Annotated in this window: 39 protein-coding genes; 35 read left to right on the top strand and 4 right to left on the bottom strand. The window is 36.1% G+C overall.

Annotated elements, in window-relative coordinates:
* Window positions 1-261 precede the first annotated feature (261 nt).
* From nirB to Q0794_RS13230, 5 genes are all read left to right on the top strand, one after another.
* Window positions 262-2787 carry a nitrite reductase large subunit NirB gene (nirB, locus tag Q0794_RS13250; protein WP_298942663.1) on the top strand — a complete coding sequence of 842 codons (2526 nt, stop codon included), beginning with the start codon at window positions 262-264 and terminating at the stop codon, window positions 2785-2787.
* A gap of 13 nt (window positions 2788-2800) precedes the next feature.
* On the top strand, window positions 2801-3151 hold the full coding sequence (gene nirD, locus Q0794_RS13245) for a nitrite reductase small subunit NirD (protein WP_366522552.1): 351 nt from the start codon (window positions 2801-2803) through the stop codon (window positions 3149-3151).
* Window positions 3152-3353: 202 nt separating this feature from the next.
* On the top strand, window positions 3354-4826 hold the full coding sequence (locus Q0794_RS13240; protein ID WP_298942661.1) for a NarK family nitrate/nitrite MFS transporter: 1473 nt from the start codon (window positions 3354-3356) through the stop codon (window positions 4824-4826).
* 61 nt (window positions 4827-4887) lie between these two features.
* Window positions 4888-6651: a bifunctional protein-serine/threonine kinase/phosphatase gene (locus Q0794_RS13235; protein ID WP_298942659.1), complete on the top strand. Its 1764-nt coding sequence runs from the start codon at window positions 4888-4890 to the stop codon at window positions 6649-6651.
* Between the two features lie 423 nt (window positions 6652-7074).
* Window positions 7075-7593 carry a transposase gene (locus tag Q0794_RS13230; RefSeq protein ID WP_298942657.1) on the top strand — a complete coding sequence of 173 codons (519 nt, stop codon included), beginning with the start codon at window positions 7075-7077 and terminating at the stop codon, window positions 7591-7593.
* Between the two features lie 603 nt (window positions 7594-8196).
* On the opposite strand, the gene Q0794_RS13225 is transcribed toward Q0794_RS13230, so the two are convergent.
* The gene (locus Q0794_RS13225) at window positions 8197-9048 is read right to left on the bottom strand and encodes a class I SAM-dependent methyltransferase (protein WP_298942655.1); all 852 of its coding nucleotides are present in this window, start codon (window positions 9046-9048) and stop codon (window positions 8197-8199) included.
* A 472-nt stretch (window positions 9049-9520) separates the two neighbouring features.
* Here Q0794_RS13225 and Q0794_RS13220 point away from each other — a divergent pair, with 472 nt between their 5' ends.
* The 28 genes from Q0794_RS13220 to Q0794_RS13085 all read left to right on the top strand — a co-directional run bounded on the left by Q0794_RS13220 (window position 9521) and on the right by Q0794_RS13085 (window position 49106).
* Entirely contained in the window at window positions 9521-9925 is a 405-nt protein-coding gene (locus tag Q0794_RS13220; RefSeq protein ID WP_298942653.1) for a hypothetical protein, read from the top strand.
* A 124-nt stretch (window positions 9926-10049) separates the two neighbouring features.
* On the top strand, window positions 10050-11813 hold the full coding sequence (locus tag Q0794_RS13215; RefSeq protein ID WP_298942652.1) for a polysaccharide biosynthesis/export family protein: 1764 nt from the start codon (window positions 10050-10052) through the stop codon (window positions 11811-11813).
* A 65-nt stretch (window positions 11814-11878) separates the two neighbouring features.
* The gene (locus tag Q0794_RS13210; protein ID WP_298942650.1) at window positions 11879-12667 is read left to right on the top strand and encodes an ABC transporter permease; all 789 of its coding nucleotides are present in this window, start codon (window positions 11879-11881) and stop codon (window positions 12665-12667) included.
* An 86-nt stretch (window positions 12668-12753) separates the two neighbouring features.
* Entirely contained in the window at window positions 12754-14118 is a 1365-nt protein-coding gene (locus Q0794_RS13205) for a lipopolysaccharide biosynthesis protein (RefSeq protein WP_298942648.1), read from the top strand.
* A 59-nt stretch (window positions 14119-14177) separates the two neighbouring features.
* Complete coding sequence (gene rfbA / locus Q0794_RS13200; RefSeq protein WP_298942646.1) at window positions 14178-15083, top strand: glucose-1-phosphate thymidylyltransferase RfbA; 906 nt, start codon at window positions 14178-14180, stop codon at window positions 15081-15083.
* A 1449-nt stretch (window positions 15084-16532) separates the two neighbouring features.
* Window positions 16533-17078, top strand: a complete 546-nt coding sequence (rfbC, locus tag Q0794_RS13195; protein WP_298942644.1) for a dTDP-4-dehydrorhamnose 3,5-epimerase — start codon at window positions 16533-16535, stop codon at window positions 17076-17078.
* Between the two features lie 3 nt (window positions 17079-17081).
* A complete protein-coding gene (locus Q0794_RS13190; RefSeq protein WP_298942642.1) occupies window positions 17082-17885 on the top strand; it encodes a hypothetical protein in 804 nt (267 codons plus the stop codon).
* Window positions 17882-18829, top strand: coding sequence for a glycosyltransferase family 2 protein (locus Q0794_RS13185; protein ID WP_298942641.1), 948 nt, complete (start codon window positions 17882-17884; stop codon window positions 18827-18829). Before Q0794_RS13190 ends, Q0794_RS13185 begins: the two co-directional genes overlap by 4 nt.
* A 39-nt stretch (window positions 18830-18868) precedes the next feature.
* Window positions 18869-19783 carry a dTDP-4-dehydrorhamnose reductase gene (rfbD, locus tag Q0794_RS13180; RefSeq protein WP_298942640.1) on the top strand — a complete coding sequence of 305 codons (915 nt, stop codon included), beginning with the start codon at window positions 18869-18871 and terminating at the stop codon, window positions 19781-19783.
* Between the two features lie 79 nt (window positions 19784-19862).
* The gene (rfbB, locus tag Q0794_RS13175; protein ID WP_298942638.1) at window positions 19863-20939 is read left to right on the top strand and encodes a dTDP-glucose 4,6-dehydratase; all 1077 of its coding nucleotides are present in this window, start codon (window positions 19863-19865) and stop codon (window positions 20937-20939) included.
* The gene (gene manA, locus Q0794_RS13170; protein WP_298942636.1) at window positions 20939-22171 is read left to right on the top strand and encodes a mannose-6-phosphate isomerase, class I; all 1233 of its coding nucleotides are present in this window, start codon (window positions 20939-20941) and stop codon (window positions 22169-22171) included. Before rfbB ends, manA begins: the two co-directional genes overlap by 1 nt.
* Before the next feature lie 27 nt (window positions 22172-22198).
* Entirely contained in the window at window positions 22199-23176 is a 978-nt protein-coding gene (locus tag Q0794_RS13165; protein ID WP_298942634.1) for a WcbI family polysaccharide biosynthesis putative acetyltransferase, read from the top strand.
* 64 nt (window positions 23177-23240) lie between these two features.
* Window positions 23241-24653, top strand: coding sequence for a mannose-1-phosphate guanylyltransferase/mannose-6-phosphate isomerase (locus Q0794_RS13160; RefSeq protein ID WP_298942667.1), 1413 nt, complete (start codon window positions 23241-23243; stop codon window positions 24651-24653).
* Window positions 24654-24706: 53 nt separating this feature from the next.
* A complete protein-coding gene (locus Q0794_RS13155; protein WP_298942632.1) occupies window positions 24707-25807 on the top strand; it encodes a hypothetical protein in 1101 nt (366 codons plus the stop codon).
* 18 nt (window positions 25808-25825) lie between these two features.
* Window positions 25826-27442, top strand: coding sequence for an aldolase catalytic domain-containing protein (locus tag Q0794_RS13150; RefSeq protein WP_298942630.1), 1617 nt, complete (start codon window positions 25826-25828; stop codon window positions 27440-27442).
* Window positions 27426-28088 carry an HAD family hydrolase gene (locus tag Q0794_RS13145; RefSeq protein ID WP_298942628.1) on the top strand — a complete coding sequence of 221 codons (663 nt, stop codon included), beginning with the start codon at window positions 27426-27428 and terminating at the stop codon, window positions 28086-28088. Before Q0794_RS13150 ends, Q0794_RS13145 begins: the two co-directional genes overlap by 17 nt.
* A complete protein-coding gene (locus Q0794_RS13140) occupies window positions 28078-28812 on the top strand; it encodes a 3-deoxy-manno-octulosonate cytidylyltransferase (RefSeq protein WP_298942626.1) in 735 nt (244 codons plus the stop codon). The genes Q0794_RS13145 and Q0794_RS13140 overlap by 11 nt, the downstream gene beginning before the upstream one ends.
* A gap of 375 nt (window positions 28813-29187) precedes the next feature.
* Complete coding sequence (locus Q0794_RS13135; protein WP_298942624.1) at window positions 29188-30390, top strand: hypothetical protein; 1203 nt, start codon at window positions 29188-29190, stop codon at window positions 30388-30390.
* A 1-nt stretch (window position 30391) separates the two neighbouring features.
* Window positions 30392-34105 carry a glycosyltransferase family 1 protein gene (locus Q0794_RS13130; protein ID WP_298942622.1) on the top strand — a complete coding sequence of 1238 codons (3714 nt, stop codon included), beginning with the start codon at window positions 30392-30394 and terminating at the stop codon, window positions 34103-34105.
* Between the two features lie 16 nt (window positions 34106-34121).
* Window positions 34122-35540, top strand: coding sequence for a phosphomannomutase (locus Q0794_RS13125; protein ID WP_298942620.1), 1419 nt, complete (start codon window positions 34122-34124; stop codon window positions 35538-35540).
* Between the two features lie 359 nt (window positions 35541-35899).
* A complete protein-coding gene (locus tag Q0794_RS13120; protein WP_298942618.1) occupies window positions 35900-38668 on the top strand; it encodes a glycosyltransferase in 2769 nt (922 codons plus the stop codon).
* 37 nt (window positions 38669-38705) lie between these two features.
* Window positions 38706-39374 (top strand): sulfotransferase family 2 domain-containing protein, encoded by a 669-nt coding sequence (locus tag Q0794_RS13115; RefSeq protein ID WP_298942616.1) that lies wholly within the window; start codon window positions 38706-38708, stop codon window positions 39372-39374.
* Entirely contained in the window at window positions 39367-40851 is a 1485-nt protein-coding gene (locus Q0794_RS13110; protein ID WP_298942614.1) for a hypothetical protein, read from the top strand. The genes Q0794_RS13115 and Q0794_RS13110 overlap by 8 nt, the downstream gene beginning before the upstream one ends.
* A 90-nt stretch (window positions 40852-40941) precedes the next feature.
* Window positions 40942-41568: a hypothetical protein gene (locus tag Q0794_RS13105; RefSeq protein WP_298942612.1), complete on the top strand. Its 627-nt coding sequence runs from the start codon at window positions 40942-40944 to the stop codon at window positions 41566-41568.
* A gap of 93 nt (window positions 41569-41661) precedes the next feature.
* Complete coding sequence (locus tag Q0794_RS13100; RefSeq protein WP_298942610.1) at window positions 41662-43821, top strand: glycosyltransferase family 2 protein; 2160 nt, start codon at window positions 41662-41664, stop codon at window positions 43819-43821.
* Window positions 43821-46121: a glycosyltransferase family 2 protein gene (locus Q0794_RS13095; RefSeq protein WP_298942608.1), complete on the top strand. Its 2301-nt coding sequence runs from the start codon at window positions 43821-43823 to the stop codon at window positions 46119-46121. The genes Q0794_RS13100 and Q0794_RS13095 overlap by 1 nt, the downstream gene beginning before the upstream one ends.
* Before the next feature lie 70 nt (window positions 46122-46191).
* Entirely contained in the window at window positions 46192-47949 is a 1758-nt protein-coding gene (locus Q0794_RS13090; protein ID WP_298942606.1) for a glycosyltransferase family 2 protein, read from the top strand.
* A gap of 68 nt (window positions 47950-48017) precedes the next feature.
* Window positions 48018-49106, top strand: coding sequence for a sulfotransferase family 2 domain-containing protein (locus tag Q0794_RS13085; RefSeq protein WP_298942604.1), 1089 nt, complete (start codon window positions 48018-48020; stop codon window positions 49104-49106).
* 97 nt (window positions 49107-49203) lie between these two features.
* Here the strand turns inward: Q0794_RS13085 and Q0794_RS13080 are convergent, their stop codons facing one another.
* Window positions 49204-50238: a hypothetical protein gene (locus Q0794_RS13080; protein ID WP_298942602.1), complete on the bottom strand. Its 1035-nt coding sequence runs from the start codon at window positions 50236-50238 to the stop codon at window positions 49204-49206.
* Between the two features lie 279 nt (window positions 50239-50517).
* Here Q0794_RS13080 and Q0794_RS13075 point away from each other — a divergent pair, with 279 nt between their 5' ends.
* Window positions 50518-51912 (top strand): MBL fold metallo-hydrolase, encoded by a 1395-nt coding sequence (locus Q0794_RS13075; RefSeq protein WP_298942600.1) that lies wholly within the window; start codon window positions 50518-50520, stop codon window positions 51910-51912.
* Window positions 51913-52836: 924 nt separating this feature from the next.
* Here the strand turns inward: Q0794_RS13075 and Q0794_RS13070 are convergent.
* Entirely contained in the window at window positions 52837-54141 is a 1305-nt protein-coding gene (locus tag Q0794_RS13070) for a sugar ABC transporter substrate-binding protein (protein ID WP_298942598.1), read from the bottom strand.
* A 297-nt stretch (window positions 54142-54438) separates the two neighbouring features.
* Between Q0794_RS13070 and Q0794_RS13065 the strand changes: the two genes are divergently transcribed.
* Entirely contained in the window at window positions 54439-56517 is a 2079-nt protein-coding gene (locus Q0794_RS13065) for a methyl-accepting chemotaxis protein (RefSeq protein WP_298942596.1), read from the top strand.
* A gap of 626 nt (window positions 56518-57143) precedes the next feature.
* On the opposite strand, the gene Q0794_RS13060 is transcribed toward Q0794_RS13065, so the two are convergent.
* The coding region (locus Q0794_RS13060) for an IS982 family transposase (protein WP_298942594.1) at window positions 57144-57671 on the bottom strand (528 nt) is incomplete at its 5' end.

Here is a 57671-nt window from a genome sequence, read left to right as displayed (position 1 = left end):
CTAAATATAAAAAAACGCACCAAATAAGAGCAATGCGCACTATTTGTTTACATTTTTTTAACATTTGAGGCCGTTAATTTACTCTGTAAAGAATAAGTTTTTTGAATTATTCCTTGTAACTCTTTGAATTTTTTATATGTATTCGTTTTTATTTAATCGTGCCCTGTTATTGGCTTCTGTCTTGCAACAGTAACTTTAAGGCACTTATTAAGTAAATCTAAGTGAACACTACAAAATAGAAGTTAAAAGGAAGTAACAATTATGAGTAAACAACGCATTGTTGTGGTTGGAAACGGCATGGTAGGCCATAAATTTATCGATACAATTATCGGTAATGATGAAACCAAATACGAGGTGATTACTTTTTCTGAAGAATCTCGCCTTGCCTATGACCGTGTCCAATTAAGTTATTTCTTTTCAGGCAAAACAGCCGAAGACCTCGCATTAACTGATGCAGCCTATTACGAAGAAAATGGCATTAAATTTGTCCTTAACGATAAAGTAGTCGATTTAGATTTTGATAACAGAAACGTTATTACAGCCAGTGGACGTGTAGAAAGTTACGACAAACTAGTGCTAGCGACGGGCTCTTACCCATTTGTCCCACCTATTCCAGGTAATGATCAAGAACATTGTCATGTATATCGTACTATCGATGATTTAGAAGACATCACCAAATCAGGGGAAACCAGCAAAACAGGCGTCGTTATTGGTGGTGGTTTATTAGGGCTTGAAGCAGGTAATGCACTGGTTAATTTAGGTGTTGAAACACATATTGTTGAATTTGCTCCTCGCTTAATGGCTGTTCAGTTAGATGATGGCGGCGGCGCATTACTAAAACGAAAAATCGAAGATTTAGGTGTACATGTACATACTGAAAAAGCGACAACAGAAATCGTTGCAGGTAAAACCTCACGCTACAGAATGAATTTTGCTGATGGCTCACATTTAGAAACAGACATGATCATCTTTTCTGCGGGTATTCGCCCACAAGATGAGTTAGCACGTAAAACCGGTATTCCGATTGGTGAGCGTGGCGGTATTGTTATTAACAACCATTGTGAAACAGGCGTTGAAGATGTTTACGCAATTGGCGAATGTGCCTTATGGGAAAACTTTATATTCGGTTTAGTTGCGCCTGGTTACCAAATGGCAAAAGTCGCTGCAGCACACATGCATGGAGATTCAGAAACTGAATTTACCGGTGCAGATATGAGTACTAAATTGAAGTTGTTAGGTATTGATGTAGCCAGTATTGGTGAAGTACACGGTAAAACACCGGGTGCACAGTCATACACTTATCACGATGAAATCGAACAAGTTTACAAGCGTTTAATTGTGTCAGCTGACGGTACAAAAATGGTTGGTGCCGTATTAGTCGGTGACGTAGAAGCTTACGGAACGCTATTACAATTAAAACTTAATGATATGAATCTACCTGCTAACCCAAGTGTGCTGATTTTACCCTCTTCAGGTGGAGAAGAAGCAGCTGGTATGGGCGTAGATGCATTACCAGACACAGCGGCAATTTGTTCGTGTTTTGATGTCTCTAAAGGTGACATTAAAAATGCGGTTGCAGCAGGTTGTTGCAGTATGGGAGAGCTTAAAGCATCAACTAAAGCTGCTACTGGCTGTGGTGGTTGTTCTGCACTCGCTAAGCAAGTATTAGATAGCGAACTTGCTAGTCTTGGGTTTGAAGTTAAGAAAGATATTTGTGAGCATTTTGCTTATTCACGTCAAGAACTCGCAGATATCATTCGCGTTAAAAAAATTAAAACATTCTCTGCATTATTAGATGATTGTGGTTCAGGTCTTGGTTGTGAAATCTGTAAACCTGCAGTCGCTAACATACTTGCGGCTTATTGGAACGAATATGTATTAGAAGACGCACATGTTGGTTTACAAGATACTAATGATAACTACCTAGGCAACATGCAAAAAGATGGTACTTATTCGGTTGTTCCACGTATGCCAGGTGGTGAAGTGACACCAGATGGGTTAATCGTGATTGGTCAGGTAGCGAAAGAATTTAATCTTTACACTAAAGTGACCGGCGGTGCGCGTGTCGATCTATTTGGTGCGCAGTTACACGAACTACCTACTATCTGGAAAAAACTAGTCGATGCGGGTTTTGAAACAGGGCACGCTTACGGTAAATCGCTACGTACTGTTAAATCTTGTGTTGGTAATACTTGGTGTCGTTACGGTGTTAAAAACAGCATCGGTTTCGCGATTGATCTTGAAAATCGTTACAAAGGTTTACGTTCTCCTCATAAAGTGAAATTTGGTGTGTCTGGATGTACGCGTGAGTGTGCTGAAGCCCAAGGTAAAGACTTCGGTTTAATCGCGACTGATGGCGGTTGGAATTTATACTTTGGTGGTAATGGCGGTATGCGTCCTCGTCACGGTGACTTATTCGCCTCTGACTTAACTGACGAGCAAGTCCGTACTTATGTTGACCGCATCTACATGTTCTATATCCGTACCGCTGACCGTTTACAACGTACGTCAGTATGGTTAGAAAACTTAGAAGGGGGTATTGAATATCTACGTGAGGTCATTATCAATGACTCACTGAACATTAATGCCGAGTTAGAAGCAGAAATGGACAATAACGTTGCAAATTACCAATGTGAATGGAAAACAACAATCGAAAGTCCTGAAAAACTGAAACGCTTTAAACACTTCATTAACAGTGATGAAGGTGACTCTAAACTTGCTTTTAAAATCATAAGGGGCCAACGCTTCCCTTTAGCAAAAGAAATTGAAATTACTGAATTGGTTTAATAGGGACAAAAAAATGGACATGACATCAAGCAATACAAACTGGACAGATATCTGCCCTATTAACGACTTAACGCCAGATGCAGGTATTTGTGCGCTATACAATGAACAACAAGTTGCGATCTTTTTATGTAAACAAACGAACAGTGTTTATGCCGTCGGTAATTTTGACCCATTTGGTGAAGCGAATGTGTTATCTCGCGGCATTATCGGTTCAACAGAAGACATTACTTATGTTGCATCGCCTTTATATAAACAACGTTTTAACTTAGCGACAGGAGAATGCTTAGATTCGGAAGAACATAAAATTAAAACCTTTAATGTTCGTATTGAAAATGAGCAAGTTCAGCTTAAGGAAGCGAGCTAATCATCTATTACAGTCAACACATGACGTTAAACTATTTTGCATACAGTCAATTTACAGTAGACAAAGCGGTTTAACGTTCCTTTAGAAGCAAGTTATTTCACACCATGGAATAGCTTGTTTTAGTAAATAAGATTGATTAGTTGTTAGGTGCTTGGGCATCAATTACGTTCGTTAATTTTGTATAAAGACAGATAGGATATATATGAGTAATAATTCTTTTAACATTTTTTCTTTCCAAGGAAAAATGAAAACACTGCATTTAAGTTGGATGGCCTTTTTTATCACGTTTGCCGTTTGGTTTAACTTTGCTCCACTATTACAATCAGTAAAAGAAACACTGGGTTTAAGCACTGAAGAAATTAAAACACTGCTTATTCTTAACGTTGCAATGACAATTCCAGCGCGTGTCATTATTGGTTCATTAACCGATAAATACGGACCAAGACTCGTTTATTCTGCTCTACTTATTTTATGTTCAATTCCATGTTTCACTTTCGCCTTTTCTGAAAACTTTATGCAAGCGGCTATTTCGCGTTTTGCTTTAGGTTTCATTGGTGCAGGTTTTGTTATCGGTATCCGTTTAGTCTCTGAATGGTTCCCACATAACGAGCTAGGTACGGCTGAAGGTATTTATGGTGGTTGGGGTAACTTTGGTAGTGCGGCAGCAGCATTCAGCTTACCAACACTCGCATTATTATTTGGTGGTGAAGATGGATGGCGTTACGCAATGGTTGTAACCGGCCTACTAAGTTTAGTATTTGGTTTCATTTTTTACGCAAACATTACAGATACACCTAAAGGTTCGACTTACTTCAAACCTGCTAACTTAACCGCAATGGAAGTCACGTCAAAAGGTGATTTCTTCTTACTACTTATTATGAAGATCCCAATGTATGCGGCATTAGCATTACTAGCGTGGAAACTATCACCTGATAACGTCGGTATGATTTCTAACACAGTTTGTTATGTTATTTATGCATTACTATTTGCACTATATCTTTACGAATGGTCACAGGTTTGGAAAGTGAATAAATCAATCTTTACAACACCTGTACCAGAACTTCACCAATATAAATTCAAACAAGTCGCAGTACTAAACGTGCTTTATTTTGCTACGTTTGGCTCTGAATTAGCGGTTGTTTCAATGTTACCTTTATTCTTCCTAGAAACATTTGAATTAACACCGGTTGTTGCAGGTATGGTGGCATCAGCTTATGCCTTTATGAACTTAGTGTCTCGTCCTGGTGGCGGTTGGTTATCAGATAAATTTGGTCGTAAATCTACCTTACTTATTTTAACGGCGGGTTTAGCGTTAGGTTATTTATTGATGGCGCAAATCGAAAGTAGCTGGACATTATGGGTAGCTGTTGTTGCTGCTATGATTTGTTCTTTCTTTGTACAAGCGGGTGAAGGGGCTGTGTTTGCAACGGTTCCACTGATCAAGCGTCGCATGACAGGACAAATTGCAGGGATGACAGGTGCTTACGGTAACGTGGGTGCGGTAGTTTACCTAACGGTGTTATCTTTTGTTAGTTACCAAATTTTCTTTTACGTGATTGCAGCAACTGCATTTCTAGGGCTTTTAACGTTATCGTTGATGACTGAACCTAAAGGTAAAATTGCAGAAGTAAACGAAGATGGTAGTGTTACCTTAATCGATGTAGGTGCTCACTAAAACACTATTTTCATCCCTCATCATAAAGTGAGGGATGAAAAACTTAAGGTAAAAAATATCAATGGATAAGAGACAAGCAAAGCCAACCTTGAAAGTCTGTATTGGTGGGTATTCCACCGCTGGTAAACGTTCGGTCAATCAAGATGCTTTTGCAGTAAAAGACCCTTATTCAGCATCAGAAAAAAAGGTGAAAGGGATAGTAGCCTGTGTTGCTGATGGCGTAAGTTGCAGCGATAAAGGACAACAAGCTAGCCACACCAGTGTTACCCAATTCATTGCTGATTATTACAGCACCAACAAAAGCTGGGACGTTAAACAATCCGCCAGCAAAGTTCTCAATTCCCTGAATAGTTGGTTATATCAACATAACCAAGACGACCTTAGACATAATGGCTTAATCACCACTTTCAGCAGTGTTATTATCAAATCTACAACCGCTCATATTTTACATATCGGTGATAGCCGTGTTTATCGTTATCAAGATGAGGAACTGAAACAACTCTCACATGATCATAGCCGTGCTGTTTATAAACAAAACCCCGTCTTAACACGTGCACTTGGCATGGATTGTCACCTTGATATCGACTATCAAACCATTCCTCTGCAAGTGGGGGATTTGTTCATGTTAAGTAGTGATGGTGTACATGACTATTTGAGCAAAGAGACGTTAAATGACTACCTAAGCAAATTACCAGAAGAAGCAACAACACAAGAATTTGAGCAACTTGCTAGAACAATCTGCGACGATGCCTTAGTACAGGGCAGTAGTGACAATATTAGTTGTTTACTTGTAAAAGTCACCTCATTACCTAGAGCCGATTTAGGTGAATTATTTTCACATTTAAGCAGTTTGAATATTCCGCCTGCTTTACAAGTCGGTAATGAAATTGATTGTTTTAAAATAGATAAAATACTGCATGAAGGTGCACGTAGCCATGTTTATTTAGCCACGGATAAAAGCACAAAAAACAAAGTCGTATTGAAAATGCCATCTCTCAATTTTGAAGAGGATGCAAACTATCTATTAGGCTTTTATAAAGAGCAATGGGTAGGGCAATCGATTAACCATGCTAATGTTATGTCGATAGCAGACAATATCAAAGGTTCAGTTTTTCTATATCACATATGTGAATATGTGGAAGGCATGTCATTAAGACAATGGATGCAAGAAAACCCTAAACCTGAATTAGATCAAGCCTATGACATCATTAAAAAAATAGTGAATGCAGTCCGCGTCTTACAGCGAGCGGGTATGGTGCATAGAGATTTAAAACCTGAAAATATTATTATTACCGATCAGAGTGACATTAAACTAATCGACTTTGGTACCGTTAAAATTAACGGCTTTGAAGAAATAGTCAAAGAGCAACAAGAAGAACCATTAGGGGCGGTAGACTACATTGCACCTGAATACTTAAACGATAATCAAAGCTCTTCCTTATCTGACCTATTTTCCATTGCCGTTATTGCTTATGAACTATTATCTGGGTATTTACCTTACCCTGCCAATCAAGGTCAATCATTAGACAGAGCAAGACAATACACTTGGATTTACCAACCTATTCAAACTCACCGCTCAGAGTTATCAAGCCGACTTGATAACGTATTACAGCGCGCGTTAGATCCAAAACCTAATAAACGCTACAGCACCATGAGCGAATTCATTGCAGAATTAACCGCAATCCAAAAAAGACAAACAATCCAAGAACCTAAAAAGTCACTCCTAGAAAGAGACCCAATCAAATTTTGGAAATACCTTGCTTTTATCTTCATCGGTATTAGCGCAGCAGAATTATTCATACTAGTAAGCGGTAAAGCGCTTTAGTTTTTTACTGACTGATATCGAAGTTCGGGGCGCATGCTTCAGCTTGTGGATATTTTTGTGTTAGGTTTTATCTTTTACAATATTCAATACAAACACACAATCAACACATAAACCCCTGCAGACTAAAGTCAGCGCCCCAAAGTCATAACATGTTCCGTCGTTTACGTTGGTAATAGTAAACACAGTGAAGTTCTAAGTATTCTTCACTATATTGTATAGCGATTAGACGAAGTCTAATATCAGGGGCGCTGGCTTTAGCCTGCCAGTATGTGAGCTATCGCATACGACTATTAGCCTCGATGAGGAAGCGAGTCAATAAACAGTGAACCTGCGTTAAAAGCAGAACGCTAAACCAACAACTAACACAAAATCCCAAAAACTAACCTACACTATTTTCTAACCTCCATTAACAATGGTTAGCCTATGTACATTAAAAGCTTATCCCATATTAATCACCCCAATGCGATTCAGTTTGTAACATTTCGAACACAAGAAAGTTTGATCTATTATCTACAACACAACAATATCGATACAACAGATAGTGCAGCTAAACAGCAACTCGAAATGGATAAAATACTAGACGTCTCAAAAACAGGCGCAATATTAAACGGAGCCGTTATTGAGTTGCTCATGCAATATCTATTATCGAAAAACAACTATCTATATCAATTGATAGCAGTATCAATAATGCCAAACCATGTACATATAATGTTTGAACAGTTAGTTCCTTTAACTCAAATAATGCAACACGTTAAAGGTGGTAGTTCACTGCTAATAAATCGATATCTGGATAATAGCGGTGCCCTATGGGATAAAAGCTATTACGACAAAATAGTCAGAACAGAAGTACAATTCAAAATCACTTACGAATACATAAAAAATAACGCATACAAGGCAGAACTAGTAGATGCACAACATCGGTTTTATGGAATATATGAGTGAATACGGTGGGGGGAATGAATTAAAGAAGTAAAAGAAATCACAGCTTAAAAAGACTAAAAATAAAAAGAAGCAGGCTAAAGCCAGCGCCCCAAAGTCAAAACATGTTTCGTTGTTTACGTTGGTAACAATAAACACAGTAAACACAATGAAGCACTAAGCATGGCTGACTTCTATTGCATAATAATAAAAAGAAGCAGGCTAAAGCCCGCGCCCCAAAGTCATAACATGTTTCGTCGTTTACGTTGGTAACAGTAAACGCAGTGAAGCTCTAAACATTACACTCATCTATTGTATAGCGACAGCGATTAGACGAAGTCTAATATTAGGGGCGCTGGCTTTAGCCTGCCAGTATGCGAGTTATCGCATACGACTATTAGCCTCGATGAGCTCAGCGAACCAATAGGTATGAAATACTAAAAACAAAAGGTCAAAACAAGGAAGATAAAAATATGAAACGCGGAGCTCTTCCGATCATAATACTAGGCTGTCGACTAATTCGACCAGCGACCAAAATCGAAGAGGTACAAGAGACCCCTCTCATGCGCTTATCACCCCGAAACTAATATTACTTACAAAGTGTGTAAGATCCCCTCCAAACCAAAACTAGTTCCCAGTGATAACAGTTCTTAATCCGTAGTCTAATATCTTACCGGTTTGGCTTTTTACGCTTAGCGTGGTGACTTGTACTTTTTCGCCGTTACATAGATCACTGGTGATTTGACGGATTCGTTCTGCATCTAAGCGAGGGGAATAAGTATTGGCAATAATAAAGCCGCCTTTAGCGCGCAATGCTAAGGCTGCTTCTATTAACTCGGGGAATTTGTTTTCAATCTTCCAGCGTTCTTTCTTTGCACCAATGCCAAAAGCGGGGGGATCCATAATCAAACCTTGGTATTGTTTCCCTCGTTTGATTTCACGTTGAGCAAATTTAAGTGCATCTTCTAATACCCAATGTACGTCTGTTAAACCTGATGACTCCATATTTTCTTTGCCCCATTTAATTATTTGCTTAACGGAATCACAATGCAATACTTCAGCTCCTTGGTCTCTGGCGACTAATGAAGCAACACCTGTATAAGCAAAGAGGTTTAAGAATCGGTCACCAGACTTAAGGTTGTCAGCAATAAAATCCCAATTAGCGCGCTGTTCAGGAAAGATACCAACATGTTTAAACTTGGTTAAGTGCAAATTAATAGTGATGTTATTGAACTTAATCTGCCAATCGTGCTCCAAATTACCTTGTAGTGTCTTCCATTCACCAGCACTACTGCTACTTTCAATAAATTCAAAGTGTGCTTTCACTAGCCATTCTTTTCTTGATAGTACAGGCTCAAAGTAAGCATTCATTTCAGGGCGAATTGTATAAACATTTCCCCAACGCTCAAGCTTTTGGTTATTACCGGCATCGATTAATTCATAGTCATGCCAAGGAGTAGTAAAAGTGCGTTTGATCATAGGAATGTTAACTTTTATGGAAAGTGAATAAGGGTTACAGACTATTGTAAATGAATTTTTAATAAGCGAAATTTTAAAATAAAGAACAAATGGTACTCATTAATACGATATTTTATATTAATGCCATCTCAGTGTCACATAGTCCTGAGAATAGAGTGTAAATTTAGGAAATATTATCGATGATCTTTTAATGGTTACAAATTTAATCATGTATTCTTTAAAATGGTAAAGATGTTTTTTTGCTTTTTTATGTTTCACTTAGTATTTAGTTTAATTTTAAATTAAAATCGAACGTGTTGTTATTTATCGATAAAATGAAAAGAAAGATAAAGGTTTATTTTTTTTAAGATTGTTACAAAATAAGCGATTTAAAGTAAGCGCTTATGGATTGCCCAAATAGTCTCTTTTTGTTACTATCCTCTTCTTTTTTTATAAAAATTATCTTTTTTCAGGTATTTTAAGAGTTGTAATTATGATTAATATTTTATCTTCTAAACATTATAAATACTTATTAGTACCAGTCGTTTTGGCACTAACTGCGTGTACCAGCAAACCGAGAGAAGTTTATGCCTCTATTCCTCTGGTGAGTGCAAATGAAGCGAAACCTAATCTAGAAGTATTACCTGCGACTTTTTCTACCATATTAAGTGATCCTTTTTCTACACAATTAACACATGGGAAATATGAGGTTAGTGTGATGCCTGCTTATATCTCTGCGTTAGGTTACCCGTGCCGTAAGATGATCTTCTCAGAATCTGGGGTATCGTCTAAAAAAAGAATTGCTTGTGAAATTACATATAAAGAAAACGATACATTAACTAAAGCTTGGTTTTTAGAAAATGCGATTATCGAGTCTGACGATAACCTTACTTTATAAGAAATAGCATCACTCTATAAAACAATAACGTTGCTCTATAAGCCGATAACATGGCTTTATAGACAGTTATCTATAGAAACAAACGATTACAGTTCCACAAACTTATTCAATATTGAGTTAAAAAATGAATTTATTAAAAATGGATTTACTAAAAATAGCGACGATAAGCATACTTTCAAGCTGTTTTTTATTGCCTAATGCATTTGCCGCTTTTGAGCCAAGCTCTATTGATCTGCAAAATGGGACAAGCAACGGCATACCGCAAATAGAAGCAAGTGATAACGAGACAAGTTTAGAAACGGGATCTTACCAAAAACAATCTCGTTCAGGTGTGTTGTTACCAGGTGAGGTTGACGTGCGTGAATTATTGCCTTCTTCAGGTGAAGATAATCCACCCCCATACGGTGCAAACTTATTTGCTGGTGGCTATGAAACAGAGCGAGTGGATGGCTTAAACGAAAACTACCTGATCGCAGCTGGTGATAAAATAAATATTTGGATATGGGGCGCCGTCACTTACTCGAATGTTGCAACTGTTGATAGCCAAGGCAATATATTTATTCCTAATATTGGTCCTATTAACGTCTTAGATGTTCCTGCAAGTAGCATCAATCAATTAGTCCAATCTAAAATAAAACAAACGTACACTAATAACGTCGAAGTCTATGTCAATCTATTAACAGCAACACCTGTGAGTGTGTACTTATCAGGGGCTATTATTCGTCCAGGCCAGTATGCCGGTATGGCATCAGATAGCGTGTTATATTATTTAAAACGAGCTGGTGGCATTGACTCTGATCGAGGAAGTTACCGTAGTATCCAAATTATTCGTAATAACAAAGTATTGAAAGAAGTCGATTTATATACTTTCATTCAAACGGGTACTTTGCCAAATATTACGTTTAAAGATAAAGACGTCATTTTAGTTAAACCACAAAAATCTGCTGTCAATGTAGCCGGTGGTGTTAAAAATCCTTTCCGATTCGAACTAAAAAATATCCAAACTAAAGGCAGTGAGCTTGCTCAATTTGCCTTGCCGCTTGCCAAAATAAGCCATGTTGGTGTGTTTGGTAACCGAGTAACAGGTCCTTTCTCTGTTTACTTAGAATATAAAGACTTCTTAAACTACACATTACAAGATGGCGATAGTTTAGTCTTTAACGACGACTCACATGCACAAGTCATTGACGTCCAAGTGTCAGGCAGTTATTTAGGTCCATCATATTTCGCCGTCAAAAAAAGTGCGCGTCTGCATGATGTATTAAATGCGATTCCAATCGTGCCTGAACTGACTGATAACAAGTCTATTTATATTCTGCGCAAAAGCGTCGCTGAACGTCAAAAGCAAATCCTTGATGACTCTTTAGACAGATTGGAGCGAAGTGTATTTACTGCACCAGCATCTTCTGATGCTGAAGCTTCTATTCGTGCAAAAGAAGCCGAAATGGTGATGCAATTTGTTGAAAAGGCAAGACAGGTTAAACCGTTAGGTAAAGTGATAGTTTCTGACAACGGTACCACCGCTAATATTTTATTAGAAAAAGGTGATCAAATCGTTATCCCGCACTATACGGATTTAATCAATATTGGTGGTGAAGTGTTAATGCCACAAGCCGTTGTGTTTAACCCTAATGCAACAGTCGATGATTACATCGCTTGGGCGGGTGGTTTTACCGATAGAGCTGAAGATGATCGAATCTCAATTGTACGTGCTAATGGTATCGTGCTGTTTGTTAAAGAAGGTGAAGAAGCAAAACATCTTAAAATACAACGTGGTGATCAAATTCTAGTGTTACCTAAAGTGGACACTAAGATTGTGCAAGCAGTGAAAGATATTACCCAAATAGTTTACCAAATTGCCGTTGCAGCAAACGTGGCCATCAATTAAATCATGCTTATTCAAAGAACAGTTAAATATAAACTAACTTCCTTTTTAATAAGGGAGTTAATTTAATGGCTTTAGTTAAAAAACGCTCAACCCTAAAAGTATGGGGCGATGTTATATTTGCTATATTTTTAAGAGAAATAAAAAGCCAATCGACGGACAAAATTGGTTTGATTTGGTCTGTGGTGTCGCCATTGATCATGATTGCAGGTATGACTGCAATGCGAACTATTATTTCTGGCGGAGGAGATACTCATGGAATGCCAACCATGTTTTTTATGGTATATGGCATGATATTAATTCAATTCTTTTTGAAAACATTAGGCACTGCAAGCGGAGCTCTTCAAAAAAACAAACCTTTATATGCATTTAGGCAAGTACAACCGATAAGTTCAATTATTGCTATTAGTTTTTTTGAATTACTAGTTAAAATGTTCGTTGTATTGACTATTGTGTTGATTTGTTTTGTTTTAAGAATCGATATCTATGTCCATGATGCTTTCTCAATTATTATGAACTTCTTTAAAGTTTGGTTACTTGCTGCCAGCCTTGGTACTGTGTTTGGATTAGCATACTGCTATGTTCCTGAATTAAAAAAAGTACAAATGCTTTTAACTCGCCCGTTATTCTTTATTTCTGGCATCTTCTTTAGTCTACAAGATATCCCCAGACAATATTGGCATTATCTAGATTGGAACCCTTTATTACATGCGGTCGAATTAACACGTTATGCCGCTTATCCGAGTTATGGCCATGAAGGGGTCAGCTATTTCTTTTTAGATATGTGTGTACTAATAAGCGTTTTTTTTGCTCTAGCTTGCTATCAGGTGAGTTGGAAACAGGCGATAAGCCGATAAATAATTACTTGAAACCCTATGGGGTAGATAGTTTCTTTTTTATAACAAGCCTTTAAGCATTCAGCTTTGAGCCTTTATGTTAAATTATGCCAGAACAACGATTTAAAGAATTAAAAAAATCTCTTAAAGCTGAAGAATTTGATAGCACCGATTTTTTAACAAAAAAAGCTGAAGAATTAATGGAGTCTGATCCTAAATTATCAGAAAGAATTTTAGTACGAGTTAATAACTTAAAAAAACAGAAAGAAAATGCGAATATTAACGTTAAAAGTAATACCTCTCAAAATGAAAGTGTGAATAAAAAAAGAGTCACTCCAAATAGTAATAACCCTCAAAAAACAATAGAAAAAAGCTTTCTAGCGAAAGTGTTAAATCTACCACCTTTTATGCTTTTCGTTATTATTCCGGTGTTAATTTTTTCTGCTTATCAACTGCTTTGGGCAACCAATCGTTTTGAAAGCCAAGCAAAAGTAATTGTTCAACAGCCGGATAGTGCCTCTACCTTAGATTCTGGTATGGCATTATTAACTGGGTTAGGTGGTTCTGGTGGAGGCTCTGATCCGGAACTAGTCAAAGCTTATATTTATTCTAATGACATGATTGATTACCTAAATAATAAAATTGCGCTAAGAGAACATTACTCTCAATCATTTGTAGATTATTTCAGTCGAATTCACGAATCAGATTCGAGAGAAAAGTTAGATCAATATTACCAAGAACACGTCGAGGTTATTATTGATGATAAATCGGGTGTCATTACCATTAGTGCTCAAGCATTCGACAGTGAATATGCGCAATTACTAGCGAATACAGTCGTAGAAAGAGCGGAATGGTTTATTAACTCAATAGGACACCAATTAGCCAATGCACAATTGAGTTTCATGCAAGGAGAACATAAATTAATAGAACAACGTTTAGCCGATGCGCAAAAAGATCTATTAACCTATCAGCAGAAATATAACCTACTTGACCCAACAGCAGAAGGGACTGCTAAACAACAAATTACTTACACGCTTGAGAGTCAGATAGCAGTTAAGCAAACAGAAATAAAAACGATTAAAGCCATTATGAGTGCCAATTCGCCTCAAGTGAGAGGGTTACAGAATGAGTTAAAAGCACTCAATGCGCAATTAGAAATAGAAAGAGATAAATTATCTCAATCTGGATTAGATGAGCTGCCTATTAGTGAACTTTTATCTAAATTTACTGACTATAAAATAAAAATGGATCTTGCATTGCAGGCTTACACTTCTTCACAGATTTCGTTAGAAAAGTCAAGAATAGAAGCTTATCGTCAACTAAAATATTTAATCGTTGTAGAAAAAGCAACGTTGAGTCAAGACAGTAAGTATCCTGACGTCTTTTATAATATTTCGTTATTTTTATTATTATTAAGCTTAGCCTTTGGTATCGGTAAGATAGTTATCAATACCATTCGTGAATTAAAATAAATTCGAATAATTATAATTATAAATATCAAACTTTAAAGTAAATATGAAAAGGAATTAGCATGAATAAGAACCCATTAAACCGTAAAGGGATTATCTTAGCCGGCGGTTCAGGTACAAGGCTCTATCCATTAACTAAAGTTGTTAGTAAGCAATTGATGCCTGTTTATGACAAACCTATGATCTATTACCCGCTTTCTAATTTATTCATGGCTGGCATTACTGAAATACTAATTATTTCAACACCATCAGAACTACCTCGATTTAAAGAACTATTAAAAGATGGTTCACAATGGGGTGTTAAAATTGAATATGTAGTACAACCAAGCCCTGATGGCTTGGCACAAGCTTTCTTATTAGCTGAAGACTTCTTAGATGGCTGTCCAGCTGCCTTAATTTTAGGCGATAACCTTTTTTATGGTCATGATTTAGCAAAATCATTGCAAAGAGCCAATCAACAAGAAAAAGGCGCAACAGTATTTGGTTATTATGTTTCTAATCCTGCGTCTTACGGTGTTGTAGAGTTTAATGATGCTGGACAAGCAATCTCAATTGAAGAGAAGCCTGAAAAACCAAAATCATCATACGCAGTACCAGGGCTATACTTTTTCGACGCTGATGTTGTTGAATATGCAAAAAATGTAAAGCCATCACCACGTGGTGAATTAGAAATTACCGACGTTATTGCACAATACCTTACTAATGAAACACTTAAAGTAGAAGTAATGGGGCGAGGCACTGCATGGTTAGATACAGGGACATTAGATGACCTTTTAGATGCTGCCTTATACATTCGTGCTATTGAAAAGCGCCAAGGCTTAAAAGTATGTTGCCCTGGTGAAATCGCTTTCCGCATGGGTTACATCGATGAGCAAGGTATCAGAAAACTTGCAGAACCATTGAAAAAATCAGGCTACGGTGAGTACCTACTAAGCCTTTTAGAGCGTAGAGTTCTACCAAGTACCTAGTTAACGATAACCTTAAGAGTATGTTGATTTTAGTTTTTGTATTTTGGTGTCGTTTCAGTCATTTATGATTTGCTTTGCTCTGCGAAGCTAATGGTCGTATGCGTTAACTTGCATACTGGCAGGCTAAAGCTAGTATGCGAGTTCAAAGCTTGCAGTGTTTACATGTATTGATTTCGGTGTTTGGTTTTCGGGGCGCATGGCGAATTAGGCGACAGCCTAGTGTCATGAGCGGAGGAGCTCTGCGAGTCCTGTTTTCAGCTTGCAGGTTTTAATGTTTACATGTGTTAGTTTTTTTGACTTTGTAGTTAACAATCAAAAAACAACACACAAGATCCTGCAGACTAAAGTCAGCGCCCCAATATCAAGCTACGCTTGATAGCTATCGCAATGATGTTGAGATGAGGATGGTGTCGATTTTTGATATAAAGTAATGACGAACAATATCGTAAAATGCGAAACATCTTTGAGGGGCGCTGACTTTAGTCTGCAGTGTTTTTTTTGTGTTGGTTTTAGTCGTTTTACTGTAGTACAGTTTTAGTTATTCATGGTTCGCTTCGCTCAACGAAGCTAATCGTTGTATGCGATAACTCGCTTACTGGCAGGCTAAAGCCAGCGCCCCGATTTCAAAAGCTTGCAGTGTTTACATATATTGATTTCGGTGTTTTATTTTCGGGGCGCATGGCGAATTAGGCGACAGCCTAGTGTCATGAGCGGAGGAGCTCTGCGAGTCCTGTTTTCAGCTTGCAGGTTTTAATGTTTACATGTGTTAGTTTTTTTGACTTTGTAGTTAACAATCAAAAAACAACACACAAGATCCTGCAGACTAAAGCCAGCGCCCCAAATATCAAGCTATGCTTGATAGCTATCGCAATGATGTTGAGATGAGGATGGTGTCGATTTTTGATATAAAGTAATGACGAACAATATCGTAAAATGCGAAACATCTTTGAGGGGCGCTGACTTTAGTCTGCAGTGTTTTTTGTGTGTTGGTTTTAGTCGTTTTACTGTAGTACAGTTTTAGTTATTCATGGTTCGCTTCGCTCAACGAAGCTAATCGTTGTATGCGATAACTCGCTTACTGGCAGGCTAAAGCCAGCGCCCCGATTTCAAAAGCTTGCAGTGTTTACATATATTGATTTCGGTGTTTTATTTTCGGGGCGCATGGCGAATTAGGCGACAGCCTAGTGTCATGAGCAGAGGAGCTCTGCGAGTCCTGTTTTCAGCTTGCAGTGTTTAATGTTTGTATGTGTTGATTTTGATTTTTACTTTGTAGTTAACAATCAAAAAACAACACACAAATCCCTGCAGACTAAAGTCAGCGCCTCGGATTCAAAAGCATGAGCGACTCTGTACACCCTAGCTCATAACCTTGAGCTAACTGTGTTTGAAGGCTTTAGGGTTAATTTTCAATATTATTAAGTGTTATCTAATTTATAACTGAGTGTATATATGAAATTTATAGAAACAAATATTCCTGATGTAAAAATTGTTGAACCACAAGTGTTTGGCGACGAACGCGGTTTCTTTATGGAAACATTCCGTACTTCGTTATTTAACGAACAGTGCGGTGAACGTGAATTTGTTCAAGAAAATCACAGTAAATCAAGTCAAGGTATTTTACGTGGTCTACATTACCAAACTGAAAATACACAAGGTAAATTAGTTCGTGTAACAAAAGGTGAAGTATTTGATGTCGCAGTTGATATGCGCAAAGATTCACCTTCATTCGGTCAATGGGTTGGTGTTTTACTCTCAGCAGAAAATAAACGTCAACTTTGGGTGCCAGAAGGCTTTGCACACGGCTTTTATGTCACAACTGATGAAGCTGAATTCGTATACAAATGTACAGACATTTACAACCCAAGCGCAGAAGTCTCAATCAAATGGGATGATCCTGAAATCAATATCGAATGGCCAATCAACGCTGATCAAAAACCATTGTTATCTGCAAAAGATGAAAATGGTTTAAGCTTCTCTGACGCTCCGACCCTATAACTAATGCGCATATTTATTTCAATTGTTTCTCACCGACACCATGATGTGATCATCAATTTAGGTACCATTAAAACATTGTCTAAATATGATGAAATAATCGTTGTGTGTAGAGATAATGACCCTGTCGGGAAGTTAAAAAAATATTGTGACAAATATGGCGCTCATTATATTGCAAATGGTAATGAGCAAGGATTTTCTGCGAATAACAATGCTAATTACATGCATTGTAAATTTGAACTGGGTATGGAAGAAGATGATTACTTCATACTGTTAAATCCAGATGTGTTTATTACCAAGTCTAATATATTAACGTTAATTGATCATTTAAAAAAAGGTACCACTGGCCTAGGTGTTGCTAATTTATATCTTGATAGAGAAGAAATGGTACATGACGATAATATTAGACTTTATCCAAAGTTCTCTAGTTTTGTAAAAACCTATTTACTCAATGACCGTTCTACTATGGTAAATCGAACAAAAGGCTTGTCACCAGATAAAGAGTATTGGGCAAGTTGCGCGTTTATGATTGTAAAAGCAGATATTTATAATCAGCTTAATGGTTTAGATGAACGCTATTATATGTATTGTGAGGATATCGATTTTAGTTTTAGAGCCAATAAAGCGGGCTTTGCTCTTGAGTATTTTGAAGACGTTAAAGCCGTTCATTTCAGACGTTGCTCGAGTAAACAATTTTTAAGCAAATACTTCTTTTGGCATGTGCAAAGTGTCTTTAAATATTCATTTGGTAAGAAGCAAGAGTCAGCATCAAATTCTAGCCTTGAATATCAAAATCGATACAAAAAATGATTGATATCGTACTCGCCACCTACAATGGCCAAGCTTTTTTAGCACAGCAAATAAAATCAATACAAGACAATGTCGGTTATCATAAATGGGTGAATAAGATCATTGTTACTGACGATGGTTCTACAGATGAAACTCAAAATATAGTAGCTATATTAACCGAACAAGATAGCAGAATAATTTGGATAGAAAATACAAGTGGTAATAAAGGCCCCAAAGCTAACTTTGCTTTTGGATTAAGTCAAAGTACTGCTGAGTACATTATGTTGTGTGATCAAGATGATATTTGGTTACCTCATAAAATAGAAACCTCCATTAAACGCCTAAAACAAGCTGAAAAAAACTCACTTCCACAAACACCATTATTAATTTTCAGTGATAAACAAATTGTAGATGAAAATTTAAAGCCAATTTGTAACAGCTATTTCACCCTGAAAAATATCAGCAAAGAGTGGCATCTACAGTTTAATCAACTATGTCAACAGAACGTTATTTCAGGTTGCACTATGTTATTTAACCGCGCATTAATTGATAAAGCCTTACCCATTCCTGAAAAAGCGTATATGCATGATTGGTGGTTAGCGTTAGTTGCACATCGCTGTGGCGAGATTGTGTTTATTGATCAAGCTCTGATTCAGTATCGTCAACATCATACAAATGTCATTGGTGCTAAACAACGAAGTTTATTTTCTTTATATTTTCAATTTTTTAAACATTTAAAAGCATTTAAAAAAAGCCAGCAAGCGGTCATTAATCAAGCAATTGCTTTTCAAGCCTTTGAACAAAAAAACAAAATGATACCAGATAGAACAATTAATATACTAAGCTCTCTGAATTATCTTTCTATACACAAAAAAATATCTTATTTTTGTAAAGGGAATGTGACTCGTTCTCATTTTTTAGGTAGACTTGCTCTTTTGATATCGCTTTTAACAAGTAAACATTAATGGCATTGAATGCACCCAGTTAAAATGAGTAAGGTTGTTATGAAAGTATTAATTACAGGGAAGGGCGGACAGTTAGCCTGGGAATTAGAAAATAGTGTTCCTAAGAGTATTGAAATACTAAGCTATTCGTCTCAAGAGTTGGATATTACCAATCAACAACAAGTTGATGACACTATTGTACAGTTTCAACCTGATATTGTAATAAATGCGGCGGCTTATACTGCAGTAGATAAAGCTGAAACTGATACAGAAACAGCTTATGCTGTTAATGACCTCGGTAGTGAGTATCTTGCCCTCGCTTGTAAAAAGGTGTCGGCAAAACTAATTCATGTATCAACAGATTTCGTCTTTGATGGCACTAAAACAACTCCTTATCAGACTAACGACTCAGTTAATCCAATCAATGTTTATGGTGCATCAAAATTAGCAGGTGATCGTAAAATTAATGATATTTTAGGTGCACAAGCGACGATTATTCGTACTGCTTGGGTCTACTCAGTAAACGGTAATAATTTTGTCAAAACTATGTTGCGCTTAATGGCCGAAAAAGACCAATTAGGGATTGTCTATGACCAAGTGGGTACACCTACTTGGGCAAATGGCTTAGCAGCAATGATATGGGCGCTGGTGACAAACTCTGAGAATAAGTCGAATAAGAAAACTACTGCTGACAGTGATCAAGCATTAACTCTGCATTGGACGGATGCAGGGGTGTGTTCATGGTATGATTTCGCCGTCGCGATCCAAGAACTAGGGATTGAAAAAGGGCTATTAGAAAAGGCGATTCCAATCAAACCGATCCCTGCGAGTGATTACCCAACACCGGCATCTAGACCTAGCTTTAGTGTGATTGATAAAAGCACTGCGGAACAAATAAGTGGCGTAGAAACAACCCATTGGCGAAAGCAGCTCTCAACGATGATAGATGAACTAAAGCATTACAAATCTCATTAATAAGTTTGAGTAGATCTATTAAAGTTTAATGGCACTTTTAATGTTTAAAATATAAATTCAAAAAATAATGGAATTGATAATGAGCAAAAATTTATTAGTAACAGGCGGCGCTGGATTTATTGGTGCAAACTACGTTTTATATTGGCTTGCAAATAATCCACAAGATAAAGTGGTTGTGTTAGACGCATTAACCTACGCAGGTAATCGTGAAAGTTTAGCGTCTGTTGAAAATAACGCTAACTTTGTATTTGTGCACGGTGACATTTGCGATACCGCATTAGTAGAAACGCTACTAGCAGAGCATAGTATCGATACCTTAGTACATTTTGCTGCTGAATCTCATGTCGACCGTTCTATTACAGGGCCAGATGCCTTTATTGAAACTAATATCATTGGGACATACAGCTTATTAAAAGCAGCTAAAAAAGTATGGATTGATGAGCCTAAAGCAAATGGTAAAAAGCCACTTAAACATCGCTTCCATCATGTATCAACAGATGAAGTGTACGGTGAGTTAGGCCCACATGATCCTGCGTTTACTGAAGAAACCGCTTATGCACCAAACTCGCCTTACTCAGCTTCAAAAGCCGCGTCTGATCACTTAGTGAGAGCATATCACTATACTTACGGTTTAGAAGTGACGACATCGAACTGTTCAAATAACTACGGGCCTTATCATTTCCCAGAAAAACTCATCCCATTAATCATTACGAATATTTTATTTGATAAACCATTACCTGTTTACGGTGATGGACAACAAATTCGTGATTGGTTATACGTAGAAGATCACGCACGTGGTATTGAGTTGGTGTTAAACAAAGGTCGCTTAGGTGAAAACTACAATATCGGCGGGCATAACGAATGGGCCAATATCGATATCGTTAAACTAGTGTGTATATTGCTTAACGAGCAATTTCAAAAGAACCTTGAATTATCCGTCAAATACCCTGCTGCTAAAGCAGCGTTAGCAAACAAAGCGGAAGAATTAATTACTTTTGTAGAAGACCGAGCAGGGCATGATTGGCGTTATGCCATAGATGCAACAAAAACCAACACTGAATTAGGTTATAAACCAGTAGAGTCTTTTGAAACAGGTATTAGTAAAACCATAAATTGGTATTTAGAAAATGAAAGTTGGTGGAAGGAACTGCTGTAATGAGTATTTTCAAATTAGATAATACCATCATGAATAGCGCGTGGGGGTGTGAAAAAAGCATGACTGAATTATTCGGTTATGAAAACCCACAGAATAAACCAATGGCTGAATTATGGATGGGAGCACATCCAAAAGCATCATCTTTGATTGATAGTGAAGACGGAACTATTGCGCTTAATGAATATATTGCTGCTGCGCCGCAATCCGTATTAGGTGTGTCATGCGCAGAACGCTTTCAAAACCGTCTGCCTTTTTTATTTAAAGTACTGTCTGCAAAATCACCGTTGTCGATTCAAAGCCACCCCAATAAACAGCAGGCAGAAGAAGGGTGGGAGCGTGAAAATGCACTTAACATTCCATTAAATGCAGCGCATCGTAACTACAAAGATGATAACCATAAACCAGAATTAGTATTCTCTATCACTGAATACCACGCATTAAATGGCTTTAGAGAGTTTGATGTGATTATTCGCCTGTTTGATAGCGTTGCTGGTGATTGCTTGTCACCTTTACTTACTGAGTTTAAAAAGAATATTCAGCCTGAAGGATTAAAACAGTTTTACCAAAGTCTTTTAACCTACAGTGATAAAAGCAAACTGGTCGCTGAAGTTTTACAGGCTTGCAAACAGCAACTTAACCACCAAGGTTTACTAAAAGAAGACTTAAGTGCTTATCAATTATTGTTATCGCTAAATGACTATTACCCTAATGACATCGGTATTATTTCAGCATTAATCTTAAACTACGTGGTGCTGGCTCCCGGTGAAGCAATGTATTTAAAAGCAGGCACGCCACATGCTTACTTAAAAGGGACTGGGTTAGAGTTAATGGCTAATTCAGATAACGTACTACGTGGTGGATTAACGCCTAAACACATTGATATACCCGAGTTGATGCGAACAACCGTATTTGAGGCAATTCCATTTGAAGAGTTGAAATTAACACCCACATTAACAGGTAATCATCAAGAACATATATACATAACACCTGCGAATGATTTCCAGTTTAGTATTTTGGTATTAGATGAAGCTGAAACCAAAATTGAAGTTAACAGTGCGGAAATACTATTTGTTGTGGAAGGTGAATTAACCATTAAAGTGCTGACAGAAAGTACAAAAGCAAAGACCTTTACAAAAGGTGAAAGCTGCTTTGTTTCAGCTGAATGTAAACAATATATTGTGAAAGGTAATGCACAAATTGCAAGATCTGCTGTTTCAGTTGAAATCCAATAAACTAATTCATCAATATAAGGTAATTTTATGAAACTGGAAAATATCGAAATAAATAAAATCAGAGATGCTGCAATTAAATTGATAGATTCCGATCCTTTTTTGGCTTTCAAACTTTTTGACTTAGCACTGAAATATAGACCAATGGGGCCCTTATTAATTGATAAGTACACTCTGTTGAAAGATCAATTAGATATCACTACATTTATTATTATAGGAAATTGTCAATCCGATGTTATTGCTGATTTAATCCCATTAAAAAATAATAAATTCTATGTGATAGAGTGCATTAAAGCTCATGAATATACCTATGATGATTCTATTATTCATCGCTTAGATAGGACTGATTATATTATCACGCAACCTATTTCTAAATTATTTAAAGGTATTAATACAGAAGAGCTTAACAAAAGATATTCGAGCAAAATGGTTGTAATACCAGGTGTGTTTTTTAAAGGAAATCATCCTGATTGGTTTTACCCACCTAAATTACCTAATGGAAAAAGACCTCAATCTGCAACAGGTCCTTATCATAACCAAACAATATTTGAAGCTTTTAATGAAGGGTTATCTGAGGAAGAGGCTCTAAAACGTTATTTAGATGTAGATTTTAATCAACAAAAATATATTAATGTGGCAGAAGATTCTATTTTAGAACTGAGAAATAGAGAAATAAAAGTTGATATAAAAATGAGTGACATTATTTTAAATAATTTTAATGATGGAGTATGTGATTTTCATACTATTAATCATCCTAAATTATCTCTAATGAATGAGTTAGTTAATAAGTTATTAAAGCATATAAAACTTAATATCCAAAATTTAGATACAAAAGGTGAAGCTTTAGACTGGATAAAACTACGTACTAATCCAATCAATAAATTAATTAACCCCAATAGTATTGTTGTTAAAGATAAAGAAATGAGTTCATTATTTTTTGTCAAAAGGTCTTATGAAATTTATAACAAGAATGCATCTTATTTTATGAAATATAACAAAATTAAATAAATATAAATAAAAAACTGAAAGTGTTTTTTAGGTTTTTACTCTCTACATTAAAAGGAATATTATGATTTTACCTGTGATCATGTCAGGTGGGAATGGCTCTAGGTTGTGGCCTTTATCACGCAAGCAACACCCAAAGCAGTTTCTTTCACTAGTAGGTGAAAGCACTATGTTGCAAGAAACGATTTTACGTTTAAAAGGGTTAAAAACGCTTGCCCCTTCTATTATTTGTAATAAAGGGCATCGTTTTATTGTTGCTGAACAATTGAATGAGATTGATGCATTAGGCGGTGATATTCTATTAGAACCGCAAGGTCGCAACACTGCGCCAGCTGTTGCATTAGCGGCGATTAAAGCGATTGAAAAAGGGTCAGATCCTTTGTTACTCGTATTAGCGGCAGATCATGTGATTAGTGATGTCCCTGCTTTTCATGCAGCGATTGCCCAAGCACAAAAATGTGCAGAAGAAGGCCGATTAGTTACCTTTGGAATAGTACCTGACAAACCAGAAACAGGTTATGGTTACATACGTAGTAGCAAAAAAATTAAAGGCTGCGATTGCTTAGTTGTTGATGAGTTTGTTGAAAAACCAAACCTTAAAACGGCGACAAGCTATGTTGCGTCTGGCGAGTATTTTTGGAATAGCGGTATGTTCTTATTTAAAGCCAGTACCTATATTCAAGAGCTTGAAAAGCACCAGCCTGAAATATTAACGGCTTGTAAAGCGGCTATTGACAATGCAGTGACTGACTCTGAGTTTATTCGTGTTGATGCAGAATCATTCTTAACCTGTCCTGATGATTCAATTGACTACGCCATTATGGAACAAACTGAACATGCTGCTATGGTACCGTTAAATGCGGGATGGAGTGATGTTGGGTCATGGTCGTCTATTTGGGAAGTTAAAGAAAAAGATGAACACCAGAACGTATATCGTGGCGATGTTAAAAGCATCGATACAAAAGGGTGCTTAATTGATGCGCGTGATAAATTAGTCGCGACGGTTGGTGTGAGTAACCTAGTGATTGTTGAAACCAGTGATGCGGTGTTAATCGCTGATCAGTCACGGGTACAAGATGTGAAAAAAATAGTTGAAGAGCTTAATAGAGAGAAACGACCAGAGTCGGTGCAACACAGAACTGTGTATCGTCCTTGGGGACATATCAACTTGTTACAACGCGGTGAGCGTTATAAGTCTAAGCAAGTCACCATCAAACCGCATGCGCGTTTGTCATTACAAATGCATTACCATAGAGCTGAACATTGGATTGTGGTATCAGGCACTGCAAAAGTATTATGCGATGGTAAAGAGTCATTAATCACCGAAAATCAATCAACGTATATCCCAATTGGTGCGGCACATGCTATCGAAAACCCAGGCAGTATTCCACTCGTAATGATGGAGGTGCAAACGGGATCGTATATCGCTCAAGATGATATTGTGCGTTTAGAAGATTTGTATGGGTTTGATAAAGATTAGTCGTGTAGCCGTTAATATAGTATTAATACAACTGAAAAATAGGTATGAATAGTATGAAAAACATGAGTGCTGCATTAGTACATAATGATTTGTTTGCTTTATTGCTAACAGCTTTTTTACGAACTGAAAATAAAACATTTTTGATTGTAACATTGAAAAATGTTCAACTTAGTCTTCCTGTATTAAGTGTAATAGAGAAGTCTGGAGGCCGATGGGTAAAGCTTGATGAACTAGGTTTAGAAATTTCTAACGGCTTAAGGCATATTTGGGTTCATAACTTTGGACTGAAGGAAAAAGCCCAAGCGATTATTTCTGAATTTAATCTAGAGTATAGTATTTATAGTGATGGTTTAAAAAATGAAATTGGGAAAGATGCAGTTGAAAAGTTTTTTCCTAATTATTCATCAATCTTGTGCTTTGGTTTCTTCTGGGATAAGCCTTTTTTGAAAAAATCGAGTCAATTAAAAGTCTGTACCTTTAAAAATATTATTGATATTTTTTCTGAACTTAAACTTGAAAGTCAAGCCGTTTACAATTTTAGTGAGGGAGATCTTAAAAAAGATTGGATGTTTTTGCGTTATTGGGGACAAGGGCCTGGTGAATTTAAAGCTACGTTAAATTACTCTACCGTTATCGAAAAATATTTAATAGAAAAAAATTCCAGTGACCTATTAATTAAAGGAGATTCAAGAGTTAAGTCTATTTCGACTCAGAATTTAATTGCTAATTTACAAAAAAAAATGGAAGTATCGGCTCTTGAAAATAAAGTGTCATTTAATAATGAAAACATAATTGATAAAGATAAATTTTTTGCTGAAACAATGATTCCAAGCACTTTTAAAGGGAACTTCCATGGCTTTAATTCTTCATTATCTATATATGTAGCGATTGTAACTAGTGCAAAAGTTCATTTTCCATCAAAGGAATTTATATCAGATACTTTCAAAAATACAGCTTTCAAGAATGGTGTTATTAACTATAACGCTTTATATGATGCTATTTGTCAAAAAATTTCTTGTCTAAAAGAAAGTAATTATTTTGATAGTAATAAATTTTTTATTGTTCATAGAAGAAAAGACAATTTTGAGATCAGTGAATTGAAAAGTTTCCAGAAAGAACAATGTATACGTTTAAACTCTTTAACAAACTTATAATTAATTAGGATAAGAATAATGAAAATATTAGATTGTACGCTACGTGATGGTGGTTATTACAATAATTGGGACTTCGAATCTGAAGTTGTCAATGCATATTTAGCTGCAGTAGCCAATTCAAAAATTGAATTTGTGGAGTTAGGGTTGCGTAATTTTCCTAAATCAGATTTCTTAGGCGCTTATGCGTATACAACGGAAGCTCACCTTAATACATTAGATTTACCTGACGGTCCTACTTATGGCGTTATGGTGGATGCTAAAACAATTTTAGAGTCAGAGCTATCAATTGAGGATGCTGTTGATACTTTATTTGTACCTAAAAGTGAAAGTAAAATTAGTTTGGTGCGCATTGCTGCACATTTTCCTGAAGTGGAATATTCAGGACCTATCGTTAAACGCTTAAAATCACTAGGCTATATCGTTGGTTATAACTTAATGCAGTCAGGTGGTAAATCGGCAGACGTCATTGCAGATAAAGCTCGACAAGCTAAAGAGTGGAATGATTTAGATGTTCTTTATTTCGCTGATTCATTAGGTAATATGGATAGTGCGGAAGTTGAACGGATTGTTACGGCATTACGTACTGAATGGACTGGACCATTAGGGATTCATACCCATAACAATATGGGCAAAGGCTTAGATAATTCTTTAGCGGCTAAGAATGTAGGTGTTAGCTGGTTGGATGCAACTATTACCGGTATGGGACGTGGTGCGGGTAATACTCAAACAGAAAGCTTATTAGCAGTTTTGGATAAAGACGAAAGTAAGTATTTGTCTAAACCTATTTATGAATTAGTAATACGCCATTTTGAGTCAATGCAAAAACATTATGGTTGGGGAAGTAATTTATTATACTTTCTAGGAGCTCAAAATGATGTGCACCCAACTTATATTCAAAACTTATTATCTAATAGCCATTACGGAACCGATGAAATAGTTGGTGCGATAGATTATTTGAGTAAATTAGATGGGACTACATCATACAATGGTGCTGTATTAAATACTGCTTTATCATTTAACACTAATGAAACCGCTAAATTATCTGGAACAGATGCAGTGTGTGGTTTGTTTGATGATAAAAATGTTTTAATTATTACTAATGCACCGACTACACAAAAATATTTAAATGCAATTTTATTGTACATACAACAATATAAACCCGTTGTTATCTCTATTAATATTTCTAATGCAATTCCTGCTGAGTTGATTGATTATTATGTTATCTCGCACAATGCTAAGTTTTTATCTGATGCTAATGCATATAAAGCGTTAAATAAGCCTATTATTTTTCCAGAGCATCGTTTTGCAACTGAAGAGTTGGAGCTTATTGCTAATGTGCAGAGGTTAGATTATGGGTTGGATATCCAAGCGGATATATTAACATCAAACACAACTCATTGCGTTATCCCTTCTGACATTACTGCCGCATATGTATTGGCAATGTTGCTGGAATCTAAACCCTTATCAGTTAATACCATCGGTTTTGATGGATATGATATCAATGATTTGCGTCAACAAGAGATGGTTAAAATTTTTGAGTTATATAGCCAAGATAAACGTAGCAGTAATATTGTTTCTTTAACTCCAACTACCTATCCGTTAACGAAAGGCTCTGTTTATGCCCCTCATTGCTAGTTATGATGTGTATATATTTGATTGTGATGGCGTTATTTTAGACTCTAATCAATTAAAGATTGATGCGATGCATAATACATTACTTCCTCTTGTATCAGATATAGAGAAAGTGGCTGTTTGTGTCGATTATTTTCGTGATAATTTTGGCCGCTCTCGTTTCCATCATATTGATGTGTTTGTAAACGAATTGTTAGATTTAAAAGAAAGTGAAAAAGAGCCGGTAAAAGCCGCAATTTTGCAAGGGTATTCAAGTCAATGTAAGGCTCTTTATCTATCTGCTGACTTAACCCCTAAGGTATTGAGCTTTATATCGAGCTTGCAAGGTCATAAATATATTGCGAGTGGTTCTGAGCAACAAGAGCTAAGAGAGGTTTTTAAAGAGCGAGGTTTAGATACTCATTTTGATGGTGTTTTTGGCTCGCCGACTAAAAAATCTGATTTAATAAAACAGATACTTAATAAACATGATTCGGCAAGCGCTGTCATGTTTGGTGATGCTATTTCTGACTATGAAGGTGCAGAGCTTAATAATATTGATTTTGTTGCCTATTTACCTTTTTCTAATGTTAAAGAAAAAATGCTTGAAAGGTGTCACAATAATCGTTCTATTAGTATTGATTCATGGGAAGAATTAAATGGAAAATAATATGAAATATGCAGTTGTAATTCCGGCTAGGTTTCAGTCTAGTCGCTTTCCTGGTAAACCATTGGTAGATATTTGCGGTAAACCAATGATTCAGCATGTTTGGGAAAAGTGTTGTGTTGCTGTAAATTCTGTAGATGTGTATGTTGCTACTGATAGTACAGAAATTGCTGAGCGTGTTAAAGGTTTTGGTGGTCAAGTTGTCATGACTTCATCAGATTGTTTAACTGGTACAGATAGGTTAGCAGAAGCTAATTTAAAGTTAGATTGTGATTTTTTGATTAATGTACAAGGTGATGAACCAGTTATAGAACCTAGTAATATCACTAAAATTATTGAATCATTCAAAAAGACTAGCAATGTAACTAATGCTTATTGTGCAATTACATCGGAGGATGAATTTCGTTCGCTAACAGTACCTAAAGTAGTTACAACTAGTAATCAGAAACTTTTATATATGAGCCGATCAGCAATCCCTTTGTCTAAAGGTGGTGATTATGTGAACGCTTATAAACAAGTTTGTGTTTATGCTTTTAGTCGTGATCATTTATCATTTTTCACTTCAAGTAAAGAAAAAACGCCATTAGAAAAGATTGAAGACATTGAAATATTACGTTTTCTTGAATCAGATATACAGGTGGATATGGTTGAGGTTGAAAGTGGTTCTCTCGCTGTCGATATTCCTGCTGATGTTGATAAGGTTATTGCTTATTTAAATAGTAAGTAGTAGCAATTAAAATAACAAAGACAACGAACGGAGTCAGGTTTTTATTCTTGTATCTAGCAGTTTATGAGTCAATGTTATTTCTCGGGATAATGAGCGAATAGTATTTTTTTCAATATGGTGGTTTTGAATTTTTCTTGTCAATTTTAGATGATGTATGCAGAACATTATAATTAGGTTGTTCATGTTTACTGTTTAATGAGTATTCATTAACGGCTTTAGTTGAAACTCCTAATGCGAATCTAAGTAAGGGAATGCGTCTTACTGTAAAAACAAGACTTGACTACCCTCGAGGGTATTCTTAACAGCTAAAAACTATTTTTAAGCGGTAGTTCAAAATTTATTTCTAAAATTAATGTTTAAAAGGAAAAGTAAGTTATGAAACTTATTATTCATATAGGCACGGAAAAAACAGGGACAACATCCTTGCAAGCTTGGGGTGAAATGAATAGGCAACTATTAATTGATGATGGTGTTTTTTATTCTAAAGCTTTAGGGAATAAAGATCATCGTAAGGCAAGTGTATATTCTAGATTACTTGGCTTAAGAGATGATGGGTTTGATAGATATAATATAACAGATAAAAAAAGTCATGAGGACTTTTGCAATCAGTTAGAGATTAGCTTAGCAGAGGAAGTTAAGGAAGCTAAAAATCTAGGGTGTCGTGTATTTTTGGTGTCTAGTGAACATTTCCACTCTCGTATCGATAATATAGCAATGGTTAAGAGAGCTAAGCAATTATTTTCTCCTCATTTTGACGATATCGAAATTATTGCATATCTCCGACCACAAGCAGATTTATTCCAAAGTTATTTATCTGTGGTGATAAGAAATCTATCTATATCAAGGGAGGTAATTAATAATATGTGGATCAAAGATGTTAATTACTTTGATTATTTTAAACTTTGGGATAGATGGAGTTCCGTATTTGAAAACGTTAGCTTTGCTCCTTTTAATGAAAATAAAGATATAATTAAGCACGTTGCTAAATTATTGAAAATAAATATTAATAATTATCCAGTGATTAAGAGGGTTAATGAAAAGTTAGACTATAAAGTTGGAGTTTTAAATTTCAACTTAAACAAATACATTAAAGACAATTCATTAAAAAAAGAGTTATTTAACTTCTATGTTGAAAAATTACCATGTATTGAACCAGTACAAATATCTAGAGAGTTAGCTTCTAGAATTAGTGGACAATATAAACAATCAAACATTGAATTTTGTAAATCAAATAAAAATTTTTCAATAAATCATTTAGAAGTAGTTACAGAAAATTACCCTTTGGTTGGAACTGTCGATAAAATGTTTGATTCAAATGAATTTTTTGATTTTATGTTTCCAATTATGATTCGTAATTATATCGATATATACATATTAAAATGCGAAAAAAAATTAGTTGAGATTGAGAGAGCTTTTGCACGAAAAAACATTAAAAATGCACAATCTTTTAGTGTTGTACTTAATCAAATGTTAGATGAACTTAGTGAGGCGAACTTTGAAACTCCCTTACTTAGTCATATACCAGATCAACTATACCGTTTAAGAAATAATTTGAATAAAATGGACATAGGGCAATAAAATGAAAGTTTGGGTAGATGGGCAGTGTTTTCAAACGGGTAGTAATGTTCGTGGTATAGGCCGTTATGTTATTGATTTTTTAAACACATTAGCACAGAGAAATGTAGAGCTGGTAGTGTCGTTAAACGGTTCAATGAAGCAAGAAACTGTTGCAGCAAGGAGTTACCTTAAAAAAAACATACCAAATTGTGATGTTCAGGTTTGGTATGGCACAAGTATTCATGGAGAGTTAGTCACAGCTTATTGCCAAGAACGTATGCTAGATGAGCATATTTTAACGGAGCATATTAATCAAATAAACCCTGATGTTGCACTGTCACCAAGCCCTTTTGAGGGCACTGGTGATATAGCTAATCCATTTATTAAGGTTGGAGAGTTAAATAGTAATATTATCTCATCTTGTATTTATCATGATGCAATTCCGCATCGATTCCCAGATATTTACTTGCAAGATGAGAATGCTTATAAGTTGTATTACCGTCGTTTTGATGAAATTGCTAACTTTGATGTGGTGCTATGTAACTCTCAGTTCACTGAAAATGAGTATCAAGAAATTTATGAACAAAAAAATAGTGTTGCGATTTCAGCGGGATTATCCGGTGACATTCAATATTTGATAAACAATTGGATTTATGACCAGAGTTCATTCGCTCAGCAGTTCGGCGACTACGTTGTTTATGTAGGCGGCATGGACTGGCGTAAAAACGTGCCTTGTTTAGTAAAAGGCATGGCTAATTTAGCTGCATGTCGTGCTGGTGACTTGAAACTTGTATTGGTTGGCGATTTTGGCGATGAGTATATTACACCTTTACGTACTATTTTCGATGAGTATGATATTCCACAAACTTGTTTGGTAACGACGGGGTATATTTCTGATAAAGAGCTTGTGGATCTGTATAAAAATGCCGTTGCTGCTGTCCAGCCTTCACGTATGGAAGGCTTTGGTTTAGGCGCATTAGAGGCCATGGCCTGTGGTACACCATTCTTTTCTGCAGCAGGTGGTGCGGTTGAAGAGGTTGTGCAAAGCGAAGCGCAACTCTTTGACCCTGATGTTCACCATACTTTGACTCAATTGTTACAAAAATTACTGTCAGATTCTGATTTTAAAGAGACTATCATTGACCACGGTTATCAACGAGCATCGATGTTCTCTTGGGATAAAACGGTTGATTTAAGCCTTGATGCATTTACTCAAGCTTTAGATAAACGCCCTGTTTCTCTGACCTTGGAGTCTTCCACTGAAGCGCTTGTTGAAAGTACACCGAGTTCTCGTCTTATTATGGATGTTACTTCTACCGCACAGAGCCCTGTTTTATCAGGTATTCAGCGTGTAATGCATAATTTATCGAAAGCAGCCTTAAAACAAAATGCCACTGAGCATAATCAAACGGTATTAAGTTATTGTAAAGATCGCTCTGGCTGGTATGCACTTTCAGAGTTAAGTAAACCAGCGGTGAAGTTAACGCCTCAAAATAGAATTGAATTTAAAAATAATGATTCATACTTATTATTGGACAGTTCTTGGACGTTTATCGAAGGGCAAGAACCAAGATTAGCTGACGCGTTAGTCTGTGGTGAGGAAGTGGTACATGGTATCCATGACATTGGCCCATTAACCATGTCTGCAATGACGGACGAAGGTATGCCCCCTGCCTTTAGACGTTGGTTCGAGTTTGTACTGGGCTATTCTACTGGTATTGTTTGTGTTTCTCGTGCTGTTGCAGATGAAGTGTATCAATTAATCGAAGATATTAAGTTACCACGCCCAATGAAGGTCGGTTACTTTCGTTTAGGTGCTGACTTTGCTGATGTTGAACCAGAAATCAGTGAGTTAAACTTTACTAAAACTCGACCTACCTTTTTGATGGTAGGGACGATTGAACCGCGTAAAGGGCAATACTACGGCTTAAAAGCGTTTGAAAAACTGTGGGAGCAAGGTGTCGATGTCAACCTAGTGATTGTCGGTAAAGCCGGTTGGGATACTAAGTTATTACAAGCGATGCTTGAGAACCACCCTGAAAGAGAAAAACGTTTATTCTGGCGACAAGGTATTTCTGATGCAGGGTTAGCGGCTGCTTACCAGGTGGCTGACGCATTAATTATGACCTCTTACCTTGAAGGTTTTGGGTTACCCGTTGTTGAAGCAGGACGTAAAAATTGTCCTGTTATTTTAGCCGATTTACCAGTGTTCAGAGAGGTTGGTGAAGGTGCACCTAAAGCAAGTTATTTTGAAGCCGGATCGGCTGAAGGGTTAGCACAAGCTATTTGTACTTACATTGATGAAGAGTTAGATAAAGATCACCAAGCGGTTGAGGTGAGTTGGCCTAGCTGGGATGAAAGCGCACAAGAGATTAAAGAGGTAGTGTTAAACGGTAACTGGCATAAATATTATGAGCCTGAGCAAGTATTACCTAATACTCGTTTTGATGATGTTGGTGAAATTTACACACTTAAAGCGTTAAATGAGAATGAAATAGCCCATTCATTAAATATTGCTGAAGGGCCTTTTTTATCTGATGACGGTTCGCATTTACGCATTGCAGTTGCAGTGAAGAATTTGAGCGACAACCTATGGTCAAGTAATATTGGTTTACCTGGTGGTAAAAGCGTTAACCTAAGTTATCATTTATACGATAAAGCCGGGAACATTTTAAATTATGATAACCCGCGTACTCATATCCCATTTGTGTTGCCTGCTAATAATGAAATTATTATGCCAATACGTGTTGATACCGATTGGTTACTTAAAGGTGCTCATTCTGTCGGTATTGAGTTAGTACAAGAAGGTGTTCGTTGGTTTGGTAATGAACTCAAACTCTTATTAACACAACCTTATGTCGCTGATGGCCATTTAGAATTAGCACCGGCAGAGGTTAAGTTAAGTGCGCCTCAATTAGTCTACTTCCGAGGGCCTTTCGGACCCGCTTTAGACACTGAGCAATACTTTTTATTCTCTGTGATTAATAGTGAAAAATTTGCTTTACCTTATTACGACCAAGATAAAGCGCCACTCTTTACTTATGCTTTGGTTGATAAAGAAGGTAATAAATCTAACAAAGGTGTTTGGGCGGTTAGCCACTTTGATTGCGTTGAAGCTTACAATTCAGGCTATATTGGTTTATTTACTAATGCTAAGCATATTGAAGCGTCAGAGTTTATTGAAGTGACTTATCAAGATCACGCTTGGCGTTTTGATTTAGCGACCAATACCATTGAGCAACTGCAGGTTCAACCGAAAGTTCAAGTGAATGATTTTGACTGGATGGAAACATTAACGGTTGACAATCAAGCTACTCAGGAGCTCTCTGCGTCATTTACATCAGATTCACCTATTACATTACGTGGGTTTAATGAGTTAGAAGAGTCGCATGTGTGGATGTCAGAGATGACTGGTGAAATTGATATCAGTAACCTAATTAATGAAAAAACATTAATCACTAAAGTAAGAGTCATTTGTTCTCCATTTAAGCAGATTCAAGGACCTGTTGAGCTTAACTTGTTTTTTGGCAAACAATTAATTGAAAATAAAATAATCTCTAGTGATTTTATGGAATATATTTTTGAAATTAATAAAGACCAAATGAGAGCACTGATTAAAAACCAGTACCGTATTAAGTTTGTTACTAATGGAAATGCTCAGGAATTAGGTGGTGAACGTATGCTTTCAATATGTTTTGCAAACCTTTCATTCACTACTCTGCACGCTAACAAATAGTTAAGGTTTATATTTTATGTTAATAACATCTCATGTAATTAAAGAGTCAGGTATTGGCTTTGGCACCAGTGGTGCACGCGGTTTAGTCACTGACTTTAGCACTAATGCCTGTGCCGCTTTTACCGCGGCATTTGTTGATGTCATGAAAGGAAATTTTGATTTCACTAAAGTTGCTCTTGCGATAGATAACCGTCCAAGCAGCCCTGAAATAGCTAAGGCTTGTGCGGCAATGCTTGTTCAATATGGAATTGAAGTTGTTTATTATGGTGTTGTACCGACACCTGCATTAGCTGCAACGGCAATGGCTGATAACATGCCTTCAATCATGGTGACTGGCAGCCATATTCCTTTTGATAGAAATGGTCTTAAGTTTTACCGTCCAGATGGTGAAATTGATAAGCAAGATGAAGCCCTGATTTTAGGTAATAAAGCTTCATTTGAGGCGATTACTGCTCTTGATGAGTTGCGCATTAGCCCTGTTGCTGCTGAACAGTATATTGAGCGTTATACATCGCTGTTTAACGCTGATGTTTTAGCGGGTAAAAAAGTAGGGATTTACGAGCATTCAAGTGCTGGTAGAGATTTATACGCTGACATTTTCACTAAACTGGGTGCTAGTGTTACTGCATTAGAGCGTTCGGATGTATTTGTTCCTATCGATACTGAAGCGGTAAGTGATGAAGATGCGCTTAAAGCGCTCAACTGGTCTAAACAATACCAATTTGACTTCATTTTTTCTACAGATGGTGATGGTGATAGACCTTTAGTTGCCGATGAAAATGGCAATTGGTTACGAGGTGATATTTTAGGACTACTTTGTGCTCAATTACTTAATATTGAAGCGCTTGCTATTCCTGTTAGCTGTAATACTGCTGTTGAAAAATCTGCTAGTTTTAAACAAGTCACTCGCACCAAAATTGGCTCTCCTTACGTCATTGCAGAATTTTCTGAATTAAATTCGAAATTTGCTAGTGTTGCTGGTTTCGAGGCAAACGGTGGTTTTTTATTAGGCTCAGATATTACGATTAATCATAATCGTTTAACTGCATTACCAACCCGAGATGCTGTTTTACCTGCGATCGTATTATTAGCATCAGCTAAACAAGTTGGTGTATCACAGTTAGTTGCAGATTTACCGCAACGTTTCACTGCAAGTGACCGTATTAAAGAGTTTGAAACGCAACGTAGCCTGTCAATTATCGCAGAAGGCACCAAAGACCCGAAAGCACTATTATCAAAGCTTGGTTATGAAGATGTTTCCGTTTCTGATGTCGATGTGACAGATGGTTTACGTTTAACATTGAACAATAACGATGTTATTCATTTACGTCCATCAGGTAATGCACCTGAGTTGCGTTGTTATGCTGAAAGTGAAACAGAAAAACAAGCAAGATCTTACGTACAGCAGGTTTTAACTAAAATACAATTAATATAACTTTTAATATTTAAAAGTAAATTTTTTGTATTAAAAGGGGAAATTGGATTTCCCCTTTTTTATAAGATTTAATTATATCAACATAACTGCTATAACAACGTGTTTAAATTAATAACTGTACTAAACTTCAATAGCTTAAAATTATTGATTACCGGAATTATATATCCGAGTAATTAGTCTTATAACTGGTTTTAGAATGATAAAGCAGATTTAATCGATAAGTGAGTTGGATTATTTGCTAGGTAAAAGGATGTAAGATAGAAGCTTATTAGTGTTCTTTCCATGTTTAATTACCTTTAAATGTTGAAGCATTAATTAATATCTTCATTCAAGTAGATATAGAAGAAAAGGCAAAACAAATGACAGACGAAAAAAAAGAGCAACTTTTCGAACAAATACCTGAAGAGGTTGCAGAAACGTTACGAGGTTCTATTGATAGCTTCGATACGGGTACAGTCAAAGGATGGGCTGTTGCTAATGAAAATGATAGATATTTAAATCTACATGTCATTTGTAATGAAAAAATTATAGGCACTGGGTGTGCTAATCTTTACCGTCAAGATCTCAAAGATGCAGGTATTCATACAGGCAAACATGCATTCGAGATAACTGCAATTGATAGCTGGCCAGAGTTTTTATATGGTGAAATAGAGTTAACCATTGTAGAAGCAGATACTTTACAAAAAATTGAAGCTGAACCTAAGAAAATTACCATAGAAGATAATGATGTTTATGGGCAGATAATAAGAGAAGAGCATGGTCATATTGTAACGCGCTTAGTCTCTAAAAAAGTGTTAGGGCAAAAAACAGTTGAGTTATTTCATGAAGACAAAATAATTCATCGTTTAGAGTTTAATACAGACCAAACGGAAATTCAGATAAGACAGCCAATCCCGCTTACTTTACAAGATGGTCAACGAAAATTATTTAAGGTTGGCATTTTGGGCATACCTGAAATTATTGCAACGGCTTATTTTTCGCTTCAGTGTATCCAAACACCTTGGTTGTATTTGAAGGATAGCTATAACAAACCTGGTTTTCTTGGAATGAGTAACCAAGCTGATAGTCGTTATGAATCTTTACAATATCAGCTGTGCGCTTTAGGAGAAGGCGATACAAGTATTAAGCCTGCTAATATATCCACTATTCATAATGTAATTGTGCAAGGTTATGAAGGGAGAAAAAGCTTTCCTGCTTTCACCTTGCCGGAATGTCATGAGCCTGAAGTTTCGATCATCGTTCCTGCTTTTAACAAGTTTGAGTTAACTTATCATTGTATTGCATCTATTGCTTTAGCCTATAACAAAACAAAATATGAAGTGATTTTGGCTGATGATTGCTCTGATGATGAAACGACTAATGCTGAGTCAATTATTGGGAATCTTGTTGTTTCTCGAAATAGCGAGAACCTGCGTTTTTTACGTAGCTGTAATCAAGCTGCAGAAAAAGCCAAAGGAGAGTTCATTATATTCTTGAATAATGATACTGAGGTTAATTCATTCTGGATTGATGAATTAATTAATAAGATGAAAAGCGATCCTGAAATCGGTATGACAGGGTCTAAACTACTTAATTTAGATGGTTCTTTACAAGAGGCTGGTGGGTTAGTTTGGAAAACTGGTGAGCCATGGAACGTTGGACGTGACAGTCACCCTTTAATGCCTGAATATAATTATGCGCGAGAAGTTGATTATTTAACTGGTGCGGCTATGTGTATTCAAAGTGATATTTGGCATGGTGTGGGGCGCTTTAGTGAAGAATTAGCGCCGTGTTATTACGAAGACACTGATTTAGCGTTTAAAGTGAGAGAAGCGGGTTATAAAACTGTTTATGTTCCTCACTCTGTTGTTACGCACTTTGAAGGGAAAAGCCACGGTACAGACCTTAATAAAGGCTTAAAGCGTTATCAAGTAATCAACGAAGAAACCTTTAGAAAGAAGTGGTTTAAAACCTATAGCAATAATGGTTCTCCTAGTCTTCATAATTTACGTTTTGATAAAGATCGTAATATTGACCAACGTGTGCTGGTTATCGATTACGCTTCTCCAATGCCCAACAAAGATGCAGGGAGTTATGCAGCTATTCAAGAGATGAAATTAATTCAATCTCTTGGGTTTAAAGTGACTTTTATCCCTGCGAATCTAGCGCACTTTGGTAAATATACAACCGAGCTACAAAAAATGGGAGTGGAAGTACTCTATGCGCCATTTTATCAAAGTGTTGCTCATGTGCTTGAAGAAAGACTTGGTGAAATGGATGCTGTTTATATTACTCGCTACCATATTGCGCAGGAGTATATTCCTTATATTCGCGAGCATTCAAATGCAAAAATTATTTTCAATAATGCGGATTTACATTTCCTTCGCGAAATGAGGGCTGCATTAAAAGGTGCTAAAGATCCAAAAGCATTAGAAAAAGCCTTAATCACTAGAAGTGATGAGTTGGCAGTTTGTGAAAAAGTCGATGCGATACTTTGTTATAACAGTACTGAGCATGCCGTTATTACAAGTCATATTTTAGAAGCTGAAAAACTACACCTTACTCCTTGGGTTTTAGAAGAAAAAGCCCAAGGACCTAGTTTTGAAAGTAGAGAGGGGCTTGCTTTTTTAGGCGGCTTTAATCATACCCCTAACGGAGATGCTGTTGAGTATTTAGCGCAAGAAATTATGCCGTTACTTTTTAAAAGCCGCCCTGATATTAAACTATACGTGTATGGTAGTAATATGCCGGAAAGCATGAAATCGCTTGAAACTGAGAATATCGATATGGTTGGTTTTGCAGAGTCGTTAGATAGTGTTTATCACAACCACAGGCTTTTTATTGCCCCTTTATTGTCTGGCGCGGGTATTAAAGGTAAAGTATTAGAAGCAATGGCTTATAATTTACCTACTATTTTAAGTGACGTTGCCGCTGAAGGTACTGGGCTAACACATGGTATTAGTTCACTAATTGCGAATGCCCCACAAGAATGGGTAGATGCAATTATTAAACTATATGATGACCCTGTATTGTGGACTAAATTTTCTGAAAATAGTCAAACCTTAGTCGAAGCTAAATATTCCTTTGAACACGGAAAAAAAGTATTTAAAAGTATTTTTGAGAGTGTTGGTGTCTATTCAAGTAAATAAAATATAAGGATGTAAGGTGTAAGCCTTACATTTAGCTATGGCAATTATTAATAATTCAAAACAGTTTGTATTTGTGCATGTACCGAAAGCGGCAGGCACTTCTGTAACTAATGTGTTAGCAAAATATACGACCTACAAAGATCTAGAAATTGGTGGTACTCATTTTGGTGAGTCTATACAACCAGCTTATAAAAATAGGTTTGGCTTATGTAAGCATTCTGCTGCATCTAGTATTCGTAATGTTATTGGACAAGATACATGGGATAACATGTATAAGTTTAGTATTGTACGAAATCCTTATGACCGTGTTATTTCAACTTATAAGTTTTTGTTGAAGTGGGTTGGTACGCCAGCCCCGGTTAAAGAGAAGTTAGAAAGCTTTAAAGATATTAATGAATATGTTCTTTCTTCTATGTGGGAAGACTCTGAAGGCCCTGATTTTATTTTTAAACCTCAGGTTTTTTGGTTAACAGATATTAATGATAGAAGTAAAATTATTGTTGATTTTATTGGAAAGTTAGAAACATTAGATCAGGATTTAGCTTCCATACAATCTGTTATTGAAGGCGATCATGTCGATGTAGATATAACTCCTCAATTAAATAAAACAGAAGGGAGTTATAAATTGAATGAAAGGGCTATTGAAAAAATAAATATTGTTTATTCGAGAGACTTTACACTTTTAGGTTATAAAAAAATTGTTTAAAGAGCAATATATAAAAGCGACCCATTATTTTGGTGAGTGCTCCATGGGTAATTTTTGGAACACTTTTGAAGAAGATAAGGTAGAGAGCGATTTTGAAATAATTAAATCCCATGGTTTTAATACTATTATCTTAATTCTCCCGTGGTCGCCTTTTCAAACTAAAATAGACCCAATTACTTATGATCAAGAGCTACTAAATCGCCTGAGTTTTATTTGCTCTAAAATTAAATTAAATAACTTTAATTTAATTTTGAGGGTCGGATATCTATGGTCTAATTCTACTGAAAATATTACTACTTTTGAAAGATATAGGAAATTTTTTATTAATAAAAAACTTCAATATTCATGGGTAGATTATATCAAAACTATTGAAAATGTTGTTTCGAACTTTAATCTTAATTATAAGTTTTTCTTGTGTTGGGAGGATTTTTATTGGTCTGTATTAAGGTGTAATGACAATGTTACCTTTGAAAACAGGTTAACTATTGCTAAAGGCTGTGGCTTTCAACAGTATTTGTCTGCAAGCTATTCAGTTGAAGAATTAAATTCAATTTATAACGTTAGTGTAGATAATTTTAATGAAGTCCCTTTACCACTTTTTAACGAAGCTCTTTTTAAAGAATTACATTTCTTTTTTGATAATATTTATTTGTTAAAAATAATATCACTAACAAAGTTTGCACTTAAGCAAGATGATATCGTTTATGAACATAGGGTTGACTCAGACTTATCCTCAATTGATGGCAGTTTAGATTCTAATTACAGCAAAAAGCATATTAAAGTTGATGCTATTTATTATCATCCAATGATTGGAGAGAAAAGTAATAAACCTTTTTCCGCTAAAGAAGCGGTTGATCACTTCACTCGAGTTGTGGGTGCTTTTAGAGCAAATAGTGTGCAAAGAGGCCGTCCTTTTATCGATCAATTAAACTTTCATATATCTAACCCTCAGTACCCAAACTTCGGAAGAATTAAACCAGAAATTCACAATCAATTTCTAGCAGGTATTTTACCTACTTTATCTTCACATACCTCTGGTTATGGAGTTTGGGGTTTTTTTGATTGGACAAATGATAAAGTTTTTAATGGGGCATTTGAGTTATCCCTAAAAGGTTGGGACTCTTATCTCGCTGAAGAGAAAGCTAATTGCTTGATGCTAAGTGCTGGGGCTAGTTTGTACCAAAAACTTAAAGAGCCTTTAAAAGAAGCTACCTTGGAAATAAGGTTTACCGTCGATAATAAATCTCTCTATTTTACAGTGAATGGGCAGCGTTTTGATAAAACGGATAAGACTCTATTAATTAAATATAAAAGAATCACTGAAATTGATATTAAAGTTTTTGAAGGAAGTATCAGGGTAGAAAAGATCTCTGTTTATAATCATGTTTATTCAAATGGGATGTTAACAAGAGCTAGACTTGAACGTGAAACTAGTCTGCTTATTAAAAAGATAAATAAGAGTCTTAATATTAACTAAATCTTCATGCAGGTAAAAAAAAGATGAATTTTTTTTGGGAGTTCTGTAGGATGAATTTCCAATGGAGAATCTTGTAAACTACGGATTAGTATGAAAAAAATAATCATCTCAACAGCTTTAGCGCTAACACCTTCTTCGCTTCAAAGTAAAGCTCTTTGTAAGGCATTAAACTATATTTTTGCTCATCATGAGTTGTCTAAATTTAACCATAAAATCATTAATATTAAAGTGAACGGGCTTAAAAAAAGTTGGAGCGTAATCCATCAAAGTTCCACATTTAGACCTATAAAGTCAAGAGAGTTTAATCTTGAAGTTAGTATTGACTTCGATACTGCAATAAATTTACAAAATAAAGAGGTTATATTAGCCGCTTTGCATAAAGGTCAAATAAATTTTGAAGGTGAACATGAGTTAATTACTGCGATGACTCGTGTATTGTCGAATTTGGATGATAAACGTCTAAGTGAGATTTCCGAGCGCCTTTTTTCTTTTCTTAAGATTAAAAATGAGTCTAAAAAAATTGATATCAAGACTGTGACATTGAAAGATTTAAAAAATAAAAATGATGTTGATTTCATACGTGATGCAGCAGTGAAATTAGAAAAGACTAACTTACCTAAAGCACTCTCTTTAATGTTGTTAGCACAGCAAGCAAGGCCTAACGGGCCCTTTATTAACAACAAAGTGTTGCAGTATAAAACGTTATTGTTCAAGTAGAGTAATTATCCGGCTATTTCTTTGAACTTTTATACAAGCTGAGTAGCCTTAAACCTTACATATATATAAACCTTCTTTTAATGGTAAATAAACATGAAATTAACAACTAAAGCTAAATATGAGATAAAAAAAATATTAGGAATTTCAAGTAAGTGTAAATATGTTAGTCAGGATATTTTTAATGACGTTAATGCATCAGGCCTATTCGATGAAATTTTTTATGTAAGTACATATGGGCAATATACTCCTTACAATAGCGCATTAGATCATTACCTGGCTGAAGGTGCTGATCAATTCTACAATCCTCACCCGCATTTCTCTACAGCGTATTATTTTTATGAAAATGCTGATGTTAAAGAAGCTAACTTAAATCCTTTATGGCACTACATTAAACATGGTGAAGCAGAAGGGCGTAAACCGAACCCTTATTTCTCTCCCTCTGCTTATGTTGCACAGAATCCTGATTTAACAGGATGGGAAGCAAATCTGTTATTACACTTTGTAAACCATGGTTGTGCAGAAAATCGTGCTTATTGTGATTTTAGAACTGAATCTAATTCCGCTAGCTCTCAATCTTACCAAGAATGGATTAATAACCATGAAGTAGTGACTGCCTCTTTAGCCCTTCAAAATATTAAAGGTTTTACGCATAAACCGCTTATTTCTATTATCGTTCCTGTTTACAACCCTGAAAAACAACTGTTGATTGAATGTATTGAGTCTGTGATTAAGCAATCTTACGACAATTGGGAGCTTTGTTTAGCAGATGATAAATCACCGAATGAAGATGTTCGTGAAGTGTTAGAAGAATACGCAGCAAAAGATAAACGCATTAAAGTCGTTTTCCGCGAAGAAAATGGACACATCTCAGAAGCAAGTAATAGTGCTTTAGAAATGGCAACAGGTGAATGGTCAGCATTGTTAGACCATGATGACGAGTTACATATACATGCTCTGTATCATGTAGTTGAAGTGCTAAATCAACAGCCTAAAGCTGAATTGATTTACAGTGATGAAGATAAAATAGATGAAGAGGGTGTACGTAGTGGACCACACTTTAAAGCCGACTGGAATCTAGACCTTTTATACAGCCAAAACTACGTGTCTCACCTCGGTATCTATAAAACAGAAATCGTTAATAAAATTGGTGGTTTTCGTGAAGGATATGAAGGTAGCCAGGACTTTGATTTATTGCTGCGCTACTCGCGTGAAATAAACCAAGCTAATATCGTTCATATCCCTAAAGTGCTTTATCACTGGCGTATGGTAGAAGGTTCGACTGCTCTTGCTTCTGAAGAGAAGACCTACACTACTGATGCAGGTATTAAAGCGTTACAAGATCACTTTGAAGCCATAAATAAAGAAGTAACCGTTGAAAAGGGAGCGGGGGCCAATATGTATAAGGTGAATTGGCAAATCGCTGATGAACCTTTAGTGTCGCTGATTATTCCAACTTACAATGGTTATGATATTACAAAGCAAGCCATTGATTCGATCCTAGAAAAAACCACTTATCAAAATTACGAAATATTATTAGTTGATAATAACTCTAACGACCCTGTTGCTTTAGAGTATTTTGAAGAACTTGATAAGCATGAAAAAATCACTGTGCTTCGTTACCCTTACCCATTTAATTACTCTGCGATTAACAACTTTGCTGCTAAGCAAGCCAAAGGCACTATCATTGGTTTAGTTAATAATGATGTTGAAGTGATCACGCCTGATTGGTTAACAGAGATGGTTTCTCACGCTCAACGTGAAGATGTTGGTTGTGTTGGCGCTATGCTGTATTTTGAGAACGACACTATTCAGCATGCAGGTGTTATTTACGGCTTAGGCGGTGTTGCTGGCCATTCCCATAAGTATTTCCCACGTGACCATCCTGGTTACTTTTACCGTCTAAAACTAGTGCAAAACCTGTCTGCGGTAACAGCTGCCTGTCTACTGGTGCGTAAATCAGTTTTTGATCAAGTAAATGGCCTAAATGAAGAAGATTTAAAAGTGGCATTTAATGACGTTGATTTTTGTTTGAAAGTACAAGCTGCAGGTTACAGAAACCTATGGACGCCATATGCAGAGTTATATCATTACGAGTCAATCAGTCGTGGTGCAGAAGACAATCCTGAAAAAGTAGCTCGTTTTAATAAAGAAGTTGATTATATGAAAAACACATGGAACACCGACAAGAAAGCAGATCCTTGCTATAGCCCAAACTTAAGCGTAGAACGTGAAGACTTCTCAGTAGGTAAATAATGAAAAAACTATATATACATATTGGACTTAGTAAAACGGGATCATCGGCTATTCAATCTTGGTTATCGTTAAATGTTAGTAAGCTAAGTAAAAAGGGATTTGATTATGCTGATTTAAGCCCTAGCGCAAAAGAAGGAAAAATAACAGCTGGAAATGGTGTTATGTTATTTCACGCTTGCAATAGTGAAAATTGGGAAGAAGCTGAAAGGTTAATATTAAGCGTATATTTTAAAAATAATAAAAAAGCCATTATTAGTAGCGAAACGCTACAAAATATAGCTCCTTTAGCGATAAAAAAGATAAATGATATTTGTCAAAAACATGATATATCAGTAAAAGTTATTGCTTATGCGAGAAGTGTTTATGAGTTACTTTATTCCAACTATTTACAGGGAGTAAAAAGACATGGTTTTACATTTCGTTTTGGTGAAAAAGAAGGAATGGGTTATAAACCTCAAAGACGCTTTCTAGAAAACTACAATAAGGTTTTTGATAAAAACTTTCAAGTCTTAAATTATGATAGCTGTAAGGGGAATATATATAACTCTTTTGCTCAATTGTTGGGTATTAAAGCAAATAAATTTGTTGTAAAAAATAAAAAAGTTAATCGTAGCCTCACCTTCGTTGAGTCAGAAGTTTTAAGAAAAATGAACGAGCTGCATAAAGGTGTTTTTTCAACTGAAATATCAGATTATCTCATCAATATGTCGCCAGAGCTGTCTACCGCCGTTTTCTATGATGATGAATTGCTAGAAAAAACAAAGAAGCATGCGACTGAAGACCTAAACTGGATCAATGACAATTTAATTCATAACAATGATTTTATAAAGTTAGACAATTCTAATTCCTCAAGTGCACTTCTAAATTCAGAAGAGGATGATGAAGAAAAAATATTAAACGAGGTTGTGAAATGGGCTTTAGATAAAAAGGTCAATAATCAAGTTCAAGAGTTTTGCGAGTTTTTATGTGAGTTAGCTGTTTTTTTAAGTAATGATTACTTAGATAACGCAATTCTAATTATGGAAAAAGCTAAAAAACTACATGGCGAAGACGAATATATTACCTCATTGTTGACTATGTTCAATAATAAAAAAAATAAACCTAGTGTCTGTAATGAAGTTGCTGTGCTCGCAGTTATTAAAGATGAGTCTGTCTATATCCATGAATGGATCCATCATTACCATCATTTTGGGTTTAAGCATATTTATTTAGCCGTAAATAGAACGTCAGATAGAACTATCGAGGTTTTAGATAGAATTTGTGAAAAATATGAATCAGTTAAGTATTTTATTACCGATTGGATTGATAAAGATTCAGATGAAAGTGGAATTAACCCTAACATGCAGAGGTTATCCTATAGTTTTTTAGCGAATGAGGTTTTTAAGGATAAGAATGTTACACATTGCTTAAGCCTTGATGCGGATGAGTTCTTTTATCCAAAATGTTTTAAAAAGAGTATAAAGGAGTTTATTAGTTCATTTCCTGATAATGAAATGCTATCAATTCATTGGGCTTGTCAAGGAGCTGATAAGGAGGGGTTTTTGCCTCCATTTGCGAATGATGAATATTATATCAGACCACAAGTTAAAACTTTAATATCAAGAAGCGCCTATACTAAAGTCAAAAAATTTACAGTTCATGTTCCTCTATTATCTGAAGAAAATGGCCTGCATATAGATGCAAGTGGCTTACCTTTTGTGCCTGGTAAGCATAGAGAAATATCTAGCACTGTTTTTTCTGATAATCAAAAAGCCTTTATTCTTCACCGAATGATTCGCTCAGACTTAGAGTATTTAGCTTTATTATTAAGGCAAAGGCCAGCTTCAACACTAAGGTTGAAAAATAACCGGAATGGAATTGTTAAGAAAGGTGGTTTATTAAATATTGAAATTCCTAAGGATATTTTAAATAGTTATTACGAAAGCCTAAATAGTTTTATTACTAGATGTAATTTATTGGATATTTTAGTTTCGGAAAGAGATGAAATTAAAGAAAGAGCAAAACTAGTTTTAGATGTTAATGATGAAGATATATGTAAAGATATTGAAACTTATTATACGGTATTAAACGGTACTAGTGCATTTCCTGCTTTACATGAGCGTATGAAAGCTCTTGGCAATGGATTGCTAAAAATGGAAAGACCTGTTGATAGGTTAAGAGATTTAGCTATTCATATGGAGCGTTTCGACCTAAATGTATCTTTAGATCTAATGAAAATAGCTTTAATAGGAAGGCCTAAAGGGGTAATCATTCAGCGTAAAGTAATTAGTTATGAGTCAAAACTGAAAAAAGGTAGTTAAAATTTAGTTTCCGTAAAAAAGTTATAGATATATCTATAACTTTTTTAATTATTCTAAATAGGCGTTCTATATGATTAAAATACTTCCTTTTTTTATACGAAATCACTTAAAAAAAATTGATTGGCTTGCGCATTTATACCGAAAATATTTTATGAAGTTGCCTATTGATGGTGGTTACTCTGAGATACAAGTAGTGCAAAATAAGCTACTTTCAGGTATTAAACTTAATCAATTAAAAACTACTTTTTCTATTGTTGTCCCTATCTATCAACCTGATCTGGCTTTATTTAAAGAGATGGTTGAGTCTGTTTTATTGCAACGTTACCGTTATTGGCAATTAATACTGGTTGATGATGCTTCTAAAGATAAGCTGTTGACTGAATATCTCGATTCGCTAGCTGAAGACAAACGAATTACCGTTATTCAACGAACTGAAAACGGGCATATATCACAAGCGTCTAATGATGGTTTAGCTGCGACTACTGATGATTATATTGTGTTGTTGGATCATGATGACCTCTTACATTGTGATGCGTTGTCAGCAATGGCAAAGGCTATTGATGATAACCCTGAAGCAAAAGTGTTTTATAGCGATGAAGATAAAATTACTGAGACAGGCGAACGAGTAACACCTCACTTTAAGCCTCAGTGGAATCGTGACTTACTGTATTCCATGAATTATATCTCTCACCTTGGTGTCTATCAGCGGACGTTAGTGGAGTCTGTTGGCGGCTTTCGTGTTGGTTTTGAAGGTAGCCAGGATTATGATTTGTTATTGCGTTGTGTGGCTAAATGTCATGACCAACAGATAGTGCATGTGCCTTATGTGTTATATCACTGGCGAGCGATTCAAGGATCTACCGCTTTGGCTGAATCTGAAAAGTCATATTCAGCTCAAGCTGGGTTAAAAGCATTACAAAACGCGTTAGCTGGACAAGTTGCTTCTGTTGAGCAAGGGAAGTTAGCCAATACGTATAAAGTGAATTGGCCAATTTCAGATTCGCTGCCTTTAGTCTCGATCATCATCCCTACCAAGAATGCTAAAAAACTGGTTAAGCAGTGTATTAATTCTATTTATAAAAAAACTTTGTACCCTCATTTTGAAATTCTACTGGTAGATAATCAGTCCGATGATTTGGCTAGTGTAGATTATTTCAAAGCACTTGAAGCTGAAGGTAAGGTAAGGCTTATTTCATACGATAAGCCCTTTAATTATTCTGCGATTAATAATTATGCAGTCACTAAAGCAAAAGGTGATTTGTTAGTTTTGATGAATAATGACATCGAGATATTGTCTGATACTTGGTTAACGGATATGGTGGCGAATATTAGTCGCCCTGATATTGGTTGTGTTGGCGCTAAACTTTATTACCCTGATGGTAAGTTACAACATGGTGGTGTTATCACTGGATTAGGAGGTGTCGCAGGGCATTCTCATAAATACTTCCCTAAGGGACACCCTGGTTATTTTAAACGTTTACAGGTGATTCAAAATTTATCCGCTGTGACGGCGGCCTGTTTAGCGGTGCGAAAGGATGTGTTTCAGCAGGTTGGTGGGTTAAACGAACAGCATTTAACGATTGCCTTTAATGATGTGGATTTATGCTTAAAGGTCCAGAAAGCTGGCTATCGTAATCTATGGTCACCTTATATTGAGATGGTGCATCATGAGTCTTTAAGTCGTGGTACTGAGGATACGCCAGAGAAGCAAGCTCGCTTTATGAGAGAAGTACATTATATGAAAAAGACATGGGGTGAGCCTTTGTTGAATGACCCTTGTTATAGCCAGTGGCTTACTCTCGATAGAGAAGATTTCACCTTAAGATAAAATCTACTTTGTTACCTCATCCTACGTTTAGATAAATCAAGTAATATAACTTTTAGTATTAGGTCTCTATGTTTAAAAAAATCTCAAAAAAAATAAGCGAACGTATTAAAGCCTCGTCGATAAAACAGAGAGTAGCTGATTATGATGCGAGCGAAGTTATTGGTTTTGACGGAACAAGTAAGTATCGAGAGCGTACTCATTTAGAAAAAAAGAATAACTTCTTCTTTATACATATTCCAAAAACGGCGGGTACTAGCTTTAGAAAAGCATTAGAAAGCGAGCATAGAGTAATAGGTGATTATGGGAAACACTCTTCTCAGACTCATAGCCTGATTTTAGATCATATCTACCGAGAACAGGCACCATTGAATCTGAAAAAATCATTTAATGAAGTTGAAAATACTTGGTTAGTAGGTCATGTTACGCTAGCGAAGTATTCGGACATAGTATCCGCGCGTCATATTATCTCTTTTGTAAGGGAGCCTATTCAACAGGTGGTTTCTCATTACAACCATTATGTTGCTTTTCATGGATTTAAAGGTACTTTAGCGCAATTTTTAAAGCGTCCTTTAGCCTCTAATTTTCAGAGAAAAAACTTAGCCCCTTTACCGCTTGGGTTAATTGGCTATGTAGGTCTGACTGATTGTTATGAAGAAAGTATACAGCTTATTAATAGTTATTATGGGCTTTCTCTTAAAGTGATAGAAACCAATGTTAATAAGAAAAAAACGATTGAAAAAGAAGCTATATCTCCTGAGTTAAGAGCTAAAATAACTAAATTAAACCCGATTGATATTAACTGTGTGAAAGAAGCTGAGTTTTTACATGTTCACCGTGTGGCATTAACACAGCAAAATAAAGAATGGGTTTACAGTCACTTTACCATCAATCCTAATAATATATTGACCGGATGTGCATATTACAGCCATTCAGAAAAGGCTGTAGAATTTAATGTGTTATGTAATGGAGAGTTACTTGAAGTTATGACTGCAGATAATTTTTTTGGCAACTTTCCAAAAGTTAATTTCCCTCGTGAGCGTTATATAGGAGTACACTTTTCTTTAACGAATCGTTGTAAAGAAGGTGACAAGATTGAAGTGTTTGCTAAGGAAACTGGGCAGCAATTGACTTACAAGTCTTTGACACTTAAAAAGTAGATTTCATTTTTTACATTGATTAAGGCACTAAGCTGATTTAGTGCCTTTGATTCCTTCCATTTTTTTCCCTCTCATTTTAACTAAGCCCTTTTTGTATTTATTTTCGAGCGTCTAATTTTTTTTGGTAAAACATAATTTTGTTTTTGATAAATATACCGCCAGGTCTTAATTTTAATGCTATTTTCATTAAGCTCATTGCTTTGTTTAAATCAATATACTCTAGAGCTAAAGCTGCATCTCTAATGTTATCAACTTCATCTTTATTCAGGTTTTTAGATGTCATTGTTTTTTGTATCAAAGGAGAATTAAGTAATATACTTAATTTTTTTTCACTTTTTAGTAATATTTTGTTATTTGGTTTCTTTTTTATTAAAGGTTTGTAATAAGCTGAAGTTAATCTTAGCAATTTGGTTTTTTGTCTTAGGTTTTGTATATTTATTTCTTGAGTATATAAAAAGTCACTAAGGATTTCTTTTATTATATTAGAGTTCATCGCTAAAAAATAATAACCAGTGCCATGTCCGAAACCATTTATTTTTACGTGCTTAAAGTTTTTAAATCTATTTGCATGCATTACATCGATTTTATTCTCTGGGTCATAAATAATATATCCTTTACAATTACCGAGGCTGATATCGTTATATTTTTTTGTCCAATCTAAATGTTGTGCCTCTTTAGTCGTGGGACGATTATCCCAAGGGACTAAATCTAGCTTCTTAGTACTTATGGGGTGAAATAATATTGCATAATCTAACCGTAAGGCTTCAGCATAAGCACCTATACCAAAACCGCCTTTACTATTTGCATAGCCTAAACGTGCTTTGAATGGTTTTAAAGCGACTCCGAGTTTTTCTATAAATTGTGAGAATTCTGGGTGCATGAAATAGTTGTCAGAGTGTGCACCTAACACGCCAAAACATATTATGTTTACATCATACTTACACAAAAAATCGAAATTAAAAGGAGAGATCGTAGGATCTGTATTAATATCGTTTCTGTTAGGAGGAAAAGTTATAACAATAGGTTTATCTAAACTAGTAATTCGATATTTATAGTGCATATCTGCTATCGAATCATATCCATTGTGTTCGGCTTGGAAGTCTATATCTTTTAATACTTCTATTATTTTCATTTTCGACCTTGAATTTTGAATATTATTTTTATTAAGAAATGAAAATTAATAAAAAAGTTCACCGATGGTTAACAAATATTGTAAGGATGTTATATTTTCGTATCTAAAATGTCATTATATTGATTTGTTACTTTCTGTATTTAACGCTTAAAGTAGTATTTTTATGATTATTCTCTCTTTATTAATAACCCTCTTCTCACTTTTGAGTAATAAGCGTACGACTTATTATCATTATATTTACATTGAACCATACTCAATAAAAATGCTTTGGGAGGGTTTATGCAGATACTTGATCATGGTGCCGTTAATGGGGTGACAGGTTCATGTCATCAATTGATTGTTGACGCGAATAATAGTTTATTAGTTGATTGTGGTTTGTTTCAAGGTGCAGAAACGTCTGGTCGAGGTGATGATGATTTATTATCTATCGAGTTTGACATCAGTACGGTTCAGGCTCTATTAGTTACCCATTGTCATATTGACCATGTTGGGCGTTTGCCTTATTTATTAGCGGCAGGGTTTTCTGGGCCGATTATTGCCACAGAAGCGACAGCAGCTTTATTACCGATGGTGATTGAAGATGCGCTGAAAGTGGGAGTAACCCGTAATCAATCGATCATTAAAGCTTGTTTGGCTCGTTTAAAGGGACAGTTGATTGCTGTGCCTTACAAGCAGTGGTTTGAGGTGACGTTAAAAGGGGCGAGTCGCACTAAAGTTAAGTTCCAGCCTGCAGGTCATATTCTTGGGTCTGCTTATATTGAAATTGACGTTAAGGCTAAGTCTAATGTAAAGGGTGAAGAGCAAACGGCTAAACGAGTTGTTTTTTCGGGGGATCTTGGCGCAACTTATTCTCCTTTATTAGCTTCCCCTAAAAGCCCTTATAAAGCAGATGTTGTGGTTATTGAAAGTACTTACGGTGATAAGAATCATCAAGGGCGACGTGAACGTGCGAAGAGTTTAGAGAAGGTATTAATTAAAGCAATTAGTGATAATGGCGTGGTGATTATTCCTGCTTTTAGTATTGGTCGTACACAGGAACTACTTTATGAATTAGAACAGATCACCGCAAAAGCTAAGTTTAAGAAATTGGCTGATATTGAAGTAATTGTTGATTCTCCGATGGCCGCTAAATTCACTGAGCATTATCAATATTTTCAGTCCTTGTGGGATGCTGAAGCGAAAAGGCGTGTGAAGCAAGGTAGGCAGCCTTTAAACTTTGAGAGTTTGTATACGGTTGATACACACCAAGAGCATATGCAAGTGGTTGAGTATCTAGCGAATCGTAGCAAACCAGCGATAGTGATTGCTGCTAGTCGGATGTGCAGTGGTGGGCGCGTAGTGAATTATTTAAAGCGGTTTATCAGTGAACCGACTGCTGATGTATTGTTTGTCGGTTATCAAGCTAAGGGGACGTTAGGGCGTGAGATTCAACAATACGGACCAAGTGGCGGTTATGTGTTCATTGATGGTGAAAAGCTAATCGTTAATGCAGGCGTTCATACGATTTCAGGTTACTCCGCACATGCTGACCAATCTAATTTAGTCAATTTTATTAAGCGTATTCGCAAAGGCCCTGAAAAAGTCATTATTGTACATGGGGATGATGACGCTAAACACGCGTTGAAAGTAAAGTTAATGGAATTGGATGATAGGTTGGTTGTGACTATTCCGTAAGGGTGTTTGGATGAATTAGGAGGCAGTCCGATCTCATGATCGCAAGGTCTCTGTTATTCTTTTTTAGCCTTGTTGATTATCGTTATTAATGAAAGTTACGATACATTTTCAGGGGCGCATGCTTCAGCCTGCTTGTTGTCATTAATGAAGTTTACGATACATCTTTACGGGGCGTTGGCTTCAGCCTGCTTGTTGTCATTAATGAAGTTTACGATACATCTTTTCGGGGCGCTGGCTTCAGCCTGCAGTGTTTTTGTGTGTTGATTTTGGACTATGGATGCTGGACGAATTAGGCGATAGCTTAGAGCAATGAGCAAAAGCGCTTTGGAATTCTTTTTTCAGCATACTTGTTTGTTGTTATTAATGAAAGTTACGATACATCTTTTCGGGGCGCATGCTTTAGCCTGCTTCTTTTTATTTTAGGATTTTTATGTGTTGAATTGTTGTTCTTCACTTTGTTCACCGTGGCGAATAGACGTATGCGATGACTCGCATACTGGCAGGCTAAAGCCAGCGCCCCTAGGTCAAGAACTCTGCTATTCCTGTTTTAATGTTTTATACTTATTGATTTTGCTTTTGTAGTAAAAAATATAAAACAACACACAAAATCTGCAGGCTAAAGCCAGGGCCCCTAGGTCAAGAGCTCTGCTATTCCTTTTTTATATTTTGGTTCGTTATTTCGAGGCACATGTTTCAGCCTGCTTGTTTGTTGTGATTAATGAAATTTACGACGTATTTTTAAAGGGGCGCTGACTTTAGTCTGCAGTGTTTTTTGTGTGTTGGTTTTTACCTCTTGTGCTAGGCGAATTAGGCGACAGTTTAAAGCAATGAGCTCTGTGATTCCTTTTTCAGTCTACTTTTTGGATTTTCAGAAAAACATGGCGTTGTCTATTAACGCCATGTTTTCTGTTTGTTGGCTGGTGGTTAGTGATTTGCTCGGCGCATTTCTCTTTCTGCTATTTTTTGTGCGCTATCTAGTGCTTGTTCTACGCTGATTTTACCTTCAAGTGCCTCTGCTATTTTTTGTCCTGCAAAACCAGCGATAGAGACGAACTCCGGGATTGTTACAAATTGAACACTAGAATAAGGCGATGGATATAACGTATTGTTTTCCGGATCTATGCCGTTGAGTGCAGTTAATTCTGCTTTGGCAAAATCACCGACTGCTTTTACATAGTCAGGGTTGTTATACGTTGATAAACGCGTACCTGTTGGTACATTTGCCCAGCCGTTTTTATCGGCAATACGTTTGATATAATCTTTTGACGTTGCCCAACTAATAAATGTTTTTGCAGCATCGACATTTTTTGATTCTTTTGGGATCGCCAATGCCCAAGACCATAACCAACTCGCACCACTTGTGGTGATTTGATAGGGCGCTTCAGTATAAGACCAAAGTGAAGCATATTTACTTTGTTTGCTATCGGTTAGAAATGACGCTGCAATTGAGGCATCAACCCACATCGCACATTTACCTTGACGGGATAAGCTTAAAATTTCGGTAAAACTATTTTTTTCTGGATTAGGTGGGCCGTAATTGTTGAGTAATTCAACATAGAAGTTAACCGCTTTTTTCCATGCATTTGTATTAATTTCTGGCTGCCAATCCATATCAAACCATCGGCCACCAAAACTATTCGCTATCGTTGAAACCAAGGCCATATTGTCTCCCCAGCCTGGTTTACCTCTTAGGCAAATTCCATAGACTTCGTTGTCGGGGTCGTGCACCGCTTTTGCTGCGTTCTGTATGTCTGTCCAGTTAGGCCTTTTATTAAAAGATATATTGGCTTTATCTAGTATGTCTTTACGGTACATCAACATAGAGCTTTCGCCATAGAAGGGAGCCGCGTAAAGTTCTCCTTGGTATGACAAGCCTGCTTTTATAGAAGGAAGTAGATCATTGACGTCATAATTATTATCTGGAGATAATGGGATTAACCAGTCTCGTTTTGCCCAAATGGGTGTTTCGTATAAACCAATAGTAACGACATCATAGCGTCCACCTGCAGATGCAATATCTGCAATTGCACGCATTCTCAAACTACCTTCATTATAAATATGCCATTTCAGTTTTATATCAGGATTATCTTTTTCGAAGGCCGGTGTTAAGGCTTTCATTTCCATCATATGTGCATTGTTTACTGTGGCAATATTAAGATCTATCGCTGAGACATTCGCGCTGAATGCCAACGATACTAAACTGAGGAAAAGGGTAGACGTTTTTTTCATGTGGTTTCCATCCTGGAACTTTTTACAAGGTTAATCGCGTTTGAATAATCGAGTGTGTATTCATCTAGTTTACCTTCTAATTTATATAAAAAGTGTTAGTTAATTGATGAAAGTAGCAAAATAATAGCATTGCTAATGTAAAATCAAAGCTTAAAAATCTCGTTAAAGTGCTTATTTTATAGCTTGGGAATCTTATTATTCGATTTATTTGAGTGTTAACCTAAACTAATCAAATGGTTATAGTTAATTGATGTTTAAATTTACAAAATGTAAAAAATATAGTCAAATGGTGTAGTTATGATCTCTGTTATGGAAAGAGGGACAAATACGGATGAAAAAGGATTTATGAAAATATTTAATATCAATTTATCGACCAAAATCATACTGAGTTTTGGCTTGATTGGTTTTCTTTTCATCGGCATGGTGTTGTTCAGCTTTGTTAATGGAAAACAAGTTATATCGGGGCTAACGCTCATTAATAATGAATCTTCACCGGTCATTCGTTTCTCTTCTAAAACCAATGAATTGGTGAAAGCCACTGAGCCATTAATTTTAAAATTATTAGCAAGTGAAACAAACGACCAATATAAACAAACTTCCAATAAACTGACTGTGAATAATCAACAGGTCGTTTCTACTTTACATGACTTTAGTGAGCTCCATTTAAGCGGAGAGTTTTCAACTGTAGTAGATGAAGCTTTGTTGCAGTTAAAAAATAATATGCAAGAGGTTGAAGCAAATTCATTATTGTTAATTAAAAAGCAATCACAAATAGTCAATGCCATTGAAAGTACGCATCAAATTGTATTAACGCTTGATACGTTATTGGAAAAGATAGCCCCATTACTTTCTGATACGTTAATTGAGTTAGAAGATGAAGCAACTATTTCTATTGTGAATGAGGTTAACGCTTCGGTTATTTCGGGTATGTTGATTATTGAAAAGACAGCGAATGCAAACTCATTAGAGGCCTTAGAGAGTCACCACCAACAGTTCATTAACTGGCAGAACCAGCACTCCAGCTTGTTACCTTCTCTTATTTTTTCCTCAAACGATACATTTTATCAAAACTTCGTTCGTAAGTTGTCTGCGCTGACATTATCTTTGTTAGATGCGATTGAAGGTGAGCAAGGTTTATTATCTATCCAGAAGCAAAGGTTAGCGGCGATTAAACAGCAGAAAACTGACTTTGCGACATTAAAAGCGCAAACAGAGAATGCGAGTGTGTTAACGGGATTATTGTTAGATAAATCATTCGCACAAAATAATAAGTTAGCGACTGATATTAATGACAGCACACAAGGTCAAAATAATATTAGTATTGTTGTCGGTATTTTTATTCTGCTTTGTATTCTTGTGTTATCAACTACGATGACGCGCCTTATTCGTCATGCTATTAACAAGTTTATGGAGGAGCTAAATGCCTTATCTAATGGGGTGTTACGTAATATTCCTGTCTCACAATCTAATGATGAATTTGGACAATTAAACAATTACCTTATTAAGGTGATTAATAACTTGAAACAAACAGTATTAGATATTGAAGACTCTTCAAAGAAAGTAGAAGCTTCCGTTGTATCGGTTGTTAATACGTCTCAAAGCACACTCGATATCGTTAACCAGCAAAAAGATGAATTGCACATGGTTGCGACAGCGTTGGTTGAAATGAGTTGTACTGCGAATGAAGTAGCACAACATACAGAAAAAACCCATGATGCAGTTATTAACGCGGTTGAGTTATCAAAAAATGGACGACAAAGAGTGTTAGATAACCACCAAAGTATTGAACAAGTTGCATCACAAACCAAACTGACATTATCGGCTATCAATAATTTGCATAATGGTGTGAAAAGCATTCAAGATATCGTGGATACAATTACTGAAATTGCAGACCAAACTAATTTATTAGCGCTTAATGCTGCTATTGAAGCTGCTCGTGCTGGTGAGCAAGGAAGGGGGTTCTCTGTCGTTGCTGATGAGGTACGTACTTTAGCTACACGTACACAAAAATCTACGTTAGAAATTCAAGAGAAAATATCGACTATGATTTTAGATTCTAAAATGACAGTAGATGCGACAACAAAAAGTGAAGGCTTGGTAAACGAAAGTCTTAAGCAAGCGAAATTAGCCGATGAAATGATTGCAAGCTTTGAAAGCAAAATGTCTGAAGTGCAAGATTTAAGTTACTTAATTTCTACTGCGACAGAAGAACAAGCAGTAACCGTCGCTGAATTAGATAAGAACATTAATAAAATTGCGATGTTGGCTAACGATACTAATAGTAAAGCTGAGTCAGCTAAAGATGAAGCAACTTCGCAGGTTGTTATTGCCAAAAATTTACAAGAAAACGTCGCAAAATTTGTCTTTGAACGTTAGAACTCAGTTAGGCTGAGCCTAGTGTCATGAGCGGAGGAGCTCTGCGAGTCCTGTTTTAGCTTGCAGATCTTTTTTGTGTTACTTGCGATTGTATGTTTTATGCTTTGTTCGCGAAGAGCAAAATAATAAACCTTAACACCAGGAACTCTGCAGGCTAAAGCCAGCGCCCCTAGGTCAAAAGCTTTGTGAATTCTGTTTTATCTTTTTGGTTCGTTACTTCGGGGCGCATGCTTCAGCTTGCAGGATGTTTTGTGTCGCTTGCGATTGTATGTTTTATGCTTTGTTCGCGAAGAGCAAAATAATAAACCTTAACACCAGGAACCCTGCAGGCTAAAGCCAGCGCCCCTAGGTCAAGAGCTCTGGGAATCCTGTTTTATATTTTTGGTTCGTTATTTCGGGACGCATGTTTCAGTCTGCTTGTTTGTTGTTATTAATGAAGTTTACGACACATCTTTACGGGGCGCTGGCTTCAGCCTGCAGTGTTTTTGTGTGTTGATTTTGGACTATGAATGCTGGGCGAATTAGGCGATAGCTTAGAGCAATGAGCAAAAGCGCTTTGGGATTATTTTTTCAGCATACTTGTTTGTTATTAATTAACCTGAGTTCTGGATAAGCAATAGCATTTATTAGACTGTCATCATCTCTAATTCACTTTTAGATACCTTAATACATGGCTTTTTCTTTTTTAAGCAATAGGCCACTATTCCTGAAATAACATTGAGCATGAACCCTGTCTCACTTCGATGGCGACTATGCTCTATTTGAGATATGTTTTTCAGTTGGTCATTAACTGTTTCTATTATGTATCTCTTTGATAACATAGCTCTATCGAAAGCTGACATTACTTTTCTTTTCATATTCTTACGGACAGTTGTAACTAAATCAATATCAGACCTCTTTAGTTTTTCTGTTAACTTACTTCCAATATATCCCTTATCTGCATATAACTTACCCGTTAGATTTCTACATAAATCAGGTATTGGTGTACGGTCATTCGTGTTACCGGGACTGATGTTTAACGCAAGGATTTCACCTTGATGATTAATTAAAAGGTGAAGTTTAAAACCGAAAAACCATCCCATCGTTCCTTTCCCACGTTTTCCTGTCTTAGCAAATACTTTATTTCTAGGAATTCGAATATTGTGGCATACCTT

It is taken from the genome of uncultured Psychromonas sp. (assembly GCF_947489755.1).
In the GTDB taxonomy this organism is placed as follows: Bacteria; Pseudomonadota; Gammaproteobacteria; order Enterobacterales; family Psychromonadaceae; genus Psychromonas.
The sequence above is the reverse complement of the archived record's forward strand: the minus strand, read 5'-3'. Positions and strand labels throughout refer to the sequence as shown.

Bases quoted from the DNA above. Each gene is read 5' to 3' on its own strand.
- Q0794_RS13220 (WP_298942653.1), top strand. From the start codon at position 9,521: ATGATTAATATTTTATCTTCTAAACATTATAAATACTTATTAGTACCA.
- Q0794_RS13075 (WP_298942600.1), top strand. From the start codon at position 50,518: ATGCAGATACTTGATCATGGTGCCGTTAATGGGGTGACAGGTTCATGT.
- Q0794_RS13155 (WP_298942632.1), top strand. From the start codon at position 24,707: ATGAAAAACATGAGTGCTGCATTAGTACATAATGATTTGTTTGCTTTA.
- Q0794_RS13185 (WP_298942641.1), top strand. From the start codon at position 17,882: ATGATTGATATCGTACTCGCCACCTACAATGGCCAAGCTTTTTTAGCA.
- Q0794_RS13240 (WP_298942661.1), top strand. From the start codon at position 3,354: ATGAGTAATAATTCTTTTAACATTTTTTCTTTCCAAGGAAAAATGAAA.
- Q0794_RS13140 (WP_298942626.1), top strand. From the start codon at position 28,078: ATGGAAAATAATATGAAATATGCAGTTGTAATTCCGGCTAGGTTTCAG.
- Q0794_RS13100 (WP_298942610.1), top strand. From the start codon at position 41,662: ATGAAATTAACAACTAAAGCTAAATATGAGATAAAAAAAATATTAGGA.
- Q0794_RS13095 (WP_298942608.1), top strand. From the start codon at position 43,821: ATGAAAAAACTATATATACATATTGGACTTAGTAAAACGGGATCATCG.
- Q0794_RS13210 (WP_298942650.1), top strand. From the start codon at position 11,879: ATGGCTTTAGTTAAAAAACGCTCAACCCTAAAAGTATGGGGCGATGTT.
- Q0794_RS13065 (WP_298942596.1), top strand. From the start codon at position 54,439: ATGATCTCTGTTATGGAAAGAGGGACAAATACGGATGAAAAAGGATTT.
- Q0794_RS13150 (WP_298942630.1), top strand. From the start codon at position 25,826: ATGAAAATATTAGATTGTACGCTACGTGATGGTGGTTATTACAATAAT.
- Q0794_RS13225 (WP_298942655.1), bottom strand. From the start codon at position 9,048: ATGATCAAACGCACTTTTACTACTCCTTGGCATGACTATGAATTAATC.
- rfbD (WP_298942640.1), top strand. From the start codon at position 18,869: ATGAAAGTATTAATTACAGGGAAGGGCGGACAGTTAGCCTGGGAATTA.
- Q0794_RS13090 (WP_298942606.1), top strand. From the start codon at position 46,192: ATGATTAAAATACTTCCTTTTTTTATACGAAATCACTTAAAAAAAATT.
- rfbC (WP_298942644.1), top strand. From the start codon at position 16,533: ATGAAATTTATAGAAACAAATATTCCTGATGTAAAAATTGTTGAACCA.
- nirD (WP_366522552.1), top strand. From the start codon at position 2,801: ATGGACATGACATCAAGCAATACAAACTGGACAGATATCTGCCCTATT.
- Q0794_RS13120 (WP_298942618.1), top strand. From the start codon at position 35,900: ATGACAGACGAAAAAAAAGAGCAACTTTTCGAACAAATACCTGAAGAG.
- Q0794_RS13145 (WP_298942628.1), top strand. From the start codon at position 27,426: ATGCCCCTCATTGCTAGTTATGATGTGTATATATTTGATTGTGATGGC.
- rfbB (WP_298942638.1), top strand. From the start codon at position 19,863: ATGAGCAAAAATTTATTAGTAACAGGCGGCGCTGGATTTATTGGTGCA.
- Q0794_RS13215 (WP_298942652.1), top strand. From the start codon at position 10,050: ATGAATTTATTAAAAATGGATTTACTAAAAATAGCGACGATAAGCATA.
- rfbA (WP_298942646.1), top strand. From the start codon at position 14,178: ATGAATAAGAACCCATTAAACCGTAAAGGGATTATCTTAGCCGGCGGT.
- Q0794_RS13085 (WP_298942604.1), top strand. From the start codon at position 48,018: ATGTTTAAAAAAATCTCAAAAAAAATAAGCGAACGTATTAAAGCCTCG.
- Q0794_RS13205 (WP_298942648.1), top strand. From the start codon at position 12,754: ATGCCAGAACAACGATTTAAAGAATTAAAAAAATCTCTTAAAGCTGAA.
- Q0794_RS13125 (WP_298942620.1), top strand. From the start codon at position 34,122: ATGTTAATAACATCTCATGTAATTAAAGAGTCAGGTATTGGCTTTGGC.
- Q0794_RS13190 (WP_298942642.1), top strand. From the start codon at position 17,082: ATGCGCATATTTATTTCAATTGTTTCTCACCGACACCATGATGTGATC.
- Q0794_RS13070 (WP_298942598.1), bottom strand. From the start codon at position 54,141: ATGAAAAAAACGTCTACCCTTTTCCTCAGTTTAGTATCGTTGGCATTC.
- Q0794_RS13080 (WP_298942602.1), bottom strand. From the start codon at position 50,238: ATGAAAATAATAGAAGTATTAAAAGATATAGACTTCCAAGCCGAACAC.
- nirB (WP_298942663.1), top strand. From the start codon at position 262: ATGAGTAAACAACGCATTGTTGTGGTTGGAAACGGCATGGTAGGCCAT.
- Q0794_RS13115 (WP_298942616.1), top strand. From the start codon at position 38,706: ATGGCAATTATTAATAATTCAAAACAGTTTGTATTTGTGCATGTACCG.
- Q0794_RS13135 (WP_298942624.1), top strand. From the start codon at position 29,188: ATGAAACTTATTATTCATATAGGCACGGAAAAAACAGGGACAACATCC.
- Q0794_RS13230 (WP_298942657.1), top strand. From the start codon at position 7,075: ATGTACATTAAAAGCTTATCCCATATTAATCACCCCAATGCGATTCAG.
- Q0794_RS13235 (WP_298942659.1), top strand. From the start codon at position 4,888: ATGGATAAGAGACAAGCAAAGCCAACCTTGAAAGTCTGTATTGGTGGG.
- Q0794_RS13105 (WP_298942612.1), top strand. From the start codon at position 40,942: ATGAAAAAAATAATCATCTCAACAGCTTTAGCGCTAACACCTTCTTCG.
- Q0794_RS13165 (WP_298942634.1), top strand. From the start codon at position 22,199: ATGAAACTGGAAAATATCGAAATAAATAAAATCAGAGATGCTGCAATT.
- manA (WP_298942636.1), top strand. From the start codon at position 20,939: ATGAGTATTTTCAAATTAGATAATACCATCATGAATAGCGCGTGGGGG.
- Q0794_RS13130 (WP_298942622.1), top strand. From the start codon at position 30,392: ATGAAAGTTTGGGTAGATGGGCAGTGTTTTCAAACGGGTAGTAATGTT.